Source organism: Nocardia sp. JCM 38205, assembly GCF_058222935.1.
This window is the reverse complement of the sequence record NZ_JBYHFL010000001.1, coordinates 819520-876377: the sequence shown is the minus strand read 5'-3', so window position 1 is coordinate 876377 and position 56858 is coordinate 819520. Positions and strand designations below refer to the sequence as shown.

The window sequence follows — 56858 nt, the reverse complement described above, 5'->3', positions numbered from 1 at the left end:
GCCCGGTGGCGAGGCGGTCGAGCGCGTCGTCGAACACCGATACCACGTCGAGGTCGGGGTTATCGGCCCAGCGACGCATGAACCCGAGCGCGATTCCGATGACGGCGCCGGTGAACCAGGCGATCTCCGGATCGTCGCCGTCGCGTCCGGTGCGCTGGGCGACCAAGTCGGCGATCGCGCGTTCCATGGCGAGCAGATTGGTCAGGGTGGCCCCGCGCAGGCCCGGCTCGTGCAGCATCAGCCGGGTCCGGCGCCGGCCGAGCTCGATATCGGCCTCCGACATCTCCGCGGTGACCTCGTGAAAGGCGCCGCGCAGCGATTCCACCACGCTCGCCTCGGCGGGCTGTTCGGCCAGCTTGGTGAACATGACGTTGTCGTATTCGTCGGAGATCACGAGATCTTCTTTGGTGGGGAAGTAGCGGTACACGGTGCTCGGGGCGACCTCGGCCGCCGCCGCGACCGCTTCCACCGGCGTGGCGTCATAACCATTGGCCTCGAACAGGGTCATGGCATGGCGCTGGATGGCAGCAGCGGTCCTGGCCTTCTTGAGCTCGCGCAGCCCCTTGGTGGGCTTCGCCGCGCCCGGAGACGCGGCCGACCGGTCGGCCGCCGGCCGCGAGGATGGCTTTCCGGCAGCTGCGGATTGCTGATCTCCGACCGACGACCTCACCGTGTACCCCACTCCCTGTGCTCAATCCCGCGACGGCGGCTGACTCGATTCTGCAACAGCGGCCGCGCCCACGGTTCGTGCGCCGCGCGCGGCCGGCGTCACGGCACGGGGAGCGGCACCGTCGAGATCGTCGAGGTTGCGACCCTCGACGTCGATCTCGGGCAGCAGCCGATCCAGCCAGCGCGGCAGCCACCAGCCGTGCCGGCCGAGCAGCGACATCATGGCGGGCACCGCCGTCATCCGCACCAGGAAGGCATCGAAGAGCACCGCGGCCGCGAGGGCGAAACCGAACGACTGCACCATCGGGGTGGCCGAGAACAAGAATCCGGCGAACACGCTGATCATGATGATCGCCGCGGCCGTGACCACCCGCGCGCCCGCGGCGAAGCCGTCGACGATCGCGGCATCGGTGCTCTGCCCGCGCAGATGTTCTTCCCGCATACGCGTTACCAGGAACACCTGGTAATCCATCGCCAGCCCGAACACCATGCCCACCAGCATCACCGGCAACAGGTTGACGATGATGCCGGAGGACTGCACACCCAGCTGATCGTTGAACCAGCCCCACTGGAACACCGCGACCACCACGCCGAAAGTGGCCGCCACGCTGAGCAGGAAACCGGCGGCCGCGACCAGTGGCACCAGCACGGAACGGAAGACCAGGATCAACAGCACGAAGGCCAGGCCGCCGACCAGGGCGAGATAGGGCAGCAGCGCGGCCCGTAATTTCGCCGACGAGTCGATATCGAGAGCGGTCTGGCCGGTGATCATCACCCGCGCATCACCCGGCAGCGCGGCGCTGCCCGCCTCGTCACGGATGGCCTCGAGTGCCCGCGTGGTGGCGGGATCGGCCGGGCCGTGTCCGGGTACCACTGCCAGCAGCGCGGTGGCGCCGGTGGCGTCGAAGACCGGCGGCGCGACGGCTGCCACGCCGTCGATACCACTGATGATCGTGCGCACCCTGGCGGCCGCGGCGGGAGCGGCAGCGTCGGCGCCCGCGTCCACCACCACGGTGAGCGGGCCGTTGGCGCCGGCACCGAACCCGTCCGCGATCAGGTCGTAGGCCTTGCGCTGGGTGGTGTCGGCCGGCGCGGTGCCGTCATCGGGGAAGCCGAGCCGCAGATCCAGCGCGGGCACCGCGGCGAGCAGCAGAATCGCTGTGGCACCGAGCAATACCGGCAGCCGGTGCGCGACCACGGTGGCGGCCCATCGCCTGCCCATCGTCATCCGCGCGGGCCCGGTGCCGCGGCGCGGGCCGCGCACCCGCACCAGCCGTTCACCGCCCCAGCCCAGCAGCGCGGGCAGCAGCGTCAGCGCCGCGATCACCGCCATGGCGACGGTGAACGCCGCCGCCAGACCCACCTGAGTGAGGGCGGGGATCCCCACCACGGTCAATCCGGCCAGAGCGATGACGACCGTGAGTCCGGCGAACAGCACCGCCGAACCGGCCCGTCCGACGGCTTGACCTGCCGCTTCGGGCAGGGCGTAGCCGGCCGCCGCGAGCTGGCGGTAGCGCAGGATGATGAACAGCGAGTAGTCGATGGCGACCGCGATGCCCAGCATCAGCGCCAGCGCCGAGGTATCGGTGTTCAGGTCGGCGAAGCCGCTGGCCGCGGTGATCGCGGCCAGCCCGACCGTGAGCCCGGCGGCCGCCACCAGCAGCGGCAACCCGGCCGCGAGCAGTGAGCCGAGGGTGATCAGCAGCACCACCGCCGCCACCAGCACGCCGATGGTTTCGCCCGCGCCCTCGTCGGGGGCGGCGGCAGCGTCGGCGCCGGCCTCGGCGGTCATACCGGCCTCGCGGGCGGTAGTGAGCGCCTCGGCGACGGCGTCGCGATCGGCCTCGGTCAGTTCCTCCCGGCTCACCCGATACGACACCTCGATCAGACCAGTTCGCCCATCAGCGGCGATGGCGTCGGGGCCGAGTTCGCCGACCCGCGCGACATTCGGCCCGACGGCCAGACGGTCCCGGACCTGGTCGATCGTCTGCCCGGCGTCCTCGAGGCGCGTGCCCTCAGGGGCCACCAGCACGACCCGCGCCGTCGCGCCGTTCGCGGCGGCGGCGGGGAAGCGCTGCGCCATCACATCGATGGCCCGCTGCGATTCGGTGCCGGGCACCGTGAACGTGTCCGAGGTCGGCCCGGACAACGTGGCCGCTGCCCCGATCGCCCCGGCGATCACCGCGAGCCACACCACCACGACCAGGCCGCGGCGCCGGAAACTTCCGATTCCCAGCCGATAGAGCAGCACTGACATAGGAGACACCACCTATTTGAGAGTGAACTAGTAAATCGGAGTGTACTCCCAAAACATGCTGGGGTGTCGAGCCCGCGGAAGACGGCGGTAGCTTTGATCCATGTCTGCTGATGCTGCGGGGCTGCGGCCCGACTACGCGGCGCGTCGAAGCGCGCTGCGCAGCCTGCTGGTGGAGAACGAGATCGACGGGCTCCTGGTCACCGACCTGGTCAACATCAGGTACCTGACCGGCTTCACCGGCTCGAACGCCGCGCTGCTGGTGTCCTCCTGGGACGCGCACGGCGCCGAAGATCGCACCGTCATCAGTACCGACGGCCGCTACCGCACCCAGGTCGCCGAGCAGGTGCCCGACCTGCACGCCGACATCGTGCGCGCGTGTGCCCGCCGCGTGGTGGAACTCGCGGGGGAGTGGCAACTCGGCCGGGTCGGCTACGAGAGTCACGTGGTCACCGTCGACGAGCACCGCGGCTTCGAGGAGCTCAGCACCGGTCTGGAACTGGTCGCCACGCCCGGGCTCGTCGAGCAGTTGCGCATGGTCAAGGACGCTTACGAGGTGGACCGGCTGCGCGCGGCGTGCGCGGTCGGCGATGCCGCGCTGGCCACCCTGCTCGAGCGCGGCGCGCTGCGACCCGGTCGCACCGAACGTCAGGTGGCCCGCGACCTGGAATGGGCGATGTTCGAACACGGCGGCGAAGCCGTCGCCTTCGAGACGATCGTCGCCGCGGGTGCGAATTCGGCTGTTCCACACCATCGCCCGACCGATGCGGTGCTGGCGACGGGCGATTTCGTGAAACTCGATTTCGGTGCGGTCGTCGGCGGCTACCACTCGGACATGACCCGGACCCTGGTGCTCGGCCCGCCGGCCGACTGGCAGCGCGAGGTCTACGAACTGGTGCGCGAGGCGCAGCGGGCAGGCCGCGAGGCCCTGCGACCTGGCGTGCCGGTCGCCGATGTGGACGGCGCCGCCCGCGCCGTCATCGACGCCGCGGGCCACGGTGCGTTGTTCGTGCACGGACTCGGACACGGGGTCGGACTGCGTATCCATGAAGCGCCCGGAATCGCGAAAGCGGGCACGAGTACACTGCTGTCTGGCGTGGCGGTGACCGTCGAACCAGGTGTGTACTTTCCCGGCCGCGGCGGGGTCCGGATCGAGGACACGCTCGTGGTGCGCGAAGGGGGCCCGGAACTGCTCACCCGCACCAGCAAAGACCTGACCGTCGTCGAGTGACGCCGGTCGCCGAGAACCGAGGAGATCCGAAGACAGTGGCGGACACCAGCGACTTCAAGAACGGCCTCGTGCTGAAGATCGACAATCAGCTCCAGCAGATCGTCGAGTTCCAGCACGTGAAGCCGGGCAAGGGCCCCGCCTTCGTGCGGACCAAGCTGAAGAACGTGGTCTCCGGCAAGGTCGTCGACAAGACGTTCAATGCTGGTGTGAAGGTCGAAACCGCGACCGTCGACCGTCGCGATATGACCTACCTGTACCACGACGGCTCCGACTACATCTTCATGGACGGCGAGACCTACGACCAGATCCACCTGGGCGAGAACATCGTCGGCAAGGCCGGTGGCTTCCTGCTGGAGAACATGGGCGTGCAGATCGCGATGCACGAGGGCGAGGCGCTGTTCATCGAGCTGCCGGTCTCCATCGAGGTCGAGGTCACCCACACCGAACCGGGTCTGCAGGGCGACCGCTCCAGCGCGGGCACCAAGCCGGCCACCATCGAGACCGGCGCCGAGGTGCAGGTCCCGCTGTTCATCAATGTGGGCGACAAGCTCAAGATCGACACCCGCGACGGCAGCTACATCAGCCGCGTCAACTCCTGACGCCGCATGGCGGACCAGCCCGCGGAGAAGAAGCCCGCATTCAAGAAACTCGGCGCACGCCACAAGGCCAGGCGCCGCGCGGTGGATCTGCTGTTCGAAGCCGAGGCCCGCGATATCGACCCCGCTGATCTGATCGACGAGCGGGTCGAGTTGTCGGTCACCGATCAGGCGGTCGCACCGGTGCACGCCTACACCCGCACGCTGGTCGAAGGCGTCGCCGATGATCTCGACCGGGTCGACGGCACCATCGAGTCCTATCTGCAGGACTGGACGCTGTCGCGGTTGCCCGCCGTGGACCGCGCCATCCTGCGGATCGCGGTGTGGGAGTTGTTCCACGCCAACGATGTGCCGCCGGTGGTGGCGGTCGACGAGGCGGTGGAACTGGCCAAGGAGCTGTCCACCGACGACTCGCCGTCGTTCGTCAACGGTGTGCTCGGTCAGGTGGTGCTGGTGGCGCCGCAGGTCCGCGCCGCCGCCGCGGCCACCCGCGCGCCGCGGCCCGAGCCGGAGCAGTGATGCACAAGTACCTGGTCATGGTCATGCGCACGCCTCGGTTCGATCCGGCGGTCGTGGAACCGCACAAGCAGTTCCTCGCCGAACTGCGGGCCAAGGGCATGCTGCAGGAAACCGGCCGATTCACCGACGGCACCGGTGGCGCCTATATCGTGCTGGCCGATTCGCTCGACCAGGCGCGCGAGATCGTCTTCACCGATCCGGTGCACACCACCGGAGCCTCGGAGGTCACGGTGTACGAGTGGGAGATCACCGGCTGACGTTGTGCGGAGCGCCGACGCGGTCCCGGTCGTGAACCCCGCCAGGTCTGCCGGGACCGAGCCGTCTACCGGCCCGCCGTCGGTCGGCTCCGAGCTGTGGCCCGCACCGCGGTGATCGTTCCGGCGACGGTGATGGCCGCGATCCCGAAGGTCATCAGCCGTGCGGAATTCACGACCGAATCCCCGCCCAGGTTGACCAAAGTGCCGGCGATGGCGGAGGTCACGGTGTAGGCGATGAGCTGGGTGGTGCTCAACGCCGCCGCGGCCTTGGCGCCCTCGTTCTCGTCGGTCGTACTGGCCATCGCGGCCACGCTCAGGTGCGGGAAGGCCAGGCCGATACCCGTACCGGCCACGAAAAGAGCTGCGGCCCACAGTAGTACGCCGATGACGGCGGCGTCGTCGGACTGAGCGAGCCCGTAGACGAGCAGTCCGCCGGTGAGCAGAACCGGCGCCGTCCGGATGGCCCGTCGCGCGGCGGCCGGGCCGAGGCCGACGCTGAACAGCTGCGATACCACCCACCCGACGGACAGAGCGGCGCCGAGCAGCCCGGCGGCGAAGGGCGCCAGACCGCCGAGTTCCTGACCGAACAGTGGAATGAAGTTCTCCGTCATCACGCCCGCGCACAGGGCGGCGACGGTGAGGTACACCCACTTGAGCGGATTGTCGCGCTGATAGGTCGAGCGCGGCAGCACCGAGGACCTGCCACGCTTTTCGGCGGCGAGGAACGCGCCGAGCAAGACGGCGCCCGCGATCATGCAGCCCGCGGTCGGCCATCCGGACGCCACCGTGGAACTGAGGCTGAACACCGCCGCCGCGGCCGTGAGCAACGTCAGCGACAGCAGCGGCACGTTGCTGCGCTCGGTGGCAACGGCGGTCCGGGGTGGCAGGGCGCGGACACCGAGCATCGCCAGCACCATCGCGGCGAGCAGGAGCAGGGCATAGGCCCAGCGCCAGGCGCCGACCTGGGCGAAGGCCCCGCCCAGGGTCGGGCCCACCAGCGTGCCCACCCCCCACATCGCCGATACCAGACCGGCGGCCCTGGCCCACAGGTGGGCAGGCAGCGCCGCACGGATCACCGCGTAGCCGAGCCCGGCCAGCAACCCGCCGCCGAAACCCTGTACGACGCGCCCGACCAGGAGCAATTCCATTGTCGGGCTCAGCGCATTCAACGCCGCGCCCAGTCCGAAGGTGAGGAAGCCGACCAGGTACGCCCCCCGCACGCCTCGGCTTCCGAGGATTCGGCTGACCAGCATCGATGCGATCACCGCCGCCATCAGGAATCCGGTGGCGACCCACGCGTAATAGTCGGCGCCACCGATGTCATCGACGATCGATGGCATGAGGGCGGCGGTGAAATACAGATTCATCGCATAGAGCGCGACGCCACCGGCCAGGATCGCCACGCTCGCGAAGTGGCTGGGCGACAGCAACTCACGCCAGCCGCCAGTGGGTCGGTCCGTCGTCACCGCGTTGTCGTTGTCGGGCTTTTCGTGCTCATCGAGCGAGGTAGAGGTCACGAGCAGCTACGCTAGAACTTAAAGCTCACTTTAAGTCAAGGAGTTCGATGTCGAAACCGGCACCCACCGATCTGCTGACGGTCGGCGAGGTCGCTCAGCGCGCGGGGATCGCCACGTCCGCGGTCCGGTTCTACGAAGACCAAGGGTTGATCACCTCGATTCGTACCTCGGGCAACCAACGTCGGTTCCGCAGGCATGTGCTGCGCAGGCTGTCGCTGATCCTGGTCGCCAAGCGCCTCGGTATCCCGCTCACCGAGGTCGCCGAGGTCTTCGCGTCGCTGCCGGAGGATCGGATGCCGAGCAAACGTGACTGGCAACGGATCTCCCGGCGCTGGCAATCCCATCTGGCCGCCCGCAGGCGCGAACTCGAGGCCCTCGAACGCGAACTCACCGGCTGTATCGGTTGCGGTTGCCTGTCGTTGCAGACCTGCTGGGTACTCAACCCTGGCGATGCGCTCAGTGACGAGGGGCCCGGTCCGCGTCGGTTGCCGCACGAGGACGCGGCGGGCGCCGATATGCCGTGAACGTCACTGGCGTTACCGCGCACCCGGCGTGGTGGGCGGGCGGCGCAGCGGGGTCGTCGGGGAGTCCGATGCCGGGGGCCACGGCGGCATAGACGGCCGGGGTGTCCGCGGGACGGGCGCCGGTTGTGGTGGCCCAGCCCAGGGTGCGGGCGGCGGTGACGTGAAGGCCGGGCCGAACGGGGACTCGGCCGGGGCCGGCTGTGGCGGAGCCGTTCGCGACTGCCGCGGCACCGGTTCCGGCCGTGGATGCCGGGGATGTCGATCAGCGGTATCGGCCGCGCTCGCGGCTCGTGTGGGAGGCCGGTACTCCTCGGGCCGGGAGGCGATCCAGCCGGCCACGATGGCCAGGTCGGTGGGTCGGTGGACGGCGAGGAAACCGAAGGGGCGGTCGAAGGTCGCGGTGCAGACGGTGACTCGGTGTTCGGTCGGCGGTGGTGGCTTGCTGCCGGCGCGGAGGGCGAACGCGGTGACCGCCGCGGCTTCGAATCCATCGCGGGTGAAGCGGGCCAGCACGTCCTGTGCGCCCTGGCTGATCGCCAACGGCCTCGGGGAGATCCCGGGGAAGTGATGCCCGGATGTCTGTGCGGCGGTGAGGCCGAATATCGGGCTCAGGTGGGTGGCGCAGAGGTCATGGTTGGAGCGGATGTCGAAGGGCGGGAGTTGTAGCCGGAGCTGAGGTCGATTCCGCAGTGAAGTCTCTTCGCGCACTGCGAGTCCGGGCCCGTCGGTGCCCACGGGGAGTTGCGTGCGCACTTCGATCACACCGGCGAGTGCGTCCAATCCGGTGGCGAGCACGTGGGCGGGAGTGGCAGGTCCTTGGAGCAGATGAATATCGACATCGGCCGTGCCCTGCACGACGATGCGGGTCACCGGTTGGGGTCCGTCCAGGATCGCCGCGTCCGTCAGACTGCTGGTGGTCCGTGACAATGCGGCCACCGCTGGGCCCTGCCATGGGCCGGTCCCCGGTGTCATGGCCGTCTCATGAAACGATTCGCGCCACGTGGTGCGGGCCACCAGGGCGGTTGCCAGGACCAGCAGGGTCGAGGGGTCGATTCGGAGTGGAAACTTCTTGATCAGGCCACCGGTGTGCTGGTCGGCCCAGGCATCGAGGGTGACCTGGTCGGTGAGGAGATCGACTGTGCCCACCGGCAAGCCGCTCAGCCACTCGTCGTTCAATGGCAGGTTGCGGTTGACCCAGACGCCGAGCGCTGCGGACAGATCGACCGCGTCATCCATCGTCTCCATGAGCCGCAGTGCGGCCGAATGGGCTGTGCTGCCGGGCATTCCGATTGCCGCTTCGAGTTCGGCGCGCGCCGGCCCGCCCGCGGCCGCCGCCATCAGGCCGAGCAGCGGCCACAGCCCGGCGCCGGAGAGGACGAAATCTCCGTCCGCGCCCGCCTCGCACCAGCGGCGAGTGAGGTGGTTCGCGGCATCGACGTGGGGTTCGAGCACGGTCCGCAGGGATTCACCCTATCGGCGGCGCGGCAGGAGGGCGACAGCGTATACCGCTGCGCGTCCGGGTCGCTGCCACCGGACCGAATCGCGTGACATAGTGCGGCGCAGCTGGTTTCGCCCAGGCGAGGCGAACCGGCAACCGTGGGGCGACGGGGCGGGACTTCTGGACAGGGCCATTGTGTGTCACCAGTGGGGGGCGAATCACGCCCAGCGGAGTCGCGAGCCGCCGACCCATGCCCGCGCTCCCGCCGGGTGGGTGTACAGGACCCCGGCGGGAGCGCGAGCAGCAAGCCGTGACCGGCTCGGGCCGAGAACGGAGGCCAGCCCCGACGCCGGGCCCCGCGCTCTCGCTGTCGATCTTGCTACCTCAACCGCGCTCGAGGTCAAACCGTCCGCCGGCAACCGGTCGAGGCGACCGGTTGAGAGACAGATAGACTTTTCCTCGCAACACTTCGATGGTGAGGAGATCGGGCGATGACCGAGAATCAGCGCACGATATTGCGCGGACGCTGTACGCCGGAGCAGGCGTGGGCGGTGTTCGATGATCTGCCCGCCGCCCGTGTCGGCGAGGTGACCACCGGCCGCTGGCGTGGCAGCGAAGTGAACACCGGACATCCGTGGGCCGGTGTGCTCGTGGAATCCGGTTGGTACGGCAAGCAATTCGACAGCCCCGACGCGGTGCATCCGCTGCTGTTCGCCGACCAGAACGGTTCGATCTTCGCCGTGGACCCGCGCCGTGCCCCGCTGGGGCTGGCCGGTCGATTCCCGGCCACCTGGCTGCGCCCGGTGCGCAACAATCTGCGCTTCCTCGCGCCGGCGCTGCGCACCAAGAAGCCGACGGCCCGGTTGCGCGATATCGAATACCGCGGTGTCGTCAGCGCGGCCATGGTTTACGACCACCTGCCGATCATCGACCATTTCCGGCGTCTCGACGACGATGCCCTGCTCGGCGTGATGGATATGCGTGGGCTGGCCGAGCCGTATTTCTTCATGCTCGAGCGCTGACCGGAAGGTCGCTGCCGCGACCGTCGGTTGCCGCCCGCGTCCACGGCCCATCGACTCGAATCGGCGACCCGAACTGCCGCGATCGTGTCCGCTGTGCCGCGCCGGCGATCGTCCGCTACCGATCTGCGCCCGGCCGCAGAATGATCTTGCCGAGCGGGGCGCGTGATTCGACCAGCTCATGCGCCTGAGCCGCGGCGTCGAGCGGCAACGTCGTCTCGACGGCGGGTGCGAGTGTGTGGACTCGCTCGAGGATGTCGGCGCGGTGTGGCGCCAGCTCCGCGAGCCAGGCGGGCCCCGCGCACCCGATGAGGGTGAGCCCACGGGGGAGAAGATCGCCTGCCGTCACCTGTGCCGGCGCGCCGGACAGCCAGCCATAGCTGAGCATGCGTCCGCTGCCCGGGGTCATGACATCGAGCAGCGGCGCAGCGGACGAGCCGCCGATGGAATCGAAGACGACATCGACGGTGGCGTCGGCGAGCCGGGCGCGCAGGGTATCGGCCCAGTTGTCGGCACGGTGATCGAGCACGTCGGTGGCGCCCAGCTCGCGGGCCCGTTGTTGCTTGGCCGCATCGCCCGCGGTGGCGATCACCCGCGCCGCGCCGAACTGCTCGGCCAGCTGAACCAGGTAACTGCCGACGCCCGTCGCCCCCGCTTCCACGAGCACCGTCTCGGTGCCGGTGAGCCGGGCGGCCTTCAGCAGCGCGATCGCGACCGATCCGCTCATCGCCGCGGCTGCGGCATCCTCGGCCGAGACTCCTTCCGGGATAACGGTCGCGGCCTCGGCTGCGGCGCGAACGAACTCGGCGTAGGAACCCGCACCCGCCGTATCCGCCACCACTCGGCGCCCGAGAAGGCTCCGATCCACGCCGTCGCCGACCTCGACCACCTCGCCCGCCGCCTGGAACCCGAAGACGGCCGGAAGGTCGACGGCCATCGGGAAAATGCCCGAGCGCATGAGGGTTTCGGGGTAGAGGACGGGGATCGCCTCCGCGCGGATCAGTACTTCGCCCGCCTCCGGTCGCGGCTCGGCGACCTCGCGCGCGACCAGGACCTCGGGCCCACCGATTCCCGTCATTACGATTGCTTGCATTGGAACTCCATAACTTGACCGACGGTCCACTTACTCGCGCAGACGATATGGACCGCCGGTCAACTTGTCAACCGAAAGTGGTGCGATGACCGACCGTCGTCCGGCCGAACGCGCGGATGCCGCGCGCAATCGGCGCGCGATCCTGGACGCGACCAGGGCCCTGCTCGCCGAGCACGGCGCGGAGGCGATCACGATGGATCGGGTCGCGGCAGCCGCGGGGGTCGGCAAGGGGACCATCTTCCATCGCTTCGGCAACCGGGCCGGGTTGCTGCACGAAATGGTCGCCGAGAGCGCGTTGACGCTGATGAACGCCGTCAAGGACGGGCCGCCGCCGCTGGGGCCAGGCGCGCCCGCGGGGGAGCGGCTGATCGCCTTCTTCGAGGCGATGGCGTGGCTGGTGATCGACAATCGCGAGCTGATGGCCGCCTATCGCACCGAGGCGCCGCATCCGAGAACCGCGGAGTTCCATCGGTTCTGGTTCGACCACATCACCGCGCTGCTGCGTGAGGCGCGTCCCGATCTGGATGCCGAGGTCGTCGGGCGGCTGTTGCTGGACAGTTTGGCCGGGCCGACCGTGCCCGATCTGGTGCGCTCGGGCGAGACCGATCGAGTGCTGGCAGCGGTGCGCGCGATGATGGAGTCCGTCTTACGCGCACCCTGAGCCGGGAACGGGGTCGCTCGTGCTGCGGCGTGGAGTGCCGAGACGGATCACGGACCGGCGGCCGGCTGCCCACCGAGCGCCGGCGCCAGGTGCGCGTTGTGTGCCCGGTCGGGTCAGCGCGGCGCCAGGATGGCGTCGAAACGTTGATCGGCCAGGTCGAGTTGTTCGAGGATGTGCACCTTGACGTGCTCGGCGAGCGGGGTGTCCGCTCGCAGCACCAGATCTCGGTAGACGTCGGTGAGCGGCCGGTACTTGGTGGCGAGTTTGTGCAGGACGGGCCCGGTGGCGTACAGGATGCCGACGCCGTTGTCGGTGAAATCCGACAGCTTCACCACCCGGGCCCACGGCGCGCGCTCGAGTTCGGTGGTGACGTGCTCGCGATACTGTTCGTGCCGGTCGCGGCCCGGGTCGGGCGCCGGATTGGTCACCGACGCAACGATATCGGCGACCCGTGCGCCGAACCGGTCGGCGAGGGCGGCCAGCGCGGCGGATGTCGGCGAGCCCGATCTCGTCCCGGCCAGCTCGGTGGAGTGGTCTTCCACCGAATCGTGCAGCAGCCCGGCGATCACCACCTCGGTATCGCGCACCTCGTAATGGCTGGCGATCCGGATCGCCACGCGCAGTAGATGGTTGATGTACGGCTCGCGGCCGTATCGGTCCTTGCGGTGCAGATCGGTGGCCAGCTCGAGCGCGGCCGTGAGCTGCTCTGCGCCAGGTAATTCCGCCGTTTCCAGCTCGAATCTGCCGCGCAGCCCGTCTTCACCGTAGACATCGCTGATCGTGTGCAGCGGCATCACCGCCAGCACCCCCGCCCCAGGATCATTCATGCAGCAAATGTAGCGGCAGGGTACGACACCGTGCTGTGGCCGCCGCCACGTTTTCCGCGCCCGGTGATCTCAGCGCACGTTGCGCGGACGGAACTGGATGCTGATGCGCGGGCCGACGGGCTTTCGGGTCTTCGGCACCGCGTGCTCCCAGGTGCGCTGGCAGGAACCGCCCATGACGAACAGATCGCCGTGGCCCGGATGGAAGCGCAGACTCTCGCCACCGCCCTTGGGTCGCAGCAGGAGTGGGCGAGGCGCACCCAGTGAGACGATCGCGACCATGGTGTCGTGGCCGGCGCCGCGTCCGATGGTGTCGCCGTGCCAGGCGACGCTATCGCGGCCGTCGCGGTAGAAGCACAGACCGGCCGTGCGGAACGGCTCACCCAGCTCGGCCAGGTAATGCTCGGTGAGGGCTTCGCGGGCCTGATCCAGCAGCGGGTCGGGCAGCGGATCGGTTTCGCCGTAGAAGCACAGCAGCCGCGGCACATCGACCACCCGGTCGTACATCGGCCGCCGTTCGGCGCGCCACGGTACCGACGAGGCGAGATGCTCGAACAGCTCATCGGCTCCGCTGAGCCAACCGGGTAGCTGGTCCACCCAGGCGCCCGCGGCGAGGCGGGTACGGTGCACCCCGGCCAGCGGCGCCAATCCGCTTTCGCCGAGCCCGTCGAGCAGCGATCCCTGCAGCGGCATGGTCATGAGAGAGAGCCTAACGCCATTCGAACATATGTGCTAGTGACTGCTGTGCATACCCTATCCGCCGGGCCCGCGTCCGTCGCCGGATGGTCGAATGGGGTCTTCGCGCTTGATTCGGAGGGAGTTCCATGGCCGTGCTGCAGAGCGACGGAGGTTCGGGGGACAAGGAGAATCCGGCGGGGGGACCCGAGGGGCCAGGGCATCTGAGCCGTCAGCTGGCCAACCGGCACATTCAGCTGATCGCGATCGGCGGCGCCATCGGCACCGGCCTGTTCATGGGTTCGGGCAAGACGATTTCGCTGGCCGGGCCGTCGGTGATCCTCGTCTACATGATCATCGGGTTCTTCCTGTTCTTCGTCATGCGGGCGATGGGCGAGCTGCTGCTGTCGAACTCCGAGTACAAATCGTTCAGCGATTTCGCCGGTGATCTGCTCGGCCCGTGGGCCGGGTTCTTCACCGGATGGACCTACTGGTTCTGCTGGGTCGTCACCGGTATCGCCGATGTGGTCGCGATCGCCGGCTATGTCGCCTACTGGTGGCCCGAGCTGCCACTGTGGATTCCCGCGCTGGTCTGTATCGCGGTGCTGCTGGTGCTGAACCTGCCCACCGTGCGCGCATTCGGCGAGACCGAGTTCTGGTTCGCCCTGATCAAGGTGATCGCCATCGGCGCGCTGATCGTCACGGGTCTGGTGATGGTGCTGACCGGCTTCACCGGTGACAGCGGCAGCACCGCCTCGATCGCGAACCTGTGGAACGACGGCGGGTTCTTCCCGATGGGGCCGATGGGATTCGTGGCGGGCTTCCAGATCGCGGTCTTCGCCTTCGTCGGCATCGAACTGGTCGGCACCACCGCGGCCGAGGCCAAGGACCCGGAACGAACCCTGCCGCGCGCGGTGAACTCCATCCCGGTGCGCGTGCTGCTGTTCTACGTGGGCGCGCTCATCGTGATCTGCGCGGTGACGCCGTGGCGTGAGGTCTCGCCCGACGAGAGCCCCTTCGTGGCGATGTTCAGCCTGGCCGGTCTGGGGATCGCGGCGAGCGTGGTGAACTTCGTCGTGCTCACCAGCGCCACGTCGAGCGCGAATTCCGGCATCTACTCCACCTCGCGGATGGTCTACGGACTCGCCGGTGACGGCGACGCTCCCGCCATCTTCGGCAAGCTCTCGCCGCGCCGGGTGCCGGCCAACGCGCTGCGTTTCTCGTGTGCGTTCCTGATGATCGGCGTGGTGCTGCTCTACGCGGGCCAATCGATCGTGGAGGCGTTCACCGTGGTGACCACGATCTCGTCGCTGTGCTTCATGTTCGTGTGGACCATGATCCTGGCCAGCTACCTCGCCTTCCGGCGCCGTCGCCCGCACCTGCACGCCGCGTCGAAGTTCAAGATGCCCGGCGGTATCCCGATGGTCTGGGCCGTGCTCGCTTTCTTCGCCTTCCTGATCTGGGCGCTCACCCAGGAATCCGACACCCTGCAGGCCTTGCTGGTGACGCCGATCTGGTTCGCGGTGCTCGGGCTCGCCTACCTGGTGGTCCGGCGCAGCCCGCACCACAAGGCGCTGCGCGACCAGCATCGTGACAAGGTCCTCGCCGAAACCTCGGCGCTGGGCTGACCGGCTGTCCGCCCCGATCGGGGCGGGCATCCCGCGAGGGCGGGGTCGGCGCACTGTCCCGGCCCCGCCCGAGGTGACTTCGGGGCGGCCGGTGTCGTCGTGGTTCGGCCTCCGTTTTCGGTCCCGTCCGCGGTGGCGGCGCCTAGAGTCGTCGGCAGTGTTCGCGAGGTCGCGCGGCAGCCGTCGTGCGGTGCTGGAGGGGAGATGCCGATGGCAGAGGAAACGAGATCCGTACCCACCGCGGGTGTGGCGATGACCGCGATCGGTGTGGCGATGATCCGCATGCGCGAGAGCCTTCGCCCCGACCGGCTCTATGACGACCCCCTTGCCGCAGTGTTCGTCGATGCCGCGCGGACCGGCTTCGACGACGAGCGCTGGGCCCGATTCGAGGCCTTGGCCGACCAGTTCTATGAGGCACGTTCGGTTGCGGTCAGACTCGTCGACGACGACATTCGTGACGGCATAGCGGCCGGCTGCGAGCAGATCGTGCTGCTGGGCGCCGGTCTCGACACCCGGGCGTTCCGGCTCGGTTTGGCGCCGGGCATCCACTTCTTCGAGCTGGACCTGCCCGAATTGTTCGCCTTCAAGGAACCACTACTGGCCTCCCACGATGCCAGGCCCACGTGCGTGCGTCGGGTGGTTGCCGCGGATCTGCGCGAGGACTGGGCGAAGGCGCTGCGGGAGAGCGGGTTCCGCGTAGACTGGCCCACCCAGTGGATCGACGAGGGCGTGCTCGGCTACCTCCCGCGCGAGCAGGCCTACGCGGTCGCCGGCACCGTCACCGAACTGTCGTCCACGGGCAGCCGGTTCGGCGTCGGCCGATTCCAGACCGACGCCGCCGCCCCGTCGTACCGGGCGCTGCGCGACCTGGTGTCCGGCGCCGGCGATCGCCCGACCCCGATCAACGGCCTCGGCCACGACGCCGAAACCTGGTTCGGCACCCACGGCTGGCGCACGAGCTTCCGCGCCTGGGACGATCTCGCCGCACCGTACGGGCGGCCCGTGACGATGAACGACCCGCAGGCAGGCAACATCCTCGCCGTCCGCGAGTGACTTCGGCCTCGCCCGGATCGTGCCGCGGCGGATGCGGGCCTCGTGGCCAGGGTTCGCACCGAGCGTCCGCCGCGCCCGCGCACGACATCGCACGCCGCCATGCGTTATCGGGCTCACAACCGGTGCCGAGTCGAAGATCGGTGTTCCCGCTCACAACCGCTGATCCAGCCCTCACCTGGTGAAAAGCGGCTACGGCGGGCTGATAGGCTGCTCGGCGTAAGACATCCTTTAACGGACCGTCCGGTGAGGCGGGGAAGGAGGTCGGCATGGCTGTGCCCGAAGAACGGGCAGCCGCGTCCGGCGCTGCCGAAGCGACGTCGGCGGGCAGCGGCGACGCCGCCGGGGCGACCGGCCCCTCGGAGCGTCACACTCCGGCATGGGTAGCGGCGGGACGGGAACTGTTGTCTCCCTCCGACGTCGGCCGCACCATCGCGCGTATCGCGCATCAGATCATCGAGAAGACCGCCCTGGATTCGGGCGATCCCGCCGCGCCCCGGGTGGTGCTGATCGGCATCCCGACCCGCGGCACCACGCTGGCGGCCCGGCTCGCGGACAAGATCGAGGAATTCTCCGGTGTCCGCCCGGCGCTCGGCTCGCTGGACATCACCCTCTACCGGGACGACCTGCGCAGCAGGCCGCATCGCCCGCTGGAGCGCACCTCGGTGCCCGAAGGCGGCATCGAGGACGCGCTCGTCGTGCTCGTCGACGATGTGCTGTTCTCCGGCCGCACCGTGCGCTCGGCCCTCGACGGCCTGCGCGACCTCGGCCGCCCCCGCGCCGTACAACTCGCGGTCCTGGTCGACCGCGGCCACCGCGAACTGCCGATCCGGGCCGACTTCGTCGGCAAGAACGTGCCGACCGCGCGCACCGAGGACATCTCGGTGCTGCTCACCGAACACGACGGCCGCGACGGTGTGTACCTGCACCAGGAGGAAGCGTGAGGCATCTACTGACGGTCGCCGATCTGCGCCGCGACGTCGCCACCGAACTGCTCGACGAAGCCGAACGTTTCGAACAGGCCCTGCTCGGCCGCGAGGTGCACAAGCTGCCGACGCTGCGCGGGCGCACCGTGATGACGGTGTTCTTCGAGAACTCCACCCGCACCCGCGTCTCGTTCGAGGTCGCGGGCAAATGGATGAGCGCCGACGTCATCAACGTCAGCGCGAGCAGTTCCTCGGTCGCCAAGGGCGAATCGCTGCGCGATACCGCGCTCACCCTGCACGCCGCGGGCGCCGACGCGCTGATCGTGCGGCACCCGGCCTCGGGCGCGGCGCATCAGATCGCGCGCTGGTTCGAAGAGTGGGCGCGGACCTCAGGTGGATCGGTCCCCGCGGTCATCAACGCGGGTGACGGCACCCACCAGCATCCGACCCAGGCCCTGCTGGACGCGCTCACGCTGCGTCAGCGCCTCGGCACCATCGAGGGCAGGCGTGTGGTGATCGTCGGCGACATCCTGCACAGCCGGGTCGCCCGCTCCAATGCCTTCCTGCTGTCCGCCCTCGGCGCGGAAGTGGTGCTCGTCGCGCCGCGCACGCTGCTGCCGACCGGGGTGGAGAGTTGGCCGGTGCGGGTCTCGCACAGCCTCGACGCCGAGCTGCCCGGCGCCGACGCGGTGCTGATGCTGCGGGTGCAAGCCGAACGGATGAACGGCGGCTTCTTCCCGTCGGCCCGCGAATACGCGGTGAACTACGGACTGTCCGAACGCAGGCTGGCGCTGCTGGACGAGCATGCGGTGGTGCTGCATCCGGGCCCGATGCTGCGCGGTATGGAAATCGCGTCGTCGGTGGCGGATTCGCCCAAGGCCGCGGTGCTGCAACAGGTGACGAACGGAGTGCATATGCGGATGGCGGTGCTGTTCCGGCTGCTGGTGGGGACCCAGGAGGCCGTGGCATGAGCGGTCAGCGCATGGAGAAGGCAGCGTGCGTAACCACGGAAGGCGCCCGATCATGCCAGGAGGTCACAGCATGAGCGAAAACAGTGTGAGCGCATCCGTTCTGCTGAAGGGTGTACTGGTCTACGGCGAGGGCGAGCCGGTCGACGTGCTCGTCGCCGACGGTGAGATCCGCGATATCGCCACCGATCTGGGCGTCATCGACGGCGCCGAGATCATCGACGGTAAGGGCCAGATCCTGCTGCCCGGCTTCGTCGACCTGCACACCCACCTGCGCGAACCCGGCCGAGAGGACACCGAGACCATCGAGTCCGGTTCCGCTGCCGCCGCGCTCGGCGGCTACACCGCGGTCTTCGCGATGGCCAACACCAACCCGGTGGCCGATTCGCACGTGGTGACCGACCATGTGTGGCGGCGCGGTCAGGAGGTCGGCCTGGTCGACGTCTACCCGGTCGGCGCCGTGACGGTGGGGCTGGAAGGCAAGCAGCTCGCGGAGATGGGCACCATGGCCGCCGGTATCGGCGCGGTGCGCATGTTCTCCGATGACGGCCACTGCGTCTACGACCCGCTGATCATGCGTCGCGCCCTGGAATACGCGAACTCGCTCGGGGTACTGATCGCCCAGCACGCCGAGGAGCCGCGGCTGACCGTCGGCGCCGTCGCGCACGAGGGCCCGACCGCCGCCCGCCTGGGCCTGGCCGGCTGGCCGCGCGCTGCCGAGGAGTCCATCGTCGCGCGCGACGCGCTGCTGGCCCGTGATGCCTGCGCCCGCGTCCACATCTGCCACGCCTCCACCGCCGGCACCGTGGAGCTGGTGAAATGGGCCAAGTCGCAGGGCATTTCGATCACCGCCGAAGTCACCCCGCATCATCTGCTGCTCGACGATTCGCGGCTGGAAACCTACGACGCGGTCAACAAGGTGAACCCACCGCTGCGTGAGGCCTCCGACGCCGTCGCGCTGCGGCAGGCACTCGCCGAGGGCATCGTCGACTGTGTCGCCACCGACCACGCCCCGCATGCCGAGCAGGACAAGTGCTGCGAGTTCGCCGCCGCCCGTCCCGGCATGCTCGGGCTGGAGACCGCGCTGTCGATCGTGGTGCAGACCATGGTCCGGCCGGGTCTGCTGGATTGGCGCGGGGTGGCGAAGGTGATGAGCGAGCGCCCGGCCGAGATCGTCGGACTGGACGAGCACGGCAGGCCGATCGCGGTCGGTGAACCGGCGAACCTGGTGCTCGTCGACCCGGACGCCAGTTGGACGGTGCGTGCGAACGAACTCGCCAGCATCTCCGACAACACGCCGTACCAGGACATGACGCTGCCGGCCCGGGTGACCGCCACCCTGCTGCGCGGCCGGATCACCGCCCGCGACGGCGTGGCGGCCTCGCCCGCGCGGACCGGAGGGCAGTCGTAATGGAACGCACGCTGTGGGTGGTCGGGCTGGCGCTGCTGTGGGCCGTACTGATCTACCTGATGTACCGGGGCTGGCAGAACCGGGCGGCCCGCCAGGCCGAGCGCATCGGCGACCTGCCGCCGGTGCCGCAGGAACTGGGCGCTCAGCTGCTCGAACCGACCACCGGCCTCTACCTCGGCAGCACCATGGCGCCGAGCTGGCAGGACCGGATCGCGGTCGGCGACCTCGGCTTTCGAGCCAACGCCGAACTCACCAGGTTCGAGCGAGGCATCCTGCTCGAGCGTGACGGCGCGTCGGTGATCTGGATTCCGCAGGAATCGATCACCGCGGTGCGCACCGAACGCGGCCACGCGGGCAAGGTGATGACAGAAGATGGTGTGCTGGTGATTCGCTGGAAACTGCCGACCGGGACCGAGATCGATACCGGATTCCGAGGAGACGACAAGACGGTGTATCCGGCGTGGGCACAGATGACGACGGGAGACGAGGGATGAGCGGAAATAACGAAGCGGCCTTGGTGCTGGAGGACGGCCGGGTTTTCCGTGGCACCGCCTACGGCGCCGTCGGCGAGACGTTGGGCGAGGCGGTGTTCTGCACCGCGATGACCGGCTACCAGGAAACCCTCACCGACCCCAGCTATCACCGCCAGATCGTGGTGGCCACGGCCCCGCAGATCGGCAATACCGGCTGGAACGACGAGGACGACGAGTCCGGCAAGATCTGGGTCGCCGGCTACGCCGTGCGCGATCCCGCGCGCCGCGCCTCCAACTGGCGTGCCACCCGCACGCTGCCAGAGGAGCTGGTGCGCCAGGACGTCGTCGGTATCGCGGGCATCGACACCCGTGCGGTGGTGCGGCATCTGCGCACCCGCGGTTCGATGAAGGCGGGCATCTTCAGCGGTGACGCCGTGGCCGCCTCGGTCGACGAACTGGTGGCCAGGGTCAACGGCCAGCCGTCCATGCTCGGCGCGGATCTGGCCGAAGAGGTCAGCACCGACGGGCTCTACACCATCGAGCCCACCGGCGAGCACCGCTTCACCGTGGTCGCCGTCGACCTCGGCATCAAGACCAACACCCCGCGGATGTTCGCCGAACGCGGCATCCGGGTGCACGTGGTGCCCTCGGGTACCTCGTTCGACCAGATCCAGGAGCTGAAGCCGAACGGCGTGTTCCTGTCCAACGGCCCGGGTGATCCGGCCACCCAGGACGGCGCGGTCGAACTCACCCGCCAGATCCTCGGTGCCGGCCTGCCGCTGTTCGGCATCTGCTTCGGCAACCAGATCCTCGGCCGGGCGCTGGGCCGCGGCACCTACAAGATGAAGTTCGGCCACCGCGGCATCAACATTCCGGTGGTCGAGCACGAGACCGGCCGCATCTCGATCACCGCGCAGAACCACGGCTTCGCCCTCGAAGGCGAGCAGGGTGAACAGTTCGACACCCCCTTCGGCACGGCCGAGGTCAGCCACGTCTGCGCCAACGACGGCACCGTCGAGGGTGTGCGCCTGGTCGACGGGCGCGCCTTCTCGGTGCAGTACCACCCCGAAGCCGCCGCCGGCCCCCATGACGCCGCGTACTTGTTCGACCGTTTCGCCGGTCTGATGGAAGGAGCCTGATGCCTCGCCGCACCGATCTGAACCACATCCTGGTGATCGGCTCGGGCCCGATCGTCATCGGTCAGGCCTGCGAGTTCGATTACTCCGGCACCCAGGCGTGCCGGGTGCTGCGGTCGGAGGGCCTGCGGGTGTCGCTGGTCAACTCCAACCCGGCCACGATCATGACCGACCCGGAGTTCGCCGACTCCACCTACGTCGAGCCGATCACCCCCGAATTCGTCGAGAAGGTCATCGCCAAGGAGCGCCCCGACGCCATCCTGGCCACCCTCGGCGGGCAGACCGCGCTCAACACCGCCGTCGCGCTGCACGAGCGCGGCGTGCTGGAGAAGTACGGTGTCGAGCTGATCGGCGCCGACTTCGACGCCATCCAGCGCGGTGAGGATCGGCAGAAGTTCAAGGACATCGTCGCCAAGGTCGGCGGCGAGAGCGCCCGCTCGCGGGTGTGCTTCACCATGGACGAGGTGCGCGACACCGTCGCCGAGCTCGGCTTCCCGGTGGTCGTGCGGCCCTCGTTCACCATGGGTGGCCTCGGCTCCGGCATGGCCTACAACGACGAGGATCTCGACCGCATCGCCGGCGGTGGCCTGGCCGCCTCGCCGACCGCGAACGTCCTGATCGAGGAGTCCATCCTCGGCTGGAAGGAATACGAGCTCGAGCTCATGCGCGACGGGCGCGACAACGTCGTGATCGTTTGTTCCATCGAGAACGTCGACCCGATGGGCGTGCACACCGGCGACTCGATGACCGTCGCCCCGGCGATGACGCTGACCGACCGCGAATACCAGAAGATGCGCGATCTGGGCATCGCGATCCTGCGTGAGGTCGGCGTGGACACCGGCGGCTGCAACATCCAGTTCGCGGTGAACCCGGCCGACGGCCGCCTGATCGTCATCGAGATGAACCCGCGCGTGTCGCGGTCCTCGGCGCTGGCGTCCAAGGCCACCGGCTTCCCGATCGCCAAGATCGCCGCCAAGCTGGCCATCGGCTACACCCTCGACGAGATCGTCAACGACATCACCAAGGAAACCCCGGCCTGCTTCGAGCCGACCCTGGACTACGTCGTGGTGAAGGCGCCGCGGTTCGCGTTCGAGAAGTTCCCCGGTGCCGATGGCACGCTGACCACCACCATGAAGTCGGTGGGCGAGGCGATGTCGCTCGGCCGCAACTTCTCCGAGGCGCTGGGCAAGGTGCTGCGTTCGCTGGAGACCAAGTCCACCGGGTTCTGGACCACCGACGACGGACAGTGGGCGCCCGCCTCCGATTCCCCCGCCGATGTCCAGGCCGCGATCACCGCCGTGCTCGACGATCTGCGGGTACCCACCGAAGGCCGCATCTACCAGGTGGAGCGGGCCCTGCGCCTGGGCGCGAGCATCGACGACGTCGCCGCTGCCTCCGGCATCGACCCGTGGTTCGTCGCCGAGATCGCCGGCCTGGTTGAACTGCGCCAGGAACTGCTCGACGCGCCGGTGCTCGACGAACCGCTGCTGCGGCTGGCCAAGCACTACGGCCTGTCCGACCGCCAGATCGCCGCGCTGCGCCCGGAACTGGCCGGTGAGAGCGGTGTCCGCGCACTACGGCATCGGCTCGGGGTGCGCCCGGTGTTCAAGACCGTCGACACCTGCGCGGCCGAGTTCGAGGCCAAGACCCCGTACCACTACTCCGCTTACGAGCTCGATCCCGCCGCCGAATCGGAGGTCGCGCCGCAGCACGAGCGCGAGAAGGTGATCATCCTCGGCTCGGGCCCGAACCGGATCGGCCAGGGCATCGAGTTCGACTACTCGTGTGTGCACGCGGCGCAGACGCTGTCGCAGGCGGGCTACGAGACGGTGATGGTCAACTGCAACCCGGAGACCGTCTCCACCGACTACGACACCGCAGATCGCCTCTACTTCGAGCCGCTGACCTTCGAAGATGTGCTCGAGGTTTACCACTCGGAGTGCGAATCCGGCACCGTCGCCGGTGTCATCGTGCAGCTGGGCGGCCAGACTCCGCTCGGCCTGGCGCAGCGGCTCACCGACGCCGGTGTGCCCGTGGTCGGCACCAGTGCCGCTGCCATCGACCTGGCCGAGGACCGTGGCGAGTTCGGTGACGTGCTGGTCGCGGCCGGGCTGCCCGCGCCGAAGTACGGCACCGCCACCACCGTCGAGCAGGCCAAGAAGATCGCGGCCGAGATCGGCTACCCGGTGCTGGTGCGCCCGTCCTACGTGCTGGGCGGTCGGGGTATGGAGATCGTCTACGACGAGACCTCGCTCGAGGGCTACATCTCCCGCGCCACCGAGCTCAACCCCGAGCACCCGGTGCTGGTCGACCGCTTCCTCGAAGACGCCATCGAGATCGACGTGGACGCGCTCTGCGACGGTGACGAGGTGTACCTCGGCGGCGTGATGGAACACATCGAGGAGGCCGGCATCCACTCCGGTGACTCGGCGTGCGCGCTCCCGCCGATCACCCTCGGCCGCAGCGATATCGAGGCCGTGCGCCGCTCCACCGTCGCGCTGGCCAAGGGCATCGGCGTCAAGGGCCTGCTCAATGTGCAGTACGCGCTCAAGGACGACGTGCTCTACGTGCTCGAGGCCAACCCGCGCGCCAGCCGCACGGTGCCGTTCGTCTCCAAGGCCACCGCGGTGCCGCTGGCCAAGGCGGCCGCGCGGATCATGCTCGGCGCCACCATCGCCGACCTGCGCAAGGAAGGCATGCTCCCCGGCGAGGGCGACGGCGGGCACGTCCCGCTGGACGCACCGGTCGCGGTGAAGGAAGCCGTGCTGCCGTTCCATCGGTTCCGCAAGGCCGACGGCACCGGCGTCGACTCGCTGCTGTCGCCGGAGATGAAGTCGACCGGTGAGGTCATGGGCATCGACGCCGATTTCGGTACCGCCTTCGCCAAGAGCCAGGCCGCGGCCTACGGTTCGCTGCCGACCGAGGGCACGGTGTTCGTCTCCATCGCCAACCGCGACAAGCGCGCCATGGTGTTCCCGGTGAAGCGGCTCAACGATCTGGGCTTCCGCATCCTGGCCACCGAGGGCACCGCGGAGATGCTGCGCCGCAACGGCATCCCGTGCGAACGGGTGCGCAAGCACTCCGAGGACGGCCCGGCCGACGAGCCGACCATCGTCGAGCAGATCCGCGACGGCGAGGTCGACATGGTGTTCAATACCCCGTACGGCAACTCCGGCCCCCGCGTGGACGGCTACGAGATCCGCAGTGCCGCAGTGGGCGTGAACATCCCGTGCATCACCACGGTGCAGGGTGCGGCCGCGGCCGTGCAGGGCATCGAGGCCAGCATCAACGGCGGCATCGGGGTGCGTTCGCTGCAGGAACTGCACGCGGTACTGCGCGGGTGAGCCACGATCAGGAGAGCGGAGCGGGATCGGTGCGGACCTTCGGCGACCGGTTACAGCACGCGATGCGGCATTTCGGCCCGCTGTGCGTCGGCATCGATCCGCATCCGGCCCTGCTCGCCCAATGGGGTCTGACCGACGACGTCGACGGCCTTGAAGCCTTCGCCGAGATCTGCGTCGAGGCCTTCGACGGCTGCGTGGCGCTGGTCAAACCGCAGGTCGCGTTCTTCGAGGTGTACGGCGCGGGCGGGATCGGGGTGCTCGAGCGCACCATCGAGGTGTTGCGTGATTCGGGCACGCTGGTGCTGGCCGACGCCAAACGCGGCGATATCGGGTCCACCATGGAGGCCTACGCCCGCGCCTGGCTCGGCGACGGCCCGCTGAGTTCGGACGCGGTGACGGTGTCGCCGTATCTCGGCTTCGGCTCCCTCGATCCGGCGCTCGAGCTCGCCGAGGCCGAGCACCGCGGGGTATTCGTGCTCGCCGCCACCTCCAATCCGGAAGGCGCGCAGCTGCAACGGATCACCGCCGGTGATGGGCGCACCATCGCCCAGACCGTCGTCGACGCCGCAGCGGCTCGCAACACCGGCGCGGGCTTCGGCTCCGTCGGCGTCGTGGTCGGCGCCACCCTCACCGAGGCGCCGGATCTGAGCAGGCTCAACGGCCCGATCCTCATGCCGGGGGTGGGCGCGCAGGGCGGGGGAGCGGACTCGATACGCGGCCTCGTCCCGCACCACCTGCTGCACGGCGTGGTGCCCAACGCCTCGCGTGAGGTGCTGCGCGAAGGTCCGTCGGTTCCGGCGCTGCGGGCGCGCGTCGCCGCGCTGCAGGAAGAGTTCGGCTTCCTCCAGGCCTAGTGCCCGGCCGCGTACACGATCACCCCGGACCCGGCGGCGGTTTCGGCACGGGTGTCTCATCCGCGACGCATCGGCCGTGGTGCTGGTATCGGCGTCGCGGCGGTGAGATGCTGTGAAGGTTGATCGGGGGATCTCCGGCGGGGCAATAGTCGGCGGTTTTCCATCACAGCACCTCGCACTTGCGGGGGACATCAGGTCCGGCCCGCCCACCCCTCGGGCCGGGCCTGATCCATGTCCGGCGCCGGGCTTCGGCGGCGGTGCCCGAGGTGCGTTTGCTGGTGCCCTGCCGCCTCGCTGAAATGCTGTGTGGTCAGTTGGCGGCCCGAGTACCCGGTACCGCGTCGTCTGGGCCCATAGACGCGCCTGCCTGCCGATACGGCCGTGCCAGGTACTCGCTGTCCCGCGTCCAACCGTCCTGCTTCGACGCCCAACGGCCGGCCGCCACGGCGCGCTGACCTGATCTGCGCACCGCCCTGACACGGTCGGAGGTTCGCGCGCGAGATGCCCGGAACGCGACACGCGCCTGATTCCGGAACGACACGCAGAAATTTTCCAGAAAGTTCCTGGTCGGGGGGTTGTGGGTTTGCCGGCGGCGGTGACGACGCCGTGGCAACCGCCCCGCTAATTCGTTCCGTGTACGAAAACGCCCTGCTTGCAGGCTGTTTCGTGGATTCGAACCGGTGTTCGGGAGGGCGGGCGGGCCGGGGTCGGCATTGCGTCCGGCGTCCCCTACGGCATCGTCGAATCATGCGCTGACCTGGGGGGTGGGTTCGCAATCGGCAGGAGTCGTGGGTACGGTCGCTGTCACTGCCGGGTAATTGGGCAGTAGTTGATGCAATGAACGATGAGACGGAGGAACCGTGGCCCTTCCCCAGCTGACTGACGAGCAGCGCGCCGCTGCTTTGGAGAAGGCGGCGGCCGCTCGCCGCACTCGGGCGGAGCTCAAGGATCGCTTGAAGCGTGGCGGCACCGACCTGAAGAGCGTCCTCGACGATGCCGAGACCAATGAGATCATCGGCAAGATGAAGGTGTCGGCGTTGCTCGAGGCCCTGCCGAAGGTCGGCAAGGTCAAGGCGGCCGAGATCATGACCGAGCTGGAGATCGCTCCCACCCGCCGTCTGCGCGGCCTGGGCGATCGGCAGCGTAAGGCCCTGCTGGCCAAGTTCGACCTCGGCGCCTGACAACCGCCGGTGGTCGAACACATGACGAAGGGTCGGCTGGTCGTTCTGGTCGGCCCCTCGGCCGTGGGCAAGTCCACCGTGGTGCGCTGCGTTCGCGAACGCCTACCGCACCTGGTGTTCAGCGTGTCGGCCACAACCCGGGCCCCACGGCCCGGGGAGGTCGACGGCCGTGACTACCGGTTCGTCAGCCGCGCGGAGTTCGACGCGATGATCGAAGCCGGTGATCTGCTCGAATGGGCCGATATCCACGGCGGACTGCAACGCTCGGGCACCCCGGCGGCCCCGGTCCGCGCGGCGCTGGCCGAAGGCCTGCCCGTGCTGGTCGAGGTCGATCTGGAAGGTGCCCGCTCGGTCCGTAAGGCGATGCCGGAGGCGCTGCTGGTGTTCCTGGCCCCGCCGAGCTGGGACGAGCTGGTCTCGCGGCTGCGTTCGCGCGGCACCGAATCGCCGGAGGTCATCGAGCGCAGGCTGGAGACCGCGCGCACCGAACTGGCCGCCTGTGACGAGTTCGACATCGTGATCGTGAACGACGAGGTGACCAGCGCCTGCGAGCAGTTGGTATCGTTGTTCGTTAGCACAAATTCGAGTTCGTGACACCCGTCCGCGACAATATCGGTCAACAACCCGCAGGAGCCCCCCTAGTGAGCAGTACGGACACCATCTCCGCGCCCGCCTACGACACTCCGATCGGTCTCACCAACCCGCCGATCGACGAGCTGCTCGAGCGCACCTCGTCCAAGTACGCCCTGGTCATCTACGCCGCCAAGCGGGCACGTCAGATCAACGATTACTACAACCAGCTCGGCGACGGCATCCTCGAGTACGTCGGCCCGCTGGTCGAGCCCATCGCGCAGGAGAAGCCGCTGTCGGTGGCCATGCGTGAGATCCACGCCGACCTGCTCGAGCACACCGAAGGCGAGTGACCACGTCCCGGTGAGGCCGGTGCACGGCACCGTGGCTCGCCGGGCACATCGGGCGCTGGTGTCCCGCACAACACAGGAGGCGCAATGACCACACGGGTCGTTGTCGGGGTCGGCGGGGGCATCGCCGCCTACAAGGCGTGCGCGCTGGTGCGCCGCTTCACCGAAACCGGGCACGAGGTCCGGGTCATTCCCACCGAGTCGGCCTTGCAGTTCGTCGGCAAGGCCACCTTCGAGGCACTGACCGGCAACCCCGTCAACACCGGGGTGTTCTCCGACGTGCCCGAAGTGCCGCATGTGCGGCTCGGGCAGGAAGCCGATCTCGTCGTCATCGCGCCCGCGACCGCCGATCTGATGGCGCGCGCCGCCACCGGCCGCGCCGACGACCTGCTCACCGCCACCCTGCTCACCGCGCGATGTCCCATCCTGTTCGCGCCCGCGATGCACACCGAGATGTGGGAGCATCCCGCCACGGTCGCCAATGTCGCCACCCTGCGTGCCCACGGCGCCAATGTCATGGAACCGGCCTCGGGCCGGCTCACCGGCACCGACACCGGCCCGGGGCGCCTGCCCGAACCCGAGGAGATCTTCGGCCTGGCCTCGCTGCTGCTCGAGCGCGCCGACGCCATTCCGCGTGATCTCGAAGGCCGCCGGGTGGTGGTGACCGCAGGCGGCACCAGGGAACCGCTGGACCCGGTGCGTTTCCTCGGCAATCGCAGCTCCGGTAAGCAGGGCTACGCCCTGGCTCGGGTCGCGGCCCAGCGTGGCGCGCACGTGACGCTCATCGCGGGCAACACCATCGAGATGGCGGCCCCGGCGGCCGTGGAGCTGGTGCACATCACCACCGCCGAGCAGCTCAAGACCGCGGTCGACAAGCACGCGGCCGGTGCGGACGCGGTGATCATGGCGGCGGCGGTGGCCGATTTCCGGCCCACCAATGTGGCCGCGGCCAAGATCAAGAAGGGTGCCGGCGAACCCGACACCATCGCCCTGACCAAGAACGACGACATCCTCGCCGGACTGGTCCAGGCCCGCGCCGACGGCCAGCTGCCGGGCACCGCGATCGTCGGATTCGCCGCCGAAACCGGTGACGAGCACGGTGACGTGCTCACCCATGCGCGCGCCAAACTGGCCCGCAAGGGGTGCGATCTGCTCGTCGTGAACGCGGTCGGTGAGGGCAAGGCGTTCGAGGTCGACACCAACGACGGCTGGCTGCTCGGCGCCGACGGCACCGAACAGGCACTCGACCACGGGTCCAAGGCACTGCTGGCCAGCCGGGTGCTCGATGCGCTCGGGCCGCTGCTGAGCTGAGCGACCATGCCGGGCCGCCGACCATGCGTTGCTGCGAGATGCCTTGCGGGAGCGAGGTAATCGTGCCAACTGCATGCGCGGGAGCCGGGCGGCAGCGTCTAATGGGAACGGGAAATCGAACGGTGCCATCGCGAGCCGGGACCGCGGTCCGGGACGGCGGGCCGGCGCGTCGGTGGTTTGGAATAGTCTGGGATCAGGGTTCGCGCCCGGCGTGGCACCGTTGCCGCCGCGAGCGATGTCGCCGACCGTAGGCATCGCACCAGCGGCAATGCGGCGCTAGGGTCGCAAACCGAGAAGAGCAACCCGTTGAGGGAGAGGGAACAACTGTGCGCACGACCGGCAGTCGGCTATTCACCAGTGAGTCCGTGACGGAGGGTCATCCGGACAAGATCTGTGATGCCATCAGCGATTCCATCCTCGACGCGTTGCTCGCGGAGGATCCGCGCAGCCGGGTCGCGGTGGAGACCCTGGTCACCACCGGCCAGGTGCATGTGGCCGGTGAGGTCACCACCGAGGCGTACGCGGATATCCCGCGCATCGTCCGCGAGAAGGTGCTCGAGATCGGATACGACTCCTCGGCAAAGGGTTTCGACGGCAACTCCTGCGGTGTGAACATCGCGATCGGCGCACAGTCGCCGGATATCGCGCAGGGCGTCGACACCTCGCACGAGGCCCGCGTCGGCGGCTCCGACGACGAGATCGAGCAGCAGGGCGCAGGCGATCAGGGCCTGATGTTCGGCTACGCCACCACCGACACCCCCGAGCTGATGCCGCTGCCGATCGCGCTGGCGCACCGGCTCTCGCGCAAGCTCACCGAGGTCCGCAAGTCCGGTGTGCTGCCCTACCTGCGGCCCGACGGCAAGACACAGGTCACCATCGAATACGACGGTGATCGTCCGGTCCGGCTGGACACCGTCGTCATCTCGACCCAGCACGCCGCCGATATCGACCTGGACAACCTGCTCGCCCCCGATATCCGCGAGAAAGTCGTGGACGCGGTGCTGGCCGATCTGTCGCTGCCCAGCCTGGATGTCGCCGATGTGCGGCTGCTGGTGAACCCCACCGGCAAGTTCGTGCTCGGCGGCCCGATGGGCGATGCCGGTCTGACCGGCCGCAAGATCATTGTCGACACCTACGGCGGCATGGCCCGCCACGGTGGTGGCGCGTTCTCCGGTAAGGATCCGTCGAAGGTCGACCGGTCGGCTGCCTACGCGATGCGCTGGGTCGCCAAGAACGTCGTTGCCGCCGGCCTGTCGGACCGAGTGGAGGTGCAGGTCGCCTACGCCATCGGCAAGGCCGCCCCGGTCGGGTTGTTCGTGGAGACCTTCGGCACCGAGAAGGTCGATCCCGCGCGTATCGCCGGCGCTATCACCGAGGTGTTCGACCTGCGTCCGGGCGCCATCATCCGCGATCTGGACCTGCTGCGCCCGATCTACGCGCCGACCGCCGCCTACGGTCACTTCGGCCGCACCGACGTCGACCTGCCCTGGGAGCACACCGACCGCGCCGACAAGCTGCGCGCCGCCGCCGGCCTGTAGTTTCCGCGCCCGGGTGGACGAACTCGCGGCCGACCACACCCCCGGCGACGAACCGTCGCCGGGGGTGTCGGCTGTGTCGGGGGCGTCCGCACGGCAGGCTCCGGCCCTCGCGCTGCCGATCGCGCGGGTGCTCCCGCTGCTCACTCCGGCGCATTTGGATCGCGATTTCGACTATCTCGTCCCGCCCGAATTCGACGAGATCGCGCAGCCGGGCGTGCGGGTGCGGATCCGGTTCGCCGGGCGCCTGGTCGACGGCTATCTGCTCGACCGGCTCGCCAGCACCGACCATACGGGCAAGCTGGTGCCGCTGGATCGCGTGGTTTCCGCCGAACGCGTCCTCACTCCTGAGATTCTGCGCCTGGTCAACTCGGTGGCCGCCCGGTACGCCGGCAGCCGCGCCGACGTGCTGCGCCTGGCGATTCCGCCTCGGCACGCCCGCACCGAGAACGGCGGACCCGCGAAGCCCAAGACCGCCAAGGCGACCACGAAAAGCACTGCGGAAGAAGTCGATGCGCCGGCCGGGGCGCCACACGACACCATGGCCGTACGGCCGGATGAGGATATCCGGTCGGCGACAACAGCAACCGAGGGCACCGCTGCGCAACGAACACAGGACAACCCCGAATCCGCGAAGCCCGGGGGCATCCCGAATAGCGGTGTGAGCACGGGCGATTCATCCTCGTCGGCCGCGCTGAAACCCACGGGGGGCCCAGTCGGTGCAGCCAGCGGCGAGGAAGATGGCGACGGCGGCCGTGCAGGGACTGATCGCGCGGGTGCAGCGCAACACTCGAGCCCTAGTGCAGCCCGTAGCCCGAAAAGCCCGGAGAACGAGGCGATTCCGACGACAGCCGCGCCGAGTCCGGATATGGGCTGGTCGAACGGACCTGGCCTGCCCCCTGTTTCGGTCGAGCCGAATGATCTCGGTGTATCCCATGGACCCGAACGGCCGCGCGCTTCGAACGAGCCGAATGACCTCGATACAGCGCAAAGTCCGGGTGGCGGACCGGCCGAGCCGCACGCACCGGAGGCGATGAACCCTGCCGAACTAGTGGACCGCGCCGGTGTCGATCTCGCGCCATGGAATCGATACCTGCACGGTGCGAGCTTCCTCGAGGCCCTGGCGCAGCGCCGGGGTGTGCGGGCGGCGTGGCAGGCGTTGCCGGGAGAACAGTGGGCGGCGCGTTTGGCCGAGCTCGCGGCGGTGGTGGTCGCCGGCGGGCGAAGTGCGGTGCTGATGGTGCCCGATCAGCGTGATCTGGATCGGGTACTGGCCGAATGTCAGCGGTTGGTGGGGGAGCGGGCGGTCGGACTGTCGGCGGGGCTCGGGCCGGCGGCGCGCTACCGGCGCTGGCTGGCGGTGCTGCGCGGGAGCGCCACGGTGGTGGTCGGTACCCGCGCCGCGGTGTTCGCCCCCGCCCGGGAGCTGGGACTGATCGCCATCTGGGACGACGGCGACGACACCTACGCCGAACCACGCGCCCCCTACCCACACGCGCGGGAGGTGGCCATGTTGCGCGCGTACGAGACGGGTGCGGCCTTTGTCGCGGGCGGATTCGCGCGTACGGCCGAAATCCAGGCGGTGGTGGATTCCGGCTGGGCGCACGATCTCGTCGCCGATCGCGCGACACTGCGCTCGGCTACGCCGCGGATCAGTGCGCCGGGCGACACCGACCTGGCCTTGGAACGCGATCCCGTCGCGCGCGCGGTACGGATACCGGGCGCGGCCTTCGCCGCGGCACGTTCGGCGCTGAAGGAGGGTGCCGGGGTGCTCGTGCAGGTGCCTCGGCGCGGCTACGTGCCCGCCCTGGCCTGCGGGAAATGCCGCACGCCCGCGCGTTGCCGGCACTGTAACGGTCCGCTCGCGCTGCCGGACCGGCCCCGGCGGGCCGGTCCGGAATCCGCAGATATCGCACACAGTCCCGCCTGCCGCTGGTGTGGGCGCACCGAGGCCGGTTTCCGTTGCGCCGCTTGTGGTTCGCGGGCCTTGCGGGCGGTGGTGATCGGAGCGACGCGGACCGCGGAGGAACTCGGGCGAGCCTTTCCCGGTGTGCCGATCCGCGGTTCCGGCGGCGGCGCTGTGCTCGACACCGTGGAACCCGGGCCCCAGGTGGTGGTCGCGACCGTCGGCGCCGAACCTGTCCTGCCCGGTGGTTATGGCGTCGCCCTGCTGCTCGACGGGTGGGCGCTACTGGGCCGGGCCGATCTGCGCGCCGCCGAGGACGCCCTGCGCCGCTGGATGACCGCCGCCGCCCTGGTCCGCGCGCACGGTCAGGTGCTGGTGATGGCAGAACCGTCCATTCCCACGGTCCAGGCCCTCATCCGCTGGGATCCGATCGGCCACGCCCGAGCCGAGGTCGACAGCCGCGCGGAGGTCGGTTTTCCGCCCGCGGTTCGCATGGCCGCCATCGACGGTACCGCCGAGGCCATCACCGAACTCCTCGCGGCCGCAACGCTTCCGGACTCGGCCGATCTGCTCGGGCCGGTACCGCTGCCGCCGTTCGCGCGGAAGCCCTTCACCGGCGATTCACCCGCCGAGGTCGAACGTGTCCTGCTGCGCACGCCCCGCCACGACGCCGCCGCACTGTCCCGAGCCCTGTCCGCCGCCCAGGCCGTCCGCAGCGCCCAGCGCTCCGACGCTCCGCTGCGGGTGCAGATCGATCCCATCGACATCGGCTGACCATCCGGGGGTCGGTGCGCCGCGGTCGCCCCGAGTACGCGATGTGACGGTCCGTGCTGCGTGCATGCGTGCCGGCCGCCGACCGCGCACACCGGTGACTTCTCATCTCAGCGGAACACCTCGATATGTGCCGACGCCCACTCGGCGAAGGTACGCGCGGGCCTGCCGAGCACCGTCTCGATATCGGGGCTGATCAGCAGCTCAGCGCCGGTGGGTGCGCCGATGATGTCGAGGGTGGTCTCGACCACCGGCTCGGGCATGAACGCCAGCATCGCGTCGCGCGCCTGCGCCCGGGTCTGCTCGATGAATCGGACCGGCTCACCGAGAGCATCGGCCAGCGCTGCTGTCCGCTGGCGCGGGGTGCTGCGCTCGGGCCCGGTGAGCGTGTAGACCCGGCCGCTGTGCGCGCCGCTCAGTAGTGCCGCTGCCGCGACCTCGGCGATATCGCGCGGGTCGACGACGGGCAGGCCGACATCGCCGAATGGCGCGGCAACCGTGCGTGTTTCCCGTACCGAAGGGGCCCACGCGAAGGCGTTGGAGGCGAAGGCCCCCGGCCGCAGGATGGTCCACTCCAGCGCCGACTGGCGGACGGCTTCGTCGAAGGTACGCGCGATCGCGCCGTGCGAGACCGAATCCGGCCGGGTGGCCACGCCCTGCGATGACAGCAGCACTACTCGGCGCACGCCGCCGGCCTTGGCGACATCGAGAATGTCGGCCGGCCGCATCAGATGCGCACTCATGCCGGTGTCGTGCAGGAACAGTGCCTCGGCGCCGTCGAGAACCGGCCGCAAGCTCTCCGGATCCGTCACATCCGCCTGCTGGGTGCGCACGCCGTGCGGGACGGCGTCGGCTGCGACGGTGCGCGAGACGGCCGTCACGTCCGCGCCTGCTGCTGCCAGGGCGCCCACCAGGGCGGTGCCGACATTTCCGGTTGCTCCGGTGACCACGATCATCGTTCATCCTTAGTTAGTTGGCTGACTTACTGCAAGAACCATAGCGGACGCGTGACGGAGTTGTCTACAGTTAGTTGCATGACTGACTCACAGACCGCGGTGAAGGCGGGGAAGCGGGAGCGTCTGGTGGACGCCGCCGTTCGGGTCTTCTACGAACGTGGCGTGGAAAAGACCACCATCGCCGATATCGCGAAGACGGCCGAGGTGCCCGTCGGCAACGTCTACTACTACTTCAAGACCAAGGATCAGCTGATCGAGGCGGCGATCGATGCGCATCGGCGCAGGCTCGGGGATCTGCTCGAGGAGCTCGATCGTCTCGATACCCCGCAAGAGCGGCTGCGCGCTCTGATCGCCGGCTGGGTCGACCTGCGCGAACAGGCGGCGCAGTTCGGCTGCCCGTTCGGCACGCTCGCCTCGGAGATGGACAAGCGGCCCGAGGTGCTGGATGCGGAGGTGGCCGACACCATGCGTGTGCTGGTGGACTGGGCGCAGCGGCAGTTCGAGCAGATGGGGCGGGCGGACGCGGCCGAACTCGGTGTCGCGCTCATCGCCGCCTATCAGGGTATTTCGTTGCTCACCAACACGTTTCGTGACCCACGCCTGATGGAGGCGGAGGGGGATCGACTGGCGCGCTGGATCGACTCGCTGGCTACCTGATCGCTCTCCGAGCGTCGGCCTGTCATCCGGGGGTGGCAGGCCGACGGTGTGCGGTGGATCGCAGACCAAGGGGTTGTCGTGGATAGATTGCCGATATATCGTTGATATTGTTCAACAACATCGGAGTCTGAGGAGGCTCGACATGGAAAACGCAGAAACGCATCGAGGACATGGTCGCCACGGCGGCAGGCAACGACCCGGGTTCGACGAGTGCGGCCCGCGGCGCGGACAGTTCCGTCGCGGCGGTCGGCACGGCTGGGGTCCGGAATTCGGCCCCGGCTTCGGGCCCGGGTTCGGGCCGGGCTTCGGCCCGGGTTTCGGCCGCGGACGTGGTCGCGGCGGGCGCGGCAGGCGCGGTGACGTCCGCGCGGCCATCCTGCTGCTGCTGACCGAACGCCCCATGCACGGGTACGAACTCATCCAGCAGATTCGCGAACGCAGCGACGATCTGTGGCGACCGAGCCCCGGATCCATCTACCCCGCGCTGGCGCAGCTGGAAGACGAGGGCCTGGTGCTCATCGAGAAGGTCGCCGGTCGCAAGACCGCGAAACTCACCGAATCCGGCACCGCCTACGTCGAGGAGCATCGTGAGGATCTCGGCGATCCGTGGGCCGACGTCACACAGGATGTCGGAGCACAGGCGATCGACCTACGCGCACTGGTCGGTCAGCTCATGGGCGCGGTCGCCCAGGTGGCCGCGGCCGGTACACCGGAACAGGCGGCGAAGGCGGCCGATGTGCTCACCGAGGCCCGCCGTTCGCTCTACCGCATCCTGGCCGACGACGAGACCCCCGAAAAATAACGGGGTGGTGAATACCCCGTCCAGGGCGCGCTTTTCGGGCGGATCGGGTAGATCATTGTGATATGGAACAAACACGGGGTTTGTGGGGTCGGGGAACGTCACAACGAGGTCGCGTCGCGCTCGCCGGCCTCGCGGTGGCCGCCGTCCTCATCGGTTCGGCGACGGCGCTGTCCGGGTCGGCAGGGGCCCAGCCGCCCGGATATCGACCGCCGCTGGTACCGACAGCGTCCGCGCCGCCGCAACCGGATCATCTGGCCGCCGCGCTGTACATGAAATCGCATCCGGACGCCGTACCGGAGGGCACCAACGATTTCGGCTGTACGCCGACGGCCGCCCATCCACGCCCGGTCATCCTGGCCCACGGCACCGATGCCAGCGCCTATTCCGACTGGTCGGCCATCGCACCGCGGCTGGCTGCCGAGGGGTACTGCGTGTTCGCGCTCAACTACGGCGGCAAACCGGGTGCGGTCAGCTTCGGCACCGAAGATCTGCGGCTGAGCGCCCATCAGATCGGTGGTTTCGTCGACGAGGTGCTCGCGGCGACCGGTGCCGACAAGGTCGATCTGGTCGGTTTTTCGCAGGGCGCCAATGTCACCCGCTACTACATCAACAAGCTCGGCGGAGCCGAGAACGTCGGCCGCTGGGTCGGGCTCGCCTCGCCCAGCTACGGCGGGGTGATGTACGGGCTGGTGCCGATCGCCCAGGCCATCCCCGGAGTGCTGGAGGCGTTCGCGCAGGTCACGTCGCTGGCGGCGGTGCAGCAGGCGCAGGGTTCACCGATCATGCTTGAACTGAACGCCGGCGGCGACACCGTGCCCGGCGTGCACTACGTGACCATCGGCAGCCGCGTCGATGAGATGATCCAGCCGTTCGAGAACATCGCGCTGCACGGTCCCGGCGCGGAGAACGTGGTGATCCAGGATCGCTGCCCGGCCAACATGACCGGTCACTTCCACATGGTGTACGACCCGTTCGTGATGCAACTGTTGCTGGAAGCTCTCGATCCGGCCACAGCGCCCACCCCGGTGTGCGAGCCGGTGCAGCTGGGCACCGGCATCCCGCAGGTCGTCATCGGGGGCAATATCTGAGTCGAGCGGAGACGGCCGGACGGAGGGCTCGACACCCCGCCCGGACCGCACCGGATTTGTACCAGCAATCGGTCGCGGCATCCGGGATCTCCGGGCCGCCCGGCGTGCTCTCTAGAATGGGGCGACCGACTTTCCTCCGTACTCCCGGGAGCCGCCGTGACCATTCAGCCCGTTCGCCTGTTCGGCGACCCCATCCTGCGAGCCCGCGCGACGGAGGTCACCGAATTCGATCGTGAGCTGCGGCAGCTGGTCACCGACCTCACCGAGACCATGCACGACGACGGCGGCGTCGGCATGGCCGCCCCGCAGATCGGGGTCGGGTTGCGGGTGTTCGTCTACGACACCGGCGACGCCGCCGGTCACCTGGTCAATCCCAGCTGGACGGTGCTCGGCGACGACGAGCAGGTCGGGCCGGAAGGCTGCCTGTCGATCCCCGGCCTGCGCTACGACACCCGCCGGGCGCTGCGCGTACGGGCCACCGGCGTGGACATGACCGGCGCGCCCGTCGAGTTCGACGCCGAGGGCCTGCTCGCGCGCTGCGTGCAGCACGAAACCGATCATCTGGACGGTGTGCTGTTCATCGACCGGCTCGAGCCCGCCGACCGCAAGGACGCGATGCGTTCGATCCGGGAATCGGACTGGTTCGCCGCCGGAATCACCGTGCGTCCCAGCCGGTCGGTCGCCGAGCGGAGTCGCTGATGCGGATCGTGTTCGCGGGCACACCCGAACCCGCGGTGCCGTCGCTGCGGCGGTTCATCGACTCCGATCGCCATGAGGTGGTCGCGGTGATCACCCGGCCCGATGCCGTCGCCGGACGTGGCCGCAAGGTCACCCGGTCGCCGGTCGGCACATTGGCCGACGAGCACGGCATCCCGGTGCTCACCCCGGCCCGCCCCGCCGACCCCGAATTCGTCGCCCAGCTCACCGAATTGGCGCCCGACTGCTGCCCGGTGGTGGCCTATGGCGCGCTGCTGCCGCGGCAGGTACTCGACATTCCGCGCTACGGCTGGATCAACCTGCACTTCTCGCTGCTGCCCGCCTGGCGGGGTGCCGCCCCGGTACAGGCGGCCATCGACGCCGGCGACGAATTCACCGGCGCCTCCACCTTCCAGATCGAGACCGGACTCGACACCGGCCCGGTCTTCGGCGTGGTGACCGAACGCATCTCCGTCACCGACACCGCGGGCGAGCTGCTCGACCGGCTGGCCGACAGCGGCGCCGTCCTCTTGGAGAAGACCCTCGACGGCGTGGAAGACGGGACCCTGCAAGCGGTTCCGCAGCCCACCGACGGAGTGTCCTATGCCCCGAAACTCTCGGTGGAGGCGGCGCGGGTGCGCTGGGATCAGCCCGCCCTCGCCATCAGCCGCCGCATCCGCGCCGTCACCCCGGCCCCCGGCGCCTGGACCGTCGTCGCGGGCAACCGGCTCAAGCTGGGCCCGGTCGAATTGGTCGAGGATCAGCTGCCGGAGCGGCACATCGAGGTCCGCAAGACCGGTGTCTACGTCGGCACCGCGACGACCGCTGTCCGCCTGAATCAGGTGCAGCCGCAAGGCAAACGCATGATGGCGGCCCTGGACTGGGCCCGCGGCGCCCGCCTCGAGCCGGGCGCGGTGGTCGAATGAACGACAACGATCGCGAACGTCGCAGCCGAACGGGCGGCGGCGAGCGTCACCGTGACAAGCCGGTCGGCGGTCGTGGCGGCCGGGAGGAACGACCTTCGGCACCTTCGGATTCCGCTCGGACGTCGGGCGAGCGCCGCGGTGGGGAAGCCGGTCGAGGGAGCTGGGATTCGTCCGGTCGCGGGCGCGGTCCGGCGAGCGCCGGCGGGACCTTCGGCGATCGTCGTGGGTCGAGTGGTGGAAGCGGCAAGCCGTCGGGTGAGCGCCGAGGTGACCGTCGTGATTCCGGCGGTCGCGGCGGATCGCGCGCGGGCGAGCGTTTCGATGATCGCCGCGGTGCGCGGGGTCCGGGTGGCGGCGGATCGCAATCGAGCGAGCGTACGGGTGGTCCCCGTGACTCTGGAGTTTCGGGTCGCGGCGGTGCGGCGCAGGCCGGGCAGCGTTTCGATGATCGCCGCGGTCCGCGTGGCGACGATCGCGCGCAGTCGGGTGATCGGCGTGGTTCGGGCAGGACGGGGCGCCGCGCCGCGCAGGCCGGGGAACGCTTCGGTGATCGTCGTGGCTCGGACAGCGCCGGTCGCGGCGCCGAACGTTCCGGCGACCGGCGCAGTACCGGCGGTTCGCGCAGCGCAACGGGTGGACGCGCGCAGGATCGCGGTGGCCGGCGGCCGTCGGTCGATCCGGCGCGGGAGGTCGCGCTGGAGACGTTGCGTGCGGTGCGCGAACGCGACGCCTACGCCAACCTGGTGTTGCCCGGACTGTTGCGTGAACGCAGGCTCGAGGGCCGGGACGCGGCGCTGGCCACCGAACTCGGGTACGGGGCGTGTCGTGCGCAGGGCGTGCTGGACGCGGTGATCGCCGAATGCGCCGGCCGTGAGGTCACCGACATCGACGGCCCGCTGCTCGACATCCTGCGCCTCGGCGTCTACCAATTGCTGCGCACCCGCATCGGCGCGCACGCCGCGGTGGACACCTCGGTGGCGCTGGCGCGAGCCGAATTCGGCGCGGGCAAAGCCGGTTTCGTCAATGCGGTGCTGCGGCGGGCGGGTGAGCGTGACGCGGCCGAATGGGTCGAGTTGCTCGCCCCGCGAGACCCGGTCGGCCATCTGGCGTTCGAGTACGCGCACCCGACGTGGATCGCGCAGGCCTTCGCCGACGCGCTCGGCGCCGACGCCGCCGAACTCGGTGACGCCCTCGCCGCGGACGACGCCCGCCCCGCTGTGCATCTGGTGGCCAGGCCCGGCGATATCACGGCCGAAGAACTGGCGCTGGTCACCGGCGGCGAGGAGGGCCGCTGGTCGCCGTATGCGGTGTATCTCGAGGGTGGCGATCCCGGCAAGCTGGAGCCCGTGCGCGAAGGCATGGCCGCGGTGCAGGACGAAGGCAGTCAGCTGGTCGCGCTCGCGCTCACCCGCGCGCAGCTCGACGGAGCGGACAACGGTCGCTGGCTCGACCTGTGCGCCGGCCCCGGTGGTAAAGCGGCGCTGCTCGGCGCGCTCGCCGCCATCGACGGCTTCCAGGTGGACGCGGTCGAGCCGGCCGAACATCGTGCCGAACTCGTCCGCAAAGCCACCGTCGATCTTCCGGTCCGGGTGCACGTGGCCGACGGCCGCGATAGCGGACTGACTCCCGGCTACGACCGCATCCTGGTCGACGCCCCCTGCACCGGTCTCGGCGCGCTGCGCCGCCGACCCGAAGCCCGCTGGCGCCGCACCCCCGCCGACGTCGCCGAACTGGTCGTCCTGCAACGCGAATTGCTGGCCGCCGCCTGGGAACTGCTGCGCCCCGGCGGGGTGGTGGTCTATTCGACCTGCTCGCCACACCTGCCGGAAACCGTGGCCGTGGTCGCCGACGCCGTCCGCCGCACCGGCGCCGTTCAGCTCGACACTCGCGAACTGGTTCCCGGCGTACCGGATCTCGGTCACGGCCCGGGCGCCCAGCTCTGGCCGCACCGCCACGGCACGGACGCGATGTTCCTGGCGGCCCTGCGAAAACCGCTGTAGGTCGCCCGCGCGGTCGTCTCCTCGGTCAGATCGGTGGTCGCCGCGCGAGAGGCGCGCTGCCGCGGCTGAGATCGCAACCCTCGGATTCCGGGCGGCCGGATCCGGGCTCAGGTCCGGGGCACAGCGCTTGCGCGTCGCGGTTCGTCGGCAAGCTCTTGTGCCGGGTTCCGGGTGCCGGCGATCAATGGCGGCGCGGGTAGCGCCGCCGGCGGGCGGAGCGTGACGGCGCGTCGGCGGCAGGCCTGCCTGTGCCGCACGGCCATCACAGATCCGCTTCCGTGCCCAGGCGACATTTATCCAAGTCGCAGGCCCGACCTCGGCGCACACTGAACGGTATGGCGATCGATTGGGCAGGCGTGGTGGCGCTGGCGACGCAGTTGCCGGGGGTCGAGGAGTCGACCTGGTGGCGCACGCCCGCGTTGAAGGTCGGCAAGAAGGGGTTCGCGCGGCTGCGAGTGGAGGCCGAGGGCGGGCTGGTGCTGCTGTGCGATCCCGAGGAGAAGGAGGCGTTGCTGGCCTCGGGTGATCCCGCGTACTACACCACCCCGCACTACGACGGCTATCCCTACATTCTCATCGACCTCGATCGGGTCGAGCTCGATCAGCTGCGGGAACTGCTGGACGCGGCGTGGTGGCTGTCGGCGCCGGCGAAAATGCGCAAGGAACGCGAACGCACCGGCTGACTCGCCGCTACTCCCGCGAGGACTGCTCCCGAAGCCGCGCAAGGGTTTTCGCCAGGATGCGGGAGACATGCATCTGCGAGATCCCCATCTGCTGCGCGATCTGGGTCTGGGTCATGGATTCGAAGAACCGCATGGTGAGGATCCGGCGCTCGCGTTCGGGCAGGCCGTCCAGCAGCGGGCGGATGGCGACATATTCCTCCACCCGGTCGAACTGGGATTCCTCCTCGCCGAGCGTGTCGAGCAGTGATGCGTCGGTATCGCGTCCGGCGGAGGCGGCGTCGATGGAGGTGGGCTGGTAGGCGTTGCCCGCGATGACGGCCTGGGTGACCTCATCGGGGTCGACGTCGAGTTCGGCGGCGATCTCCTTGGCGGTGGGCGAGCGGCCGAGCGTCTGGGAGAGCGAGTCGACCGCGGCGCCGATGCGTAGATGGGTTTCCTTGACCCGTCGCGGCACCCGCATCGCCCAGGTGTTGTCACGGAAATAGCGGCGGACCTCACCCATGATGGTGGGCACGGCGAAGGACAGGAAGTTCGAGCCGCGTTCGACGTCGAACCGGTCCACCGCATGCACCAGCCCGACGCGTGCGACCTGGGTGAGGTCATCGAACGGTTCACCGCGTCCACTGAACTTGCGGGCGATGTGGTCGGCGAGCGGGATGCAGCGGTTGATCAGCTCGTCACGCAGCGTCGTGTAGGCGTCGGTTCCGGCCTCGGTGGCGGCCAACCGGGTGAACAGCGCCGCGACGTCGTCATAGCCGGATACCTGGCTCGCCGTCTCGATCGTGTCCTCGTCGGCGTCGGCAGGCTGCTCGGCGTCGGCGGGGGGCTGGTCGGTGGTGCCGGTGGGTTCGGGCTGGTCGGTCGTCTCGGGAGCACCGTCATTGTCCGAGGGGTCGAGCACGGTGTCCTCGTCGCGCACTACGCCTTCCCCCGGACGCGACGGAATTCGACCGTCGTGGGGTACCCGGAGACGGCCTGATCGAAGGGTTCCTGGGAGGCTTGCACCGAATCGGTGAGGGTGCGCAGCACATGCCAGCCGAAGCTGCGCTGATCGGGAAGCCCCTCTTCGGCGGCCACGCCGGAGACCCGTACCTGCAGTTCGAGATCGCCCACGGTGAATCGGCAGTGCAGGCTGCTCTCGGGTGCGGCGACCGCGATCAGGGTCGAGCACACCTCGTCCACGGCCAGCCGGATGTCGGCCACTTCGTCCAGGGTGAAATCACTGAGCAGGACCAGTGTTTCGGCGAGCCCGCGCACGATCGGCAACTGACTGACCGATGCAGCGACCCGAATCTCCACCGGGGTGCTGTAGAGCCCCTGTTCCGCCGAAATGTTGATCACGCCATGAGGCTACCCACTCCTGGCCCGGGCAACCCAACCGCGGCTGTGACCCGCCCCGCAGTGGCGGCGCCCGCCGGTTAAACTCCCGCCTTGTGTCCACGCCGACGTTCTCCCGCCCCGAGTCCCCGATGATCGCTCCGTCGATCCTGTCCGCCGATTTCGCTCACCTCGCGGACGAGGCGAATGCCGTGTCCACCGCCGACTGGCTGCATGTCGATGTGATGGACGCGCATTTCGTGCCGAATCTGACCTTGGGCCTGCCGGTGGTGGAGAGCCTGTTGAAGGCCACCGACATTCCGCTGGACTGCCATCTGATGATCGAGGATCCGGGCCGCTGGGCGCCGCCGTACGCAGAGGCAGGCGCCTACAACGTGACCTTCCACGCGGAGGCCACCGACGATCCGGTGGCGGTGGCCCGCGATATCCGGGCGGCGGGAGCGAAGGCGGGTCTGTCGGTGAAGCCGAATACGCCGATCGAGCCGTATCTGGAGATCCTGCGGGATTTCGACACGCTGCTGGTGATGAGCGTTGAGCCCGGTTTCGGCGGTCAGTCCTTCATTCCGCATGTGCTGGACAAGGCTCGTACGGTGCGGCGCCTGGTGGATTCGGGGGAGTTGCGGCTGGTGGTGGAGATCGACGGCGGTATCAATGCCGACACCATCGAGCAAGCCGCTGCGGCCGGTATCGACTGTTTCGTCGCGGGCTCCGCGGTGTACAACACCGCTGATCCCGGCGCCACCGTGGAGACGCTGCGCAGGCAGGCCGCCACGGTGTGGGCGCGCTGAGCGGTTGCCGCCGGGCCGCTACCCTCGGCTGATCGTGCGGCTGCCGAGTGCTCGGGTGGCCTCGATGACGGCGCTCTGCGGTGGCCGGTCGGTGCCGCTTTCGGGGGCTTGTACCCAGCTGCGGTAGCCGGTGCGTTCGTCGTCGGGGGAGGGCAGCACGATGTGGCTGCCTGCGCTGGCGACGGTGGCGTAGAGGCGGAAGAGTTCGGCCGATTCGGCGGCGCTGAGGCTGTCGGGCCGGGCGGGGCCGGTGAGGAAGGTCCAGCGCCGGGCGCGTGGGTGGGCGACGACGGGGCCGGCGATGCCTGCCAGGCGCAGCCGCTGCTGTACTTGTTCGCCGAGTTCGGCGGGCATGGTGATGGCGCCGTAGCGGGCGCCCATTTTCAGCAGGATGCGTCGTGAGGTGGGGTCGATAACGGCTGGGAACTGAAATTCGCGCCGATAGCTGACGCAGCGGTTTTCCAGTGTGAAATCGACGAGCGTGGTCACGCCGCACCCCCGGTGGTGTGGTTTTCGCTGGTGGATGTGTACTGATCGACGGGTTCGGTGTCCGCGTCGATCTCGATTCTGTCCACGATGATCTTTCGGCTTCCTGGAGTGGTGGATGTGCCTGTTGTGCGGTGGCGCGCCGCGCGATCGGCCTCGTGGCGCGGTCGGCCGAGCGCATCCCGTCGACTGACGGAATGGACTGCTGCACAACGATCTTTGTGCGGCCTGCCCATCTATCCGGTCGCCGGTTGCGCTGGTCGATGGTGAGGTGTCACGTGTGGCGTGCCGAGATCGAACTGCCGTGTAGGACTCTGCCGTCCACAGTCACTCTGCCGTACGGAAAAGCTGGTGCTGTTGAACGGTCGGAGTCGGCTACATAACGATTTTGCGACAATATCGGTCCCCGTGCAAGCGATTGCGGAAATTCATGTTTCGGCGCCGTCTCGGCCGGGCACCGACTGTACGGGCGCGGGATGACATTCTTCTGTGCGTTTCGGAAAAAGCGGTGCAACAAAGTCTACGGACCGAACGAACAGTATTTTCTGAATACCGATAGAGAATTAGTCGCCGCAAAATAATCCGTGTTCGCACAGCGGCCGCGACACATCCCTGAGGTCGGATTCCACGGCGCGTCACGGTCTCGTCGTCCGGCGTGGCATCGGTCGGCGAGTCGGTGGGCCACGAGCGGCCGCGCTCGCCGGCCGACCCGGAACCGATCCGGCCGCGCTCACCCTGCCCGGTATCGCTCACTAGGCTTCGATCACGAGCACGGCACGGCCACGGGGAATACCGACCCCGGTCACGACCGTTCCGCAACCGGAAGACCACACGCGACAGGGAGTCAGGCATGTTCACAGGCATCGTCGAGGAGCTGGGCGAGATCGTCGCCACCGAGCAGCTGGCCGACGCCGCGCGGTTGACGATCCGGGGCAAGCTGGTGACCTCCGATGCCGGCCACGGCGACTCCATCGCCGTCAACGGTGTGTGCCTGACCGTCGTCGATGTCGTCGACGGCGACTCCTTCACCGTGGATGTGATGGCCGAGACCCTCAACCGCTCCAGCATCGGCGGCCTGACCGTGGGCGCCAAGGTGAACCTGGAGCGCGCCGCCGCCCTGAACAGCCGCCTCGGCGGGCACCTCGTGCAGGGCCACGTCGACGGGACCGGCACCGTGCTCTCCCGGACGCCCTCGGAGAACTGGGAGGTCGTGCGCATCTCGCTGCCGGACGCCATCGCGAAGTACGTCGTGGAGAAGGGTTCCATCACCGTCGACGGCATCTCGCTGACCGTCTCCGGGCTCGGGATCGCCGAAACCCCCGCGGCCGACGGTAACCGCGACTGGTTCGAGGTTTCGCTCATCCCGACCACCCTGTCGATGACCAACCTCGGGACCGCCGCGCCGGGCACCCTGGTCAACCTGGAGGTCGACGTCATCGCCAAGTACGTCGAACGCCTTCGGCAACGCGGCTGAGCACACCGTCCACCAGGCGGACCACTGCCTCCGGAGTGACACTTCCGACCCAGTAGTGTGGGGTGGCACCTTATTCGAGATGGAGCACAACAGACGTGACCAGGTTCGACAGCATCGAGCGCGCAGTCGCCGATATCGCCGCCGGTAAGGCGGTTGTCGTCGTCGACGACGAGGACCGGGAGAACGAGGGCGACCTCATCTTCGCGGCCGAGAAGGCCACCCCGGAGCTGATGGCGTTCATGATCCGCTACACGTCGGGCTATATCTGTGTGCCCCTCACCGGTGAGGACTGCGATCGCCTCGGCCTGCCGCCGATGTACGCGCTGAACCAGGACAAGCACGGCACCGCCTACACGGTGTCGGTCGATGCCAAGGAAGGCGTCAGTACCGGCATCTCCGGCGCCGACCGCGCCACCACCATCCGGCTGCTCGCCGACGCCGACGCCAAGGCCGACGATTTCACCCGGCCCGGCCACGTGGTGCCGCTGCGCGCCAAGGATGGCGGCGTGCTGCGCAGGCCCGGCCACACCGAGGCCGCGGTCGATCTGGCGCGGATGGCTGGACTGCGTCCAGCGGGTGTGATCTGCGAGATCGTCAGCCAGAAGGACGACGGGCACATGGCCCGCACCGAGGAGCTGCGCGTCTTCGCCGACGAGCACGAACTGGCGCTGATCTCGATCGCCGACATGATCGCCTGGCGGCGCAAGCACGAAAAGCATGTGGTGCGCGTCGCGGAAGCCCGCATTCCGACCGTGCACGGCGAGTTCACCGCCGTCGGTTACCAGAGCATCTATGACGAGGTCGAGCATGTGGCGCTGGTGCGCGGCGACATCCTCGACGGTGACGACGTGCTGGTCCGCGTGCATTCGGAATGCCTGACCGGCGATGTGTTCGGTTCGCTGCGCTGTGATTGCGGCCCGCAGCTGGACGCCGCGCTGGAGATGGTGGCCGCCGAGGGCCGGGGCGTGGTGCTCTACATGCGCGGGCACGAAGGCCGTGGCATCGGCCTGATGCACAAGTTGCAGGCCTACCAGCTCCAGGATTCCGGCCATGACACCGTCGATGCGAATATCGAGCTCGGCCTGCCCGCCGACGCCCGCGATTACGGCACCGGCGCGCAGATCCTGGTCGATCTCGGTATCCGTTCGATGCGGTTGCTGACCAACAATCCGGCCAAGCGCGTCGGTCTGGACGGTTATGGGCTGCGGATCACCGAGCGGGTGCCGATGCCGGTGCGCGCCAATGCCGAGAACCTGCGGTACCTGCGCACCAAGCGCGACCGCATGGGGCACGACCTGATCGGGCTCGACGACTTGGATCTGGGAGAGACCGCGCAGTGAATCCGGCCGGACGGAAAGGCGAGAACCGATGAGCGGTACCGGCGTACCCACTTTCGCGCTCGAGGATGCCAAGGAGCTCAAGCTCGGCATCGTCGCCTCGCGCTGGCACACCCAGATCTGCGACACCCTGGTCGCCAATGCCGAACGCGTGGCCAAGGAGGCCGGAGTGCGCGCGGTGACGGTGGTGCGCTGCGCCGGTGCGATGGAACTGCCGGTGGTGGCCCAAGAACTGGCCCGTACCCATGACGCCGTGGTCGCGCTCGGTGTGGTGATCCGCGGCGACACACCGCATTTCGAGTACGTCTGTGACGCGGTCACGGCCGGCCTGACCCGGGTCTCGCTCGACGAGAGCACCCCGATCGCCAACGGTGTGCTCACCACCAACAACGAGAAGCAGGCGCTGGATCGGGCCGGTCTACCCGGCTCCGCGGAGGACAAGGGTGAGCAGGCCTGCGCCGCCGCCCTGGATGCCGCGCTGACCCTGCGTTCGCTGCGCGGGTCGAACTAGCCGATGCCCGTCGTTCGGATCTGGCGTAGGAACGCGGGCCCGGCCCCGGCCGGCTCGGCCACCGAGCGGCCGGTCTGGGATCTCGAGGTGCGCCCGCGCCGGGCACGGCGCACCGCGATCATCGTCGCGGTGCTGCTGGTGATCGCGTTCACCGCCGCCGGGGTCTTCCTGCGGGTCGGCTCGACCGGTGTGCATTTCCGGGTGCTCGATCAGTTCGCCATGGCGGGGATCGGTGTGCTCGGCGCGTGCGCGGTGCTGCTGCTGACGCGTCCGCGGGTGCGGGTCGGACCCAAGGGCGTGGTGGTGCGCAATGTCCTCGGCGACAACGAGTTTCCGTGGAAGTACATCCGCGGTGTCTCGTTCCCGGACCGTAAGTCCTGGGCACGGCTGGAACTGGTCGACGACGATTACGTTCCGATGTTGGCCATCCGCTCCAACGACAAGGAATACGCCGCCGACGCGCTCGAGCGGCTGCGTGAACTGGGCGCGAAGTACAGCGGTTCCGGCGACTGACGAGCACCCGCGGTCGGAGCCTGCTCAGCCGGTCCCGCCGGGGCGGGTGGATAGGCCGGCGCCACGATCTCGAAGAGCGACACGACCGAAGTGCGGCCGGCGCGTTGTATCGGCGCGGAACTCGCCGGGTGCGCGACGATGCCGCGGCCGGCCGGGCCGCACGACCGCGGGCCGGCAGGTCAGACGGACGAGCGGGGTCGGCATGGACGTTGCGCCGATCGCCGGGTGCGAAGGTCAGCGGCGATCGGCGCGGTATCCGGGCCCGGTCAGCGCGTATCGCCGAGCACTTCACCTTCCCGGCGCGGGTCCGCGCCGCCGATCCAGCCGTCGCCGTCGCGGCGCACCACACTCAGTCCGCTCGTCTGCGGCGCCACCGACACCTGATGCCCGAGTTCGCGCAGGCGCACGACCAGCGGATCGTGCGCGCCGTCGTCGCTGGCATCGATGGCCGGATGTTCACCGCCGACCCCGGTGACCGGGGTGTTGGCGGCGCCGAACGACACCGCCGAAATCGCCTGCTGCGGGTCCAGACCCCAATCCAGCATGCCGATCAGCGTTTTCACCACGAACTGGATGATCACCGACCCACCGGGCGATCCGGCGACATGGGTGAGCTCGCCGCGCGAACCGTCGGCCGCGTCGGCGAAGACCAGCGTCGGGCTCATCGAACTGCGCGGGCGCTTGCCGGGCTCGACCCGGTTGGCCAGCGGCATCCCGTCCTCGCCGACGGGTTCTGCGGAGAAATCGGTGAGCTGGTTGTTGAGGATGAATCCGTCGACCATGTGGAACGAACCGAAGGCCGATTCGACGGTGGTGGTCATGGCGGCGGCATTGCCGTAGGAGTCGACGATGGAGATCTGGCTGGTGCCGTGTTCGGGCGGCTGCGGACCGACGCCGACCGGTACCGGGCCGAAATCGCCGGGTTGCGCGGTGCCCATGCTGCGGCCGGGATCGATCAGCGCGGCCCTGCCCTTCAGGTATTCGGGGTTCACCAGGGTCTCGGGCGAATTGCCCGGCAGCGGCACGAAATCGGTATCGGCGACGTACTTGTCGCGGTCGGCGTAGGCGAGCCGCTCGGCTTCGGAGATCAGATGCACCGCTTCGGCCTTCGGCTTACCGCCGTTGCGGTCGACATTGTCCGGGCCCATCGCGGCCAGGTCGAAATTCGACAGGATACCGAGGGTGGCGGCGACGGTGATCCCGCCCGACGACGGCGCGGGCATGCCGCAGATCTCGTGTTCGCGGTAGTCGGTGCACAGCGCCGTGCGCTTCTTCGGCTGATAGTTCGCCAGATCCGCGGCGGTGATCAGGCTCGGGGTCCGGCCACCGGAACCCGAGGTGGCGGCTGCCACCACATCGTCGGCGATGGCTCCGGTGTAGAAGGCGTCGGCGCCGTCGGTGGCGATCGCGTTCAAGGTCTTCGACATCGCCGGGTTGGTGAGCACCTCACCGGCCGGTTTGGGGGTGCCGTCGGGGTTGAGGAAGTAGGCCTTCGCGGCCTCGTCCACCGCGAGATTCGGTGCTGATTCGGCGATCTGGCCCGCCAGCCGCGGGCTGATCTCGAAACCACGGTCGGCCAGCGAGACCGCCGGGTCGAACAGGTCGGCCCACGGCGTCTTGCCGTGTTCGCGATGGGTGAGTTCGAGCATGCGCAGCACGCCGGGAACGCCGATGGAGCGGCCGCTGGCGCGGGCATCCGGTTTCGGTTCGGTGCGGTCGGTGTCGCTGATCCAGCGCAGATAGTTCTCGGTCGCGGCGGCGGGCGCGGTCTCCCGGCCGTCGTAGGCTTCCACGGATCTGCTCGCGGCGTCGTAATAAACCAGGAAAGCACCGCCGCCGATACCGGAGGCCTGCGGTTCGACCAGTCCGAGCACCGTCTGTGCGGTGATCAGCGCGTCGGCGGCGGTTCCGCCGTCGCGCAACACCTCGCAGGCGGCCTGGGTGGCCAGCGGATTCGCCGTCGACACCGCGTAGGTGGCGGTGCGTACCGGTGTCATATCGCTGCGATAGCCGGACGCGATCTCGGGATTGGTGCTCAGGTTCTGCGTCGTGGTCGCACCGCCCGTGGTGGCGGGGGCGGCGGTGAGGGGAGTCCCGTTGGGTGTTGTCGTGCAGGCCGCCGTGTCCTCGGTTTCCTCCGAACACCCGGCCGCCAGCGAAATCACGAGCGCCGCAACCACGGCCGCTCCCGTCCGAATCTGTCGCGCACGCGTCATGCACGGACCTTAACCGCTGCCGCCGACAAACACGCCGCGATCATTCCCAGCGGTTCAGATTGGGCGATCCAGCCCCACTGGGCGCCGACGCCACTTCCACCCGGACGTTTGACCTGCGACTGAACGCCGGACGTTGACCTCAACACAGGTTGAGCTCATAGCGTCGTGCGCGGAAGGGAGTTCAACAATGTCGATATTGGTAACGGGCGCAACGGGAAACACCGGACGGCACGTGGTGGCGGAGCTGCTGCGCCGCGGCCACAACGTGCGGGCGCTCACGCGAGATCCCGAGCGTGCCGCGGCACTGCTGCCCACGGGTGCGGACGTGGTTGCGGGCAGCCACACCGAGCCGGACACGCTGGATGCGGTGTTGACCGGGGTAACGGGCTTGCACATCACGGTCACCTCAGGGGTCGCGGAGACCGGCCCTGAGCTGGTGCGCCGTGCGGTGGCGGCAGGCATCGAGCGGATCACGATCCTGTGGGGCGGGTATGTCGGCCCCGCCGAAACCGCGGTCGCGGAATCGGGCGTCGCATGGACCCGGCTGGAACCTCAGGAATTCATGTCCAACACCCTCGCCTGGGCCGACTCGATTCGCGAGGCCGGCGTGGTGCGGGAGCCGTTCGACGTGCCGAGCGCTGTCGTGCACGAGGCCGACCTCGGTGCGGTGGCGGCGATGGCCCTGACCGAGGACGGACACGCCGGCCGGGCCTACACCCTGTCCGGGCCCCGAGCGCTGACCGTGCGTCAGCGGGTCGCCATGCTGGCCGAGACGATCGGCCGGGAGATCACCTTCGAGCAGCTGACCAGGCAACAGGCCATCGACCGGCTGACCGCCACCGGCGTCTCGCTGGCCGACGCCGAATATGTGGTCGGCTGGCATGCCGACCCGCCGGAGTCGGCCCGCACCCCGAACGGCGTCCTCGACCAGGTCCTCGGGCGTCCGTCGCGCACCTTCGAGGAATGGCTCATCGAGCACAAGGACCGTTTCTGACGGACGAACAGGCTCGGCCCGGGCCTGCGCCGCCTGCGGATTCCGGCCCGGCACGGCACGGGCCTGGCTACCATCTGGAGAACCCGGAGACGTCCGGGTTCGACGGCCGCGCACCGCACTGCTCGGACTCGAGCGGAGCCGGCTCCGCTCGACCCCGAGCGGAACCCGGTGCACCCGCGGCCGAGGTGTATCGGATAGGCGAGGTCGGGCTCCGGCCGTTCCCCTCCGGCGCAGGCCACGGATCGGGCTCGGTGACCCATTCGCCTGCTCCTCCGGAGGAACGAGATGTCGCAGGTGGAAACGCTCGGACAGGGCTCGCCAGCACGCGGGCCGCGCCCGGATATCGCGCTGTCGTGGCAGCGGTCGCGGCTGTGTGGAGTCGATCCGGGCGCGGGCCTGGACAGCGATCCGGATGCCGAGGTCGACAGCGCGGGCCGGCTGCTGCACGCGGCGCGGCCGATCCTCGACGAACTGGCCACGCAGCTGTCCGGGACCGGACTCGCGGTCCTGCTCGCCGACGGGGACGGGCGCATCGTCTCGCGCGTGTTCGACGGCGCCGCCACCGCCCGCTGGTTCGACCGGGCCGGCGTGGTGGTGGGGTCACTGCTCGGTGAGGACCGTGCGGGCACCAACGCGCTCGGCACACCGCTCGAGCTGAAACGACCCATCGTCATCAACGGTTGCGAGCACTATCTCGAGCGGTTCAAGGATATGAGCTGCTACGGCCAGCCGATCATTCACCCGGTGACCCGCCGCGTGGAAGGGGTGCTCGATCTGAGCGCGCGCGGCGCCGAGGCCAACCCGCTGTTCGCGCCGCTGGTGGCACGGGCGGTGGCCGATATCGAAGCGCGGTTGCTCGCCGGGCGCCGTGCCGCCCAGCAGCGATTGATCGAGGCATTCCAGCGGGCGCCCGCGCACCGCGATGTCGCCGTCGCCGCGATCGGCGGTGACGTGGTGCTGGCCAATCCGGCCGCGATGGACCTGTTCGATCAGGCCGACCATCACACGCTGCGGGAGCTCGCGCTGGACCTGCGTCCGGGCGGCCAGCGGCGGATAAGCCTCGAACTGTCCTCGGGGGAGCGGGCGGTCGTGCAGGCCGACGCCATCCCCGGTACCGATGGCGGTGCGCTGTTCGTGGTGCGGTCGGGGTCGCGGCTGCCGGTCCCGCGCACCCGCACGGGCACCGCCGATCGCCTTCGGGACCGGCTGCGTGCCGTGGCGGCGGGCGAGGGTGCGGTGATGGTGGCGGGGGAGCCGGGTACCGGTCGCAGCACCGTCATCGCCGAGTTGGTCGCAGGGGCCGAGGCCGTCCGGGTCGACGCCGCCGATCTCCCTGTGCGGGACGCCGAGGCCTGGCTGCGGGCGGTGTGTGAGCGCGAGCGCCCGCCGGCGTTCCTGGCGATCGACGACGTCGATCGGCTCGCGCCCGAAGCGGTGCACGCCGTGGCCCAGCTCGTCCGGACCACCCGCTCACCTCGCGTGGTGCTGTCGAGCGGATCCGGCAGCGCACCCACCGCCGAGTTGTCGGCGTTGCTGGCTGCCTGCCCGCATCGGGTGCAGCTGGCGCCCCTGCGGGAGCGGCGCGCCGATATCGCCGAGATCGCGGCGCAGATGCTGGCGGGCATCCGTCCCGGACTGCGGCTCACCGCCCGGGCGCTGGGCGCGTTACGAGCCGGGCAGTGGCCCGGGAACCTCACCGAGCTGCACTCGGTGCTGGTCCAGGCGGCGAGCAGCGCCCGCGGCGACCGCATCGATCTCTCCGATCTTCCAGCGCCCTATCGGATCTCGCCGCGGGTGGCCCGGCTGTCCGAACGTGAACTGGCCGAACGCCGGATCATCATCGCCGCCCTGGCCGACAGCGGCGGGAACAAAGTGCACGCCGCGCGCAGGCTCGGGATGAGCCGGACCACCCTGTACGCGCGGATGCGGACCCTCGATATCGACCGCTGACGGTGTCCAGACATTGAACAGTTAGCGCGCACCGATCCATCGGAATATGGCCTGTGTCACAGACCGATTTCCCTGGAGGTACGCATGACAGCGGTGTCCGAGTTCCCGATCCGGACGCAGGTTCGCAGCTTTCTCGACCGTCCCAAACGGCTGCTCATCGGTGGTGAATGGGTCGACGCGGCGTCCGGGCGCACCTTCGCCACCGAGGATCCCGCCACCGGCGCCACCCTCGCCGAGGTGGCCCACGGCGGCGCCGAGGACGTCGATCGCGCGGTCCGCGCGGCGCGGCGGGCCTTCGACGACGGCCCGTGGCAGTGGATGAAGCCGAACGAGCGCGAACGACTGCTCTGGCGCGTCGGCGACATCCTGTCCGAGCGCGCCGCCGAGTTCGGCGAGCTGGAGGCCCTCGACAACGGCAAATCGGCGGGCATCGCCACCGCGGTGGACACCGCGTGGGCGGCCGACGTGTTCCGCTACTACGCCGGTTGGGCCACCAAGATCGAGGGCTCGACGGTCGACGTCTCGATGCCGTTCGCGCCCGGCGCCCGGTTCCACGCGTACACGCTGCGCGAACCGGTCGGTGTCTGCGGCCTGATCGTGCCGTGGAACTTCCCGCTGCTGATGGCGTCGTGGAAGCTCGCGCCCGCCCTCGCGGCCGGAAACACCGTGGTGCTCAAGCCCGCCGAACAGACCCCGCTGACCGCGCTGCTGCTCGGCGAGGTATTCCAAGAGGCCGGCTTCCCGCCCGGCGTGGTGAACATCGTGACCGGCTTCGGTGACGCCGGCGCCGCCCTGTCCGCCCACGACGGTGTCGACAAGATCGCCTTCACCGGCTCCACCGAGGTCGGCAAGCTCGTCGTCGAGGCGGCCCGCGGCAACCTCAAGAAGGTGTCGCTCGAACTCGGCGGCAAGAGCGCCAACGTGGTGTTCGCCGACGCCGATTTCGACGCGGCGGTCACCGGGTCGCTGAACGCGTGGCTGTTCAACCACGGCCAGTGCTGTGTGGCGGGAACGCGGTTGTTCGTGGAGGACAAGATCTTCGACGACTTCACCCAGGCCGTCGCCGATGCCGCCGCTGCCGTGAAGATCGGTCCCGGCCTGGATCCGGCGACCGAACTCGGCCCGCTCGTCTCGCAGGAGCAGTTCGACCGCGTGACCGGCTATCTGCAAGCCGGACTCGCCGATGGCGCCCGCGCCCTCACCGGCGGCAAACGGTGGGGCGAGACCGGGTACTTCGTGGAGCCGACCGTCTTCGTCGATGTGCGGCCCGAATTCAGCATCGTGCGCGAGGAGATCTTCGGCCCGGTCGTCGCGGCGCTGCCCTTCAACGCCGACGACGGGATCGGCGCGGCGGTCACCGCAGCCAACGATTCGCCCTACGGGCTCGCCGCCGGCGTGTGGACCCGCGACGTCGCCAAGGCGCACCGCACCGCGCGCCTGCTGAAGGCCGGGTCGGTGTGGGTCAACCAATACAACGGTTTCGACACCGCGATGCCCTTCGGCGGCTACAAGCAGTCCGGTTGGGGTCGTGAGCTCGGCGCCGCCGCCATGGACCTGTACCTGCAGACCAAATCCGTCAACGTCGCCCTCTGAGCGCGACCGTCTACCGTCAGGAGAATGCCGTGAAAACCACCGCAGCCGTGCTCATCGACGCGGGCAAGCCCTTCGAGATCATGGAACTCGATCTGGACGGGCCCGGCCCCGGCGAGGTCCTCATCCGCTACACCGCCGCCGGGCTCTGCCACTCCGATCTGCATCTCACCGATGGCGATCTGCCGCCGCGCTATCCCATCGTGGGTGGCCACGAGGGCGCGGGCGTCATCGAGGAAGTGGGACCCGGCGTCACCAAGGTGCAACCGGGTGACCACGTGGTGTGCAGCTTCATCCCGAACTGCGGGCACTGCCGCTACTGCTCCACCGGCAGGCAGAACCTCTGCGATATGGGCGCCACCATCCTCGATGGCTGTATGCCCGACGGGACCTTCCGATTCCATGGCAACGGAATGGATTTCGGCGCCATGTGCATGCTCGGCACGTTCGCCGAACGGGCAACCATCTCCGAGCACTCGGTGGTCAAGGTGGACAACTGGTTGCCGCTGGAGACCGCTGTCCTGGTCGGTTGCGGCGTGCCGTCGGGGTGGGGCAGCGCCACCTACGCGGGCAATGTCCGGGTGGGTGACATCACCGTCGTGTACGGCATCGGCGGGCTCGGCATCAATGCGGTCCAGGGTGCGGTGCACAGCGGTGCCAAGTATGTCGTCGCGGTCGATCCGGTGCAGTTCAAGCGGGAGACCGCGCTGAAGATGGGCGCCACCCACGCGTTCGCCACCGCCGAGGAGGCCGCCACCATCGTGAACGAGCTGTCCTGGGGGCAGGGCGCGGATCAGGCCATCATCACGGTGGGAACGGTCACCGAAGAGGTGGTGTCGGCGGCGTTCGAGATCGTCGGCAAGGGCGGGACGGTGGTCGTCACCGGACTCGCCGATCCGGCGAAGCTGACGGTCCACGTCTCGGGTGCGATGCTGACCCTGAACGAGAAAACGATCAAGGGCACGCTGTTCGGCTCGGCCAACCCGCAGTACGACATCGTGCGCATGCTGCGCCTCTACGACGCCGGTCAGCTGAACCTCGATGATCTGGTCACCACCCGGTACCGGCTCGAGGACATCAACCAGGGATATCAGGACCTGCGCGACGGGAAGAACATTCGTGGCGTGCTGATCCACGGCAGCGCCGGCTGAGATCGCGCTCGCTGCCGGGCGACACCGATGGTGCGTCCGGCAGCGAGCCTGAGCGGGGCTCCCACGGCGGAGTTTGTCGGAGGGCGTCGATAGGCTGGGCAGGTGGCAGATCCCGCGACGTACCGGCCGAAGCCGGGCACGATTCCCGTCGAACCCGGTGTGTACAAGTTCCGGGATTCCTACGGGCGCGTCATCTACGTCGGCAAGGCCAAGAGCCTGCGCTCCCGGTTGAACTCCTACTTCGCCGACGTGGCCTCACTGCATCCGCGCACCCGGCAGATGGTCACCACCGCGGCGAGCGTCGAGTGGACGGTGGTGTCCACCGAGGTCGAGGCGTTGCAGCTGGAATACAACTGGATCAAGGAGTTCGATCCGCGCTTCAACGTCCGCTACCGCGATGACAAGTCGTATCCGGTGCTCGCGGTCACCCTGAACGAGGAGTACCCGCGGCTGTTCGTCTACCGCGGCGCGCGGAAGAAGGGCGTCCGCTACTTCGGGCCCTACGCGCACGCCTGGGCGATCAGGGAAACCCTCGATCTGCTGCTGCGGGTGTTCCCCGCGCGCACCTGTTCCAACGGAGTGTTCAAGCGGCACAGCCAGATCGGGCGGCCGTGCCTGCTCGGCTACATCGACAAATGCTCGGCGCCGTGCATCGGCCGGGTCAGCGCCGAGGAGCATCGCCGCATCGTCGAGGATTTCTGCGACTTCCTCGCCGGGCGCACCGACCGCATGGTTCGCGAGCTCGAACGACGCATGCACGCCGCCGCCGACGACCTCGACTTCGAGACCGCCGCTCGCCTGCGCGACGACGTGCAAGCGCTGCGCCGGGCGTTGGAGAAGCAGGCCGTGGTGCTCGGCACCGGCACCGACGCCGACGTGATCGCCTTCGCCACCGACGAGCTCGAGGTGGCGGTGCAGATCTTCCATGTGCGGGACGGCCGGGTCCGCGGTCAGCGCGGCTGGGTGGTCGACAAATCCGGTGACGCCGTCGACGTGCCGGAGGCCGGTGGCGAGATGGCCGCGCTGGTGGAGCAGTTCCTCACCCAGTTCTACGGTGAGCAGGCCGCCGTCGCCGCCCAAGGCGCCGAGGAACAACCCACCGTGGTGCCGCGCGAGGTGCTGGTGCCCGAGTTGCCCGCCGATGTGGAGCAGGTGCAGCAGTGGCTGTCGCAGCTGCGGGGCTCGGCGGTGCAGGTGCGGGTACCGCGCCGCGGCGACAAGAAGGCGCTGGCCGAGACGGTGCAGCGCAACGCGCAGGAGGCCCTGGCCCAGCACAAGCTGCGCCGGGCCGGTGATCTCACCTCCAGATCGGCCGCGCTGCAAGACATTCAGGATGCCCTGGATCTGGACACCGCGCCGCTGCGCATCGAATGCGTCGACATCAGCCATGTGCAGGGCACCGATGTGGTCGCCTCGCTGGTGGTGTTCGAAGACGGGCTGCCACGCAAATCGGAATACCGGCACTACACCATCAAGGAAGCCGCCGGTGAGGGCCGATCCGATGACGTCGGCAGCATCGCCGAGGTCACCAGGCGCCGCTTCGGCCGGCTGCGCCGCGAACGCGACGCCGCCGAACGGGTCGAGCTCGACACCCCCACCGCCCCCGAAGGCGCCCCCGCCGAGCACATCGACGACGCGCCGACCTCGCTGCCGGGGATCGATCCCGCGACCGGTAAACCGCGCAAGTTCGCCTACCCACCCAACCTCTACGTCGTCGACGGCGGCGCGCCGCAGGTCGCCGCGGCCGCGGAGGTGCTCGACGAACTCGGCATCACCGACGTCGCGGTGATCGGCCTGGCCAAACGCCTCGAAGAGGTATGGGTGCCCAACGAGCCGGACCCGGTGATCATGCCCCGCACCAGCGAGGCGCTCTACCTGCTGCAACGGGTACGTGACGAGGCGCACCGCTTCGCCATCACCTTCCACCGCAGCAAACGCTCGCGCCGGATGACGGCCTCGGCTCTGGATTCGGTGCGCGGGTTGGGCGCTGCCCGGCGAACCGCGCTGGTCA

General features: G+C 69.2%; 50 protein-coding genes and 1 pseudogene (2 of these 51 only partly in view). 39 read left to right on the top strand and 12 right to left on the bottom strand.

The features are described from left to right. Together AC4HOU_RS04035 and AC4HOU_RS04030 are read right to left on the bottom strand one after the other, a co-directional pair. Positions 1-670: the 5' portion of an acyl-CoA-like ligand-binding transcription factor gene (locus tag AC4HOU_RS04035; RefSeq protein WP_195007047.1), read on the bottom strand. It extends 11 nt beyond the left edge of the window; 670 of the gene's 681 nt are visible here — the first part of the coding sequence; its start codon is at positions 668-670; the stop codon falls past the left edge of the window. 21 nt (positions 671-691) lie between these two features. Beyond that, positions 692-2926, bottom strand: coding sequence for an MMPL family transporter (locus AC4HOU_RS04030; protein ID WP_195019626.1), 2235 nt, complete (start codon positions 2924-2926; stop codon positions 692-694). Between the two features lie 100 nt (positions 2927-3026). On the opposite strand from AC4HOU_RS04030, the gene AC4HOU_RS04025 reads away from it, so the two are divergent. From AC4HOU_RS04025 to AC4HOU_RS04010, 4 genes are read left to right on the top strand one after another with little or no spacing between them, the layout of a single operon-like run. Beyond that, positions 3027-4154 (top strand): M24 family metallopeptidase, encoded by a 1128-nt coding sequence (locus tag AC4HOU_RS04025; RefSeq protein WP_195019625.1) that lies wholly within the window; start codon positions 3027-3029, stop codon positions 4152-4154. A gap of 35 nt (positions 4155-4189) precedes the next feature. After that, positions 4190-4753 (top strand): elongation factor P, encoded by a 564-nt coding sequence (gene efp, locus AC4HOU_RS04020; protein ID WP_014351746.1) that lies wholly within the window; start codon positions 4190-4192, stop codon positions 4751-4753. Positions 4754-4759: 6 nt separating this feature from the next. Beyond that, positions 4760-5269, top strand: a complete 510-nt coding sequence (gene nusB, locus AC4HOU_RS04015; protein WP_163814608.1) for a transcription antitermination factor NusB — start codon at positions 4760-4762, stop codon at positions 5267-5269. After that, entirely contained in the window at positions 5269-5526 is a 258-nt protein-coding gene (locus tag AC4HOU_RS04010; protein ID WP_163814607.1) for a YciI family protein, read from the top strand. The genes nusB and AC4HOU_RS04010 overlap by 1 nt, the downstream gene beginning before the upstream one ends. Before the next feature lie 65 nt (positions 5527-5591). Here the strand turns inward: AC4HOU_RS04010 and AC4HOU_RS04005 are convergent, their stop codons facing one another. Continuing rightward, positions 5592-7043, bottom strand: coding sequence for an MFS transporter (locus AC4HOU_RS04005; RefSeq protein WP_324197316.1), 1452 nt, complete (start codon positions 7041-7043; stop codon positions 5592-5594). A 47-nt stretch (positions 7044-7090) separates the two neighbouring features. Here AC4HOU_RS04005 and soxR point away from each other — a divergent pair, with 47 nt between their 5' ends. Continuing rightward, on the top strand, positions 7091-7567 hold the full coding sequence (gene soxR, locus AC4HOU_RS04000) for a redox-sensitive transcriptional activator SoxR (protein ID WP_163814606.1): 477 nt from the start codon (positions 7091-7093) through the stop codon (positions 7565-7567). Positions 7568-7579: 12 nt separating this feature from the next. Here the strand turns inward: soxR and AC4HOU_RS03995 are convergent, their stop codons facing one another. After that, on the bottom strand, positions 7580-9019 hold the full coding sequence (locus tag AC4HOU_RS03995; protein WP_324197315.1) for a serpin family protein: 1440 nt from the start codon (positions 9017-9019) through the stop codon (positions 7580-7582). Between the two features lie 477 nt (positions 9020-9496). Here AC4HOU_RS03995 and AC4HOU_RS03990 point away from each other — a divergent pair, with 477 nt between their 5' ends. Further along, complete coding sequence (locus tag AC4HOU_RS03990; RefSeq protein WP_163814604.1) at positions 9497-10027, top strand: DUF4334 domain-containing protein; 531 nt, start codon at positions 9497-9499, stop codon at positions 10025-10027. Between the two features lie 115 nt (positions 10028-10142). Here AC4HOU_RS03990 and AC4HOU_RS03985 read toward each other — a convergent pair whose 3' ends face one another. Continuing rightward, entirely contained in the window at positions 10143-11117 is a 975-nt protein-coding gene (locus AC4HOU_RS03985) for a quinone oxidoreductase family protein (protein WP_228806900.1), read from the bottom strand. 85 nt (positions 11118-11202) lie between these two features. On the opposite strand from AC4HOU_RS03985, the gene AC4HOU_RS03980 reads away from it, so the two are divergent. Beyond that, positions 11203-11778, top strand: a complete 576-nt coding sequence (locus tag AC4HOU_RS03980; protein ID WP_195019624.1) for a TetR/AcrR family transcriptional regulator — start codon at positions 11203-11205, stop codon at positions 11776-11778. Positions 11779-11891: 113 nt separating this feature from the next. Here AC4HOU_RS03980 and AC4HOU_RS03975 read toward each other — a convergent pair whose 3' ends face one another. After that, entirely contained in the window at positions 11892-12605 is a 714-nt protein-coding gene (locus tag AC4HOU_RS03975; RefSeq protein WP_195019623.1) for an HD domain-containing protein, read from the bottom strand. A 69-nt stretch (positions 12606-12674) separates the two neighbouring features. Further along, positions 12675-13301 carry an alpha-ketoglutarate-dependent dioxygenase AlkB family protein gene (locus AC4HOU_RS03970; RefSeq protein ID WP_195019622.1) on the bottom strand — a complete coding sequence of 209 codons (627 nt, stop codon included), beginning with the start codon at positions 13299-13301 and terminating at the stop codon, positions 12675-12677. Between the two features lie 125 nt (positions 13302-13426). Between AC4HOU_RS03970 and cycA the strand changes: the two genes are divergently transcribed. The 15 genes from cycA to AC4HOU_RS03895 all read left to right on the top strand — a co-directional run bounded on the left by cycA (position 13427) and on the right by AC4HOU_RS03895 (position 32694). After that, positions 13427-14905 (top strand): D-serine/D-alanine/glycine transporter, encoded by a 1479-nt coding sequence (gene cycA, locus AC4HOU_RS03965; RefSeq protein ID WP_194992024.1) that lies wholly within the window; start codon positions 13427-13429, stop codon positions 14903-14905. A gap of 210 nt (positions 14906-15115) precedes the next feature. After that, positions 15116-15958 carry an SAM-dependent methyltransferase gene (locus AC4HOU_RS03960; protein WP_490724138.1) on the top strand — a complete coding sequence of 281 codons (843 nt, stop codon included), beginning with the start codon at positions 15116-15118 and terminating at the stop codon, positions 15956-15958. 266 nt (positions 15959-16224) lie between these two features. Continuing rightward, positions 16225-16899 carry a bifunctional pyr operon transcriptional regulator/uracil phosphoribosyltransferase PyrR gene (pyrR, locus tag AC4HOU_RS03955; RefSeq protein WP_138447450.1) on the top strand — a complete coding sequence of 225 codons (675 nt, stop codon included), beginning with the start codon at positions 16225-16227 and terminating at the stop codon, positions 16897-16899. After that, positions 16896-17852: an aspartate carbamoyltransferase catalytic subunit gene (locus tag AC4HOU_RS03950; RefSeq protein ID WP_195019620.1), complete on the top strand. Its 957-nt coding sequence runs from the start codon at positions 16896-16898 to the stop codon at positions 17850-17852. The genes pyrR and AC4HOU_RS03950 overlap by 4 nt, the downstream gene beginning before the upstream one ends. Positions 17853-17922: 70 nt before the next feature. Continuing rightward, on the top strand, positions 17923-19260 hold the full coding sequence (locus AC4HOU_RS03945; protein WP_195019619.1) for a dihydroorotase: 1338 nt from the start codon (positions 17923-17925) through the stop codon (positions 19258-19260). Beyond that, a complete protein-coding gene (locus tag AC4HOU_RS03940) occupies positions 19260-19754 on the top strand; it encodes a PH-like domain-containing protein (RefSeq protein WP_163814598.1) in 495 nt (164 codons plus the stop codon). The genes AC4HOU_RS03945 and AC4HOU_RS03940 overlap by 1 nt, the downstream gene beginning before the upstream one ends. Further along, the gene (gene carA, locus AC4HOU_RS03935; protein WP_163814597.1) at positions 19751-20872 is read left to right on the top strand and encodes a glutamine-hydrolyzing carbamoyl-phosphate synthase small subunit; all 1122 of its coding nucleotides are present in this window, start codon (positions 19751-19753) and stop codon (positions 20870-20872) included. Before AC4HOU_RS03940 ends, carA begins: the two co-directional genes overlap by 4 nt. Further along, positions 20872-24213, top strand: a complete 3342-nt coding sequence (gene carB, locus AC4HOU_RS03930) for a carbamoyl-phosphate synthase large subunit (protein WP_163814596.1) — start codon at positions 20872-20874, stop codon at positions 24211-24213. Before carA ends, carB begins: the two co-directional genes overlap by 1 nt. A 29-nt stretch (positions 24214-24242) precedes the next feature. After that, positions 24243-25067 carry an orotidine-5'-phosphate decarboxylase gene (gene pyrF, locus AC4HOU_RS03925; protein ID WP_163814649.1) on the top strand — a complete coding sequence of 275 codons (825 nt, stop codon included), beginning with the start codon at positions 24243-24245 and terminating at the stop codon, positions 25065-25067. An 860-nt stretch (positions 25068-25927) separates the two neighbouring features. Beyond that, complete coding sequence (gene mihF, locus AC4HOU_RS03920) at positions 25928-26248, top strand: integration host factor, actinobacterial type (RefSeq protein WP_163816037.1); 321 nt, start codon at positions 25928-25930, stop codon at positions 26246-26248. Between the two features lie 21 nt (positions 26249-26269). Beyond that, positions 26270-26842 (top strand): guanylate kinase, encoded by a 573-nt coding sequence (gmk, locus tag AC4HOU_RS03915; RefSeq protein WP_051016591.1) that lies wholly within the window; start codon positions 26270-26272, stop codon positions 26840-26842. A 47-nt stretch (positions 26843-26889) separates the two neighbouring features. Beyond that, the gene (gene rpoZ / locus AC4HOU_RS03910) at positions 26890-27171 is read left to right on the top strand and encodes a DNA-directed RNA polymerase subunit omega (protein ID WP_036537817.1); all 282 of its coding nucleotides are present in this window, start codon (positions 26890-26892) and stop codon (positions 27169-27171) included. Between the two features lie 84 nt (positions 27172-27255). After that, positions 27256-28479, top strand: coding sequence for a bifunctional phosphopantothenoylcysteine decarboxylase/phosphopantothenate--cysteine ligase CoaBC (gene coaBC / locus AC4HOU_RS03905; protein WP_036537816.1), 1224 nt, complete (start codon positions 27256-27258; stop codon positions 28477-28479). A 326-nt stretch (positions 28480-28805) separates the two neighbouring features. Next, the gene (metK, locus tag AC4HOU_RS03900; RefSeq protein WP_163816034.1) at positions 28806-30017 is read left to right on the top strand and encodes a methionine adenosyltransferase; all 1212 of its coding nucleotides are present in this window, start codon (positions 28806-28808) and stop codon (positions 30015-30017) included. Between the two features lie 73 nt (positions 30018-30090). After that, entirely contained in the window at positions 30091-32694 is a 2604-nt protein-coding gene (locus AC4HOU_RS03895; RefSeq protein ID WP_490724249.1) for a primosomal protein N', read from the top strand. Between the two features lie 107 nt (positions 32695-32801). Here the strand turns inward: AC4HOU_RS03895 and AC4HOU_RS03890 are convergent, their stop codons facing one another. Continuing rightward, positions 32802-33647: an NAD(P)H-binding protein gene (locus AC4HOU_RS03890; RefSeq protein ID WP_490724137.1), complete on the bottom strand. Its 846-nt coding sequence runs from the start codon at positions 33645-33647 to the stop codon at positions 32802-32804. A 78-nt stretch (positions 33648-33725) separates the two neighbouring features. Here AC4HOU_RS03890 and AC4HOU_RS03885 point away from each other — a divergent pair, with 78 nt between their 5' ends. The 7 genes and pseudogenes from AC4HOU_RS03885 to AC4HOU_RS03855 all read left to right on the top strand — a co-directional run bounded on the left by AC4HOU_RS03885 (position 33726) and on the right by AC4HOU_RS03855 (position 40499). Further along, entirely contained in the window at positions 33726-34304 is a 579-nt protein-coding gene (locus tag AC4HOU_RS03885; protein WP_194992558.1) for a TetR/AcrR family transcriptional regulator, read from the top strand. 142 nt (positions 34305-34446) lie between these two features. Beyond that, positions 34447-35106, top strand: a complete 660-nt coding sequence (locus AC4HOU_RS03880) for a PadR family transcriptional regulator (RefSeq protein WP_195019616.1) — start codon at positions 34447-34449, stop codon at positions 35104-35106. A gap of 62 nt (positions 35107-35168) precedes the next feature. Beyond that, entirely contained in the window at positions 35169-36194 is a 1026-nt protein-coding gene (locus AC4HOU_RS03875) for an esterase/lipase family protein (protein ID WP_163816027.1), read from the top strand. Positions 36195-36350: 156 nt separating this feature from the next. Beyond that, positions 36351-36893, top strand: a complete 543-nt coding sequence (gene def, locus AC4HOU_RS03870) for a peptide deformylase (RefSeq protein ID WP_163816024.1) — start codon at positions 36351-36353, stop codon at positions 36891-36893. Next, complete coding sequence (gene fmt / locus AC4HOU_RS03865; protein WP_195007052.1) at positions 36893-37816, top strand: methionyl-tRNA formyltransferase; 924 nt, start codon at positions 36893-36895, stop codon at positions 37814-37816. Before def ends, fmt begins: the two co-directional genes overlap by 1 nt. 590 nt (positions 37817-38406) lie before the next feature. After that, positions 38407-39816: pseudogene (locus AC4HOU_RS03860) on the top strand (RsmB/NOP family class I SAM-dependent RNA methyltransferase); the annotation flags it as partial. Positions 39817-40151: 335 nt separating this feature from the next. Next, the gene (locus tag AC4HOU_RS03855; RefSeq protein ID WP_195019615.1) at positions 40152-40499 is read left to right on the top strand and encodes an MmcQ/YjbR family DNA-binding protein; all 348 of its coding nucleotides are present in this window, start codon (positions 40152-40154) and stop codon (positions 40497-40499) included. A 7-nt stretch (positions 40500-40506) separates the two neighbouring features. On the opposite strand, the gene AC4HOU_RS03850 is transcribed toward AC4HOU_RS03855, so the two are convergent. Together AC4HOU_RS03850 and AC4HOU_RS03845 are read right to left on the bottom strand one after the other, a co-directional pair. Continuing rightward, on the bottom strand, positions 40507-41280 hold the full coding sequence (locus tag AC4HOU_RS03850; RefSeq protein ID WP_163816045.1) for a SigB/SigF/SigG family RNA polymerase sigma factor: 774 nt from the start codon (positions 41278-41280) through the stop codon (positions 40507-40509). A 137-nt stretch (positions 41281-41417) separates the two neighbouring features. Next, the gene (locus AC4HOU_RS03845; protein WP_163816016.1) at positions 41418-41840 is read right to left on the bottom strand and encodes an ATP-binding protein; all 423 of its coding nucleotides are present in this window, start codon (positions 41838-41840) and stop codon (positions 41418-41420) included. Positions 41841-41968: 128 nt separating this feature from the next. Between AC4HOU_RS03845 and rpe the strand changes: the two genes are divergently transcribed. Further along, positions 41969-42625, top strand: a complete 657-nt coding sequence (gene rpe / locus AC4HOU_RS03840) for a ribulose-phosphate 3-epimerase (RefSeq protein WP_138447591.1) — start codon at positions 41969-41971, stop codon at positions 42623-42625. 18 nt (positions 42626-42643) lie between these two features. On the opposite strand, the gene AC4HOU_RS03835 is transcribed toward rpe, so the two are convergent. Beyond that, positions 42644-43114 (bottom strand): hypothetical protein, encoded by a 471-nt coding sequence (locus AC4HOU_RS03835; RefSeq protein ID WP_195019614.1) that lies wholly within the window; start codon positions 43112-43114, stop codon positions 42644-42646. Positions 43115-43961: 847 nt separating this feature from the next. Between AC4HOU_RS03835 and AC4HOU_RS03830 the strand changes: the two genes are divergently transcribed. The 4 genes from AC4HOU_RS03830 (at position 43962) to AC4HOU_RS03815 (ending at position 46946) form a co-directional block, all read left to right on the top strand. After that, entirely contained in the window at positions 43962-44585 is a 624-nt protein-coding gene (locus AC4HOU_RS03830; RefSeq protein WP_490724136.1) for a riboflavin synthase, read from the top strand. Between the two features lie 95 nt (positions 44586-44680). Continuing rightward, positions 44681-45925, top strand: a complete 1245-nt coding sequence (locus tag AC4HOU_RS03825) for a bifunctional 3,4-dihydroxy-2-butanone-4-phosphate synthase/GTP cyclohydrolase II (RefSeq protein ID WP_130917023.1) — start codon at positions 44681-44683, stop codon at positions 45923-45925. 28 nt (positions 45926-45953) lie between these two features. After that, the gene (gene ribH, locus AC4HOU_RS03820; RefSeq protein ID WP_490724135.1) at positions 45954-46433 is read left to right on the top strand and encodes a 6,7-dimethyl-8-ribityllumazine synthase; all 480 of its coding nucleotides are present in this window, start codon (positions 45954-45956) and stop codon (positions 46431-46433) included. A 3-nt stretch (positions 46434-46436) separates the two neighbouring features. Then, a complete protein-coding gene (locus AC4HOU_RS03815) occupies positions 46437-46946 on the top strand; it encodes a PH domain-containing protein (RefSeq protein ID WP_178128247.1) in 510 nt (169 codons plus the stop codon). 266 nt (positions 46947-47212) lie between these two features. Here the strand turns inward: AC4HOU_RS03815 and AC4HOU_RS03810 are convergent, their stop codons facing one another. Next, the gene (locus AC4HOU_RS03810; protein ID WP_163816007.1) at positions 47213-49162 is read right to left on the bottom strand and encodes a gamma-glutamyltransferase family protein; all 1950 of its coding nucleotides are present in this window, start codon (positions 49160-49162) and stop codon (positions 47213-47215) included. Between the two features lie 187 nt (positions 49163-49349). On the opposite strand from AC4HOU_RS03810, the gene AC4HOU_RS03805 reads away from it, so the two are divergent. From AC4HOU_RS03805 to uvrC, 5 genes are all read left to right on the top strand, one after another. Continuing rightward, entirely contained in the window at positions 49350-50156 is an 807-nt protein-coding gene (locus AC4HOU_RS03805; protein ID WP_490724134.1) for an NmrA family NAD(P)-binding protein, read from the top strand. A 285-nt stretch (positions 50157-50441) separates the two neighbouring features. Continuing rightward, positions 50442-52106 (top strand): sigma-54-dependent Fis family transcriptional regulator, encoded by a 1665-nt coding sequence (locus AC4HOU_RS03800; protein ID WP_490724133.1) that lies wholly within the window; start codon positions 50442-50444, stop codon positions 52104-52106. 84 nt (positions 52107-52190) lie between these two features. Further along, positions 52191-53699 (top strand): aldehyde dehydrogenase family protein, encoded by a 1509-nt coding sequence (locus AC4HOU_RS03795; RefSeq protein ID WP_490724132.1) that lies wholly within the window; start codon positions 52191-52193, stop codon positions 53697-53699. Between the two features lie 29 nt (positions 53700-53728). Next, a complete protein-coding gene (locus AC4HOU_RS03790) occupies positions 53729-54847 on the top strand; it encodes an NDMA-dependent alcohol dehydrogenase (RefSeq protein WP_490724131.1) in 1119 nt (372 codons plus the stop codon). Between the two features lie 102 nt (positions 54848-54949). Next, positions 54950-56858: the 5' portion of an excinuclease ABC subunit UvrC gene (gene uvrC / locus AC4HOU_RS03785; RefSeq protein ID WP_194989867.1), read on the top strand. The gene runs 116 nt beyond the window's last position; the window shows 1909 of its 2025 coding nt (coding positions 1-1909); the start codon lies at positions 54950-54952; the stop codon falls past the right edge of the window.

Excerpts from the sequence above, each read along its gene's own strand:
- AC4HOU_RS04030 (WP_195019626.1), bottom strand. The coding sequence starts at position 2,926 with ATGTCAGTGCTGCTCTATCGGCTGGGAATCGGAAGTTTCCGGCGCCGC.
- AC4HOU_RS04025 (WP_195019625.1), top strand. The coding sequence starts at position 3,027 with ATGTCTGCTGATGCTGCGGGGCTGCGGCCCGACTACGCGGCGCGTCGA.
- nusB (WP_163814608.1), top strand. The coding sequence starts at position 4,760 with ATGGCGGACCAGCCCGCGGAGAAGAAGCCCGCATTCAAGAAACTCGGC.
- AC4HOU_RS04010 (WP_163814607.1), top strand. The coding sequence starts at position 5,269 with ATGCACAAGTACCTGGTCATGGTCATGCGCACGCCTCGGTTCGATCCG.
- soxR (WP_163814606.1), top strand. The coding sequence starts at position 7,091 with ATGTCGAAACCGGCACCCACCGATCTGCTGACGGTCGGCGAGGTCGCT.
- AC4HOU_RS03990 (WP_163814604.1), top strand. The coding sequence starts at position 9,497 with ATGACCGAGAATCAGCGCACGATATTGCGCGGACGCTGTACGCCGGAG.
- AC4HOU_RS03985 (WP_228806900.1), bottom strand. The coding sequence starts at position 11,117 with ATGCAAGCAATCGTAATGACGGGAATCGGTGGGCCCGAGGTCCTGGTC.
- AC4HOU_RS03980 (WP_195019624.1), top strand. The coding sequence starts at position 11,203 with ATGACCGACCGTCGTCCGGCCGAACGCGCGGATGCCGCGCGCAATCGG.
- AC4HOU_RS03975 (WP_195019623.1), bottom strand. The coding sequence starts at position 12,605 with ATGAATGATCCTGGGGCGGGGGTGCTGGCGGTGATGCCGCTGCACACG.
- AC4HOU_RS03970 (WP_195019622.1), bottom strand. The coding sequence starts at position 13,301 with ATGACCATGCCGCTGCAGGGATCGCTGCTCGACGGGCTCGGCGAAAGC.
- cycA (WP_194992024.1), top strand. The coding sequence starts at position 13,427 with ATGGCCGTGCTGCAGAGCGACGGAGGTTCGGGGGACAAGGAGAATCCG.
- AC4HOU_RS03960 (WP_490724138.1), top strand. The coding sequence starts at position 15,116 with ATGGCAGAGGAAACGAGATCCGTACCCACCGCGGGTGTGGCGATGACC.
- pyrR (WP_138447450.1), top strand. The coding sequence starts at position 16,225 with ATGGCTGTGCCCGAAGAACGGGCAGCCGCGTCCGGCGCTGCCGAAGCG.
- AC4HOU_RS03945 (WP_195019619.1), top strand. The coding sequence starts at position 17,923 with ATGAGCGAAAACAGTGTGAGCGCATCCGTTCTGCTGAAGGGTGTACTG.
- AC4HOU_RS03940 (WP_163814598.1), top strand. The coding sequence starts at position 19,260 with ATGGAACGCACGCTGTGGGTGGTCGGGCTGGCGCTGCTGTGGGCCGTA.
- carA (WP_163814597.1), top strand. The coding sequence starts at position 19,751 with ATGAGCGGAAATAACGAAGCGGCCTTGGTGCTGGAGGACGGCCGGGTT.
- carB (WP_163814596.1), top strand. The coding sequence starts at position 20,872 with ATGCCTCGCCGCACCGATCTGAACCACATCCTGGTGATCGGCTCGGGC.
- gmk (WP_051016591.1), top strand. The coding sequence starts at position 26,270 with ATGACGAAGGGTCGGCTGGTCGTTCTGGTCGGCCCCTCGGCCGTGGGC.
- coaBC (WP_036537816.1), top strand. The coding sequence starts at position 27,256 with ATGACCACACGGGTCGTTGTCGGGGTCGGCGGGGGCATCGCCGCCTAC.
- AC4HOU_RS03890 (WP_490724137.1), bottom strand. The coding sequence starts at position 33,647 with ATGATCGTGGTCACCGGAGCAACCGGAAATGTCGGCACCGCCCTGGTG.
- AC4HOU_RS03885 (WP_194992558.1), top strand. The coding sequence starts at position 33,726 with ATGACTGACTCACAGACCGCGGTGAAGGCGGGGAAGCGGGAGCGTCTG.
- AC4HOU_RS03880 (WP_195019616.1), top strand. The coding sequence starts at position 34,447 with ATGGAAAACGCAGAAACGCATCGAGGACATGGTCGCCACGGCGGCAGG.
- AC4HOU_RS03875 (WP_163816027.1), top strand. The coding sequence starts at position 35,169 with ATGGAACAAACACGGGGTTTGTGGGGTCGGGGAACGTCACAACGAGGT.
- fmt (WP_195007052.1), top strand. The coding sequence starts at position 36,893 with ATGCGGATCGTGTTCGCGGGCACACCCGAACCCGCGGTGCCGTCGCTG.
- AC4HOU_RS03855 (WP_195019615.1), top strand. The coding sequence starts at position 40,152 with ATGGCGATCGATTGGGCAGGCGTGGTGGCGCTGGCGACGCAGTTGCCG.
- rpe (WP_138447591.1), top strand. The coding sequence starts at position 41,969 with ATGATCGCTCCGTCGATCCTGTCCGCCGATTTCGCTCACCTCGCGGAC.
- AC4HOU_RS03830 (WP_490724136.1), top strand. The coding sequence starts at position 43,962 with ATGTTCACAGGCATCGTCGAGGAGCTGGGCGAGATCGTCGCCACCGAG.
- ribH (WP_490724135.1), top strand. The coding sequence starts at position 45,954 with ATGAGCGGTACCGGCGTACCCACTTTCGCGCTCGAGGATGCCAAGGAG.
- AC4HOU_RS03815 (WP_178128247.1), top strand. The coding sequence starts at position 46,437 with ATGCCCGTCGTTCGGATCTGGCGTAGGAACGCGGGCCCGGCCCCGGCC.
- AC4HOU_RS03810 (WP_163816007.1), bottom strand. The coding sequence starts at position 49,162 with ATGACGCGTGCGCGACAGATTCGGACGGGAGCGGCCGTGGTTGCGGCG.
- AC4HOU_RS03805 (WP_490724134.1), top strand. The coding sequence starts at position 49,350 with ATGTCGATATTGGTAACGGGCGCAACGGGAAACACCGGACGGCACGTG.
- AC4HOU_RS03800 (WP_490724133.1), top strand. The coding sequence starts at position 50,442 with ATGTCGCAGGTGGAAACGCTCGGACAGGGCTCGCCAGCACGCGGGCCG.
- AC4HOU_RS03795 (WP_490724132.1), top strand. The coding sequence starts at position 52,191 with ATGACAGCGGTGTCCGAGTTCCCGATCCGGACGCAGGTTCGCAGCTTT.